The organism is Aquipseudomonas ullengensis, from assembly GCF_014174475.1.
GTDB lineage: Bacteria > Pseudomonadota > Gammaproteobacteria > Pseudomonadales > Pseudomonadaceae > Aquipseudomonas > Aquipseudomonas ullengensis.
Genome location: NZ_JACJUD010000001.1, coordinates 683,779 through 740,045, shown reverse-complemented (window position 1 = coordinate 740,045; position 56,267 = coordinate 683,779). Strand labels below are relative to the sequence as shown.

The 56,267-nt window shown below is 65.1% G+C and carries 52 protein-coding genes and 1 other RNA gene (2 of these 53 only partly in view); 29 read left to right on the top strand and 24 right to left on the bottom strand.

Features of this window, described 5'->3' with window-relative positions; translation table 11 throughout:
• The 3 genes from rhtB to H3H51_RS03225 form a co-directional block, all read left to right on the top strand.
• Positions 1–431, top strand: partial view of a homoserine/homoserine lactone efflux protein gene (gene rhtB, locus H3H51_RS03235; protein ID WP_183087576.1) — the 3' portion only. 202 nt of this gene lie to the left of the window's left edge; 431 of the gene's 633 nt are visible here — the last part of the coding sequence; the start codon falls outside the window, past its left edge; the stop codon is at positions 429–431.
• A gap of 139 nt (positions 432–570) precedes the next feature.
• The gene (locus H3H51_RS03230) at positions 571–2,469 is read left to right on the top strand and encodes an FTR1 family protein (RefSeq protein WP_183087575.1); all 1,899 of its coding nucleotides are present in this window, start codon (positions 571–573) and stop codon (positions 2,467–2,469) included.
• 5 nt (positions 2,470–2,474) lie between these two features.
• Positions 2,475–2,930 (top strand): YaiI/YqxD family protein, encoded by a 456-nt coding sequence (locus H3H51_RS03225; RefSeq protein WP_183087574.1) that lies wholly within the window; start codon positions 2,475–2,477, stop codon positions 2,928–2,930.
• A gap of 117 nt (positions 2,931–3,047) precedes the next feature.
• Here the strand turns inward: H3H51_RS03225 and H3H51_RS03220 are convergent, their stop codons facing one another.
• Entirely contained in the window at positions 3,048–3,518 is a 471-nt protein-coding gene (locus tag H3H51_RS03220) for a thioesterase family protein (protein ID WP_183087573.1), read from the bottom strand.
• Positions 3,519–3,645: 127 nt separating this feature from the next.
• Positions 3,646–4,311 carry an isoprenoid biosynthesis glyoxalase ElbB gene (gene elbB / locus H3H51_RS03215; protein ID WP_183087572.1) on the bottom strand — a complete coding sequence of 222 codons (666 nt, stop codon included), beginning with the start codon at positions 4,309–4,311 and terminating at the stop codon, positions 3,646–3,648.
• A 150-nt stretch (positions 4,312–4,461) separates the two neighbouring features.
• On the opposite strand from elbB, the gene H3H51_RS03210 reads away from it, so the two are divergent.
• From H3H51_RS03210 to ppk1, 3 genes are all read left to right on the top strand, one after another.
• Positions 4,462–5,700 (top strand): sterol desaturase family protein, encoded by a 1,239-nt coding sequence (locus tag H3H51_RS03210; protein ID WP_183087571.1) that lies wholly within the window; start codon positions 4,462–4,464, stop codon positions 5,698–5,700.
• A 100-nt stretch (positions 5,701–5,800) separates the two neighbouring features.
• Positions 5,801–6,814 (top strand): porphobilinogen synthase, encoded by a 1,014-nt coding sequence (hemB, locus tag H3H51_RS03205; protein WP_183087570.1) that lies wholly within the window; start codon positions 5,801–5,803, stop codon positions 6,812–6,814.
• A 20-nt stretch (positions 6,815–6,834) separates the two neighbouring features.
• Positions 6,835–9,057 (top strand): polyphosphate kinase 1, encoded by a 2,223-nt coding sequence (gene ppk1, locus H3H51_RS03200; RefSeq protein WP_183087569.1) that lies wholly within the window; start codon positions 6,835–6,837, stop codon positions 9,055–9,057.
• A gap of 66 nt (positions 9,058–9,123) precedes the next feature.
• On the opposite strand, the gene ppx is transcribed toward ppk1, so the two are convergent.
• The gene (gene ppx / locus H3H51_RS03195) at positions 9,124–10,623 is read right to left on the bottom strand and encodes an exopolyphosphatase (protein ID WP_183087568.1); all 1,500 of its coding nucleotides are present in this window, start codon (positions 10,621–10,623) and stop codon (positions 9,124–9,126) included.
• Between the two features lie 217 nt (positions 10,624–10,840).
• Here ppx and trxA point away from each other — a divergent pair, with 217 nt between their 5' ends.
• The 4 genes from trxA (at position 10,841) to H3H51_RS03175 (ending at position 15,242) form a co-directional block, all read left to right on the top strand.
• A complete protein-coding gene (gene trxA / locus H3H51_RS03190; RefSeq protein WP_183087567.1) occupies positions 10,841–11,167 on the top strand; it encodes a thioredoxin TrxA in 327 nt (108 codons plus the stop codon).
• A gap of 260 nt (positions 11,168–11,427) precedes the next feature.
• A complete protein-coding gene (rho, locus tag H3H51_RS03185) occupies positions 11,428–12,687 on the top strand; it encodes a transcription termination factor Rho (RefSeq protein WP_183087566.1) in 1,260 nt (419 codons plus the stop codon).
• Positions 12,688–12,807: 120 nt separating this feature from the next.
• Positions 12,808–14,274 carry a 4-hydroxy-3-polyprenylbenzoate decarboxylase gene (ubiD, locus tag H3H51_RS03180; protein ID WP_183087565.1) on the top strand — a complete coding sequence of 489 codons (1,467 nt, stop codon included), beginning with the start codon at positions 12,808–12,810 and terminating at the stop codon, positions 14,272–14,274.
• On the top strand, positions 14,274–15,242 hold the full coding sequence (locus H3H51_RS03175; protein ID WP_183087564.1) for a CDP-6-deoxy-delta-3,4-glucoseen reductase: 969 nt from the start codon (positions 14,274–14,276) through the stop codon (positions 15,240–15,242). Before ubiD ends, H3H51_RS03175 begins: the two co-directional genes overlap by 1 nt.
• A gap of 65 nt (positions 15,243–15,307) precedes the next feature.
• On the opposite strand, the gene H3H51_RS03170 is transcribed toward H3H51_RS03175, so the two are convergent.
• Complete coding sequence (locus H3H51_RS03170; protein ID WP_183087563.1) at positions 15,308–16,288, bottom strand: NADPH:quinone oxidoreductase family protein; 981 nt, start codon at positions 16,286–16,288, stop codon at positions 15,308–15,310.
• A gap of 161 nt (positions 16,289–16,449) precedes the next feature.
• Between H3H51_RS03170 and H3H51_RS03165 the strand changes: the two genes are divergently transcribed.
• Positions 16,450–16,869: a flagellar basal body-associated protein FliL gene (locus H3H51_RS03165; RefSeq protein ID WP_183087562.1), complete on the top strand. Its 420-nt coding sequence runs from the start codon at positions 16,450–16,452 to the stop codon at positions 16,867–16,869.
• On the opposite strand, the gene H3H51_RS03160 is transcribed toward H3H51_RS03165, so the two are convergent.
• Both H3H51_RS03160 and H3H51_RS03155 read right to left on the bottom strand, forming a co-directional pair.
• A complete protein-coding gene (locus H3H51_RS03160; RefSeq protein ID WP_183087561.1) occupies positions 16,859–18,736 on the bottom strand; it encodes a sensor domain-containing diguanylate cyclase in 1,878 nt (625 codons plus the stop codon). The genes H3H51_RS03165 and H3H51_RS03160 overlap by 11 nt on opposite strands.
• 50 nt (positions 18,737–18,786) lie before the next feature.
• Positions 18,787–19,236, bottom strand: a complete 450-nt coding sequence (locus tag H3H51_RS03155; protein ID WP_183087560.1) for an EVE domain-containing protein — start codon at positions 19,234–19,236, stop codon at positions 18,787–18,789.
• A gap of 202 nt (positions 19,237–19,438) precedes the next feature.
• Here H3H51_RS03155 and H3H51_RS21250 point away from each other — a divergent pair, with 202 nt between their 5' ends.
• Positions 19,439–19,567, top strand: a complete 129-nt coding sequence (locus H3H51_RS21250; protein ID WP_268945805.1) for a hypothetical protein — start codon at positions 19,439–19,441, stop codon at positions 19,565–19,567.
• 73 nt (positions 19,568–19,640) lie between these two features.
• On the opposite strand, the gene H3H51_RS03150 is transcribed toward H3H51_RS21250, so the two are convergent.
• The 4 genes from H3H51_RS03150 to H3H51_RS03135 form a co-directional block, all read right to left on the bottom strand.
• Positions 19,641–20,240 carry a 5-formyltetrahydrofolate cyclo-ligase gene (locus H3H51_RS03150; RefSeq protein ID WP_183087559.1) on the bottom strand — a complete coding sequence of 200 codons (600 nt, stop codon included), beginning with the start codon at positions 20,238–20,240 and terminating at the stop codon, positions 19,641–19,643.
• Positions 20,241–20,248: 8 nt separating this feature from the next.
• Positions 20,249–20,427, bottom strand: a non-coding RNA gene (ssrS, locus tag H3H51_RS03145) — 6S RNA.
• A gap of 34 nt (positions 20,428–20,461) precedes the next feature.
• Positions 20,462–20,779 carry a cell division protein ZapA gene (locus H3H51_RS03140; RefSeq protein ID WP_183087558.1) on the bottom strand — a complete coding sequence of 106 codons (318 nt, stop codon included), beginning with the start codon at positions 20,777–20,779 and terminating at the stop codon, positions 20,462–20,464.
• The gene (locus H3H51_RS03135; RefSeq protein WP_183087557.1) at positions 20,776–20,985 is read right to left on the bottom strand and encodes a TIGR02449 family protein; all 210 of its coding nucleotides are present in this window, start codon (positions 20,983–20,985) and stop codon (positions 20,776–20,778) included. The genes H3H51_RS03140 and H3H51_RS03135 overlap by 4 nt, the downstream gene beginning before the upstream one ends.
• Positions 20,986–21,163: 178 nt before the next feature.
• Between H3H51_RS03135 and H3H51_RS03130 the strand changes: the two genes are divergently transcribed.
• The 10 genes from H3H51_RS03130 (at position 21,164) to gcvP (ending at position 33,763) form a co-directional block, all read left to right on the top strand.
• The gene (locus H3H51_RS03130; RefSeq protein ID WP_183087556.1) at positions 21,164–21,718 is read left to right on the top strand and encodes a YecA/YgfB family protein; all 555 of its coding nucleotides are present in this window, start codon (positions 21,164–21,166) and stop codon (positions 21,716–21,718) included.
• A gap of 13 nt (positions 21,719–21,731) precedes the next feature.
• On the top strand, positions 21,732–23,066 hold the full coding sequence (gene pepP / locus H3H51_RS03125; RefSeq protein WP_183087555.1) for a Xaa-Pro aminopeptidase: 1,335 nt from the start codon (positions 21,732–21,734) through the stop codon (positions 23,064–23,066).
• 4 nt (positions 23,067–23,070) lie between these two features.
• A complete protein-coding gene (gene ubiH / locus H3H51_RS03120) occupies positions 23,071–24,255 on the top strand; it encodes a 2-octaprenyl-6-methoxyphenyl hydroxylase (protein ID WP_183087554.1) in 1,185 nt (394 codons plus the stop codon).
• Positions 24,256–24,264: 9 nt separating this feature from the next.
• Positions 24,265–24,747, top strand: coding sequence for a DUF4442 domain-containing protein (locus H3H51_RS03115; protein WP_183087553.1), 483 nt, complete (start codon positions 24,265–24,267; stop codon positions 24,745–24,747).
• Between the two features lie 9 nt (positions 24,748–24,756).
• Complete coding sequence (locus tag H3H51_RS03110; RefSeq protein WP_183087552.1) at positions 24,757–25,974, top strand: 2-octaprenyl-3-methyl-6-methoxy-1,4-benzoquinol hydroxylase; 1,218 nt, start codon at positions 24,757–24,759, stop codon at positions 25,972–25,974.
• A gap of 140 nt (positions 25,975–26,114) precedes the next feature.
• Complete coding sequence (locus tag H3H51_RS03105) at positions 26,115–27,116, top strand: extracellular solute-binding protein (protein WP_183087551.1); 1,002 nt, start codon at positions 26,115–26,117, stop codon at positions 27,114–27,116.
• 195 nt (positions 27,117–27,311) lie between these two features.
• On the top strand, positions 27,312–28,931 hold the full coding sequence (locus H3H51_RS03100; RefSeq protein ID WP_183087550.1) for an ABC transporter permease: 1,620 nt from the start codon (positions 27,312–27,314) through the stop codon (positions 28,929–28,931).
• Positions 28,932–29,272: 341 nt separating this feature from the next.
• Positions 29,273–30,355 carry a glycine cleavage system aminomethyltransferase GcvT gene (gcvT, locus tag H3H51_RS03095; RefSeq protein WP_183087549.1) on the top strand — a complete coding sequence of 361 codons (1,083 nt, stop codon included), beginning with the start codon at positions 29,273–29,275 and terminating at the stop codon, positions 30,353–30,355.
• Between the two features lie 52 nt (positions 30,356–30,407).
• Positions 30,408–30,797, top strand: coding sequence for a glycine cleavage system protein GcvH (gene gcvH / locus H3H51_RS03090; protein ID WP_183087548.1), 390 nt, complete (start codon positions 30,408–30,410; stop codon positions 30,795–30,797).
• An 89-nt stretch (positions 30,798–30,886) separates the two neighbouring features.
• A complete protein-coding gene (gcvP, locus tag H3H51_RS03085) occupies positions 30,887–33,763 on the top strand; it encodes an aminomethyl-transferring glycine dehydrogenase (RefSeq protein ID WP_183087547.1) in 2,877 nt (958 codons plus the stop codon).
• Positions 33,764–33,839: 76 nt separating this feature from the next.
• Here the strand turns inward: gcvP and H3H51_RS03080 are convergent, their stop codons facing one another.
• Entirely contained in the window at positions 33,840–34,709 is an 870-nt protein-coding gene (locus tag H3H51_RS03080; RefSeq protein ID WP_183087546.1) for an aldose 1-epimerase, read from the bottom strand.
• A 134-nt stretch (positions 34,710–34,843) separates the two neighbouring features.
• On the opposite strand from H3H51_RS03080, the gene H3H51_RS03075 reads away from it, so the two are divergent.
• Positions 34,844–35,584 carry a FadR/GntR family transcriptional regulator gene (locus H3H51_RS03075; RefSeq protein WP_183087545.1) on the top strand — a complete coding sequence of 247 codons (741 nt, stop codon included), beginning with the start codon at positions 34,844–34,846 and terminating at the stop codon, positions 35,582–35,584.
• 16 nt (positions 35,585–35,600) lie between these two features.
• Here H3H51_RS03075 and H3H51_RS03070 read toward each other — a convergent pair whose 3' ends face one another.
• The 6 genes from H3H51_RS03070 to H3H51_RS03045 all read right to left on the bottom strand — a co-directional run bounded on the left by H3H51_RS03070 (position 35,601) and on the right by H3H51_RS03045 (position 41,259).
• Positions 35,601–36,512, bottom strand: a complete 912-nt coding sequence (locus H3H51_RS03070; protein WP_183087544.1) for an EamA family transporter — start codon at positions 36,510–36,512, stop codon at positions 35,601–35,603.
• Between the two features lie 74 nt (positions 36,513–36,586).
• Positions 36,587–37,867, bottom strand: a complete 1,281-nt coding sequence (locus H3H51_RS03065) for a TRAP transporter large permease (RefSeq protein ID WP_183087543.1) — start codon at positions 37,865–37,867, stop codon at positions 36,587–36,589.
• Positions 37,868–38,392: a TRAP transporter small permease gene (locus H3H51_RS03060; RefSeq protein WP_183087542.1), complete on the bottom strand. Its 525-nt coding sequence runs from the start codon at positions 38,390–38,392 to the stop codon at positions 37,868–37,870. It abuts the gene before it with no gap.
• Between the two features lie 66 nt (positions 38,393–38,458).
• Complete coding sequence (locus H3H51_RS03055; RefSeq protein ID WP_183087541.1) at positions 38,459–39,439, bottom strand: TRAP transporter substrate-binding protein; 981 nt, start codon at positions 39,437–39,439, stop codon at positions 38,459–38,461.
• A gap of 67 nt (positions 39,440–39,506) precedes the next feature.
• On the bottom strand, positions 39,507–40,388 hold the full coding sequence (locus H3H51_RS03050) for an SMP-30/gluconolactonase/LRE family protein (protein ID WP_183087540.1): 882 nt from the start codon (positions 40,386–40,388) through the stop codon (positions 39,507–39,509).
• A 49-nt stretch (positions 40,389–40,437) separates the two neighbouring features.
• Positions 40,438–41,259, bottom strand: a complete 822-nt coding sequence (locus H3H51_RS03045; protein ID WP_183087539.1) for an NAD-dependent epimerase/dehydratase family protein — start codon at positions 41,257–41,259, stop codon at positions 40,438–40,440.
• 402 nt (positions 41,260–41,661) lie between these two features.
• Between H3H51_RS03045 and kdgD the strand changes: the two genes are divergently transcribed.
• The 6 genes from kdgD to H3H51_RS03015 all read left to right on the top strand — a co-directional run bounded on the left by kdgD (position 41,662) and on the right by H3H51_RS03015 (position 48,265).
• Complete coding sequence (kdgD, locus tag H3H51_RS03040; protein WP_183087538.1) at positions 41,662–42,573, top strand: 5-dehydro-4-deoxyglucarate dehydratase; 912 nt, start codon at positions 41,662–41,664, stop codon at positions 42,571–42,573.
• 28 nt (positions 42,574–42,601) lie between these two features.
• Complete coding sequence (locus H3H51_RS03035; protein ID WP_183087537.1) at positions 42,602–44,044, top strand: aldehyde dehydrogenase family protein; 1,443 nt, start codon at positions 42,602–42,604, stop codon at positions 44,042–44,044.
• Positions 44,045–44,127: 83 nt separating this feature from the next.
• On the top strand, positions 44,128–45,471 hold the full coding sequence (gudD, locus tag H3H51_RS03030; RefSeq protein ID WP_183087536.1) for a glucarate dehydratase: 1,344 nt from the start codon (positions 44,128–44,130) through the stop codon (positions 45,469–45,471).
• A gap of 74 nt (positions 45,472–45,545) precedes the next feature.
• Positions 45,546–45,725 carry a hypothetical protein gene (locus H3H51_RS03025; protein ID WP_183087535.1) on the top strand — a complete coding sequence of 60 codons (180 nt, stop codon included), beginning with the start codon at positions 45,546–45,548 and terminating at the stop codon, positions 45,723–45,725.
• Between the two features lie 25 nt (positions 45,726–45,750).
• Positions 45,751–47,307, top strand: a complete 1,557-nt coding sequence (gene garD / locus H3H51_RS03020) for a galactarate dehydratase (RefSeq protein ID WP_183087534.1) — start codon at positions 45,751–45,753, stop codon at positions 47,305–47,307.
• A gap of 19 nt (positions 47,308–47,326) precedes the next feature.
• A complete protein-coding gene (locus H3H51_RS03015) occupies positions 47,327–48,265 on the top strand; it encodes a 2-hydroxyacid dehydrogenase (protein ID WP_183087533.1) in 939 nt (312 codons plus the stop codon).
• A gap of 168 nt (positions 48,266–48,433) precedes the next feature.
• Here the strand turns inward: H3H51_RS03015 and H3H51_RS03010 are convergent, their stop codons facing one another.
• From H3H51_RS03010 to H3H51_RS02980, 7 genes are all read right to left on the bottom strand, one after another.
• The gene (locus H3H51_RS03010) at positions 48,434–49,546 is read right to left on the bottom strand and encodes a GGDEF domain-containing protein (protein WP_183087532.1); all 1,113 of its coding nucleotides are present in this window, start codon (positions 49,544–49,546) and stop codon (positions 48,434–48,436) included.
• Between the two features lie 171 nt (positions 49,547–49,717).
• On the bottom strand, positions 49,718–50,956 hold the full coding sequence (locus H3H51_RS03005; RefSeq protein ID WP_183087531.1) for an OprD family porin: 1,239 nt from the start codon (positions 50,954–50,956) through the stop codon (positions 49,718–49,720).
• Between the two features lie 552 nt (positions 50,957–51,508).
• Entirely contained in the window at positions 51,509–51,826 is a 318-nt protein-coding gene (locus H3H51_RS03000; RefSeq protein WP_183087530.1) for a DUF2388 domain-containing protein, read from the bottom strand.
• 91 nt (positions 51,827–51,917) lie between these two features.
• Entirely contained in the window at positions 51,918–52,364 is a 447-nt protein-coding gene (locus H3H51_RS02995) for an NfeD family protein (RefSeq protein ID WP_183087529.1), read from the bottom strand.
• The gene (locus tag H3H51_RS02990) at positions 52,361–53,281 is read right to left on the bottom strand and encodes an SPFH domain-containing protein (protein WP_183087528.1); all 921 of its coding nucleotides are present in this window, start codon (positions 53,279–53,281) and stop codon (positions 52,361–52,363) included. The genes H3H51_RS02995 and H3H51_RS02990 overlap by 4 nt, the downstream gene beginning before the upstream one ends.
• A 164-nt stretch (positions 53,282–53,445) precedes the next feature.
• Positions 53,446–55,230, bottom strand: coding sequence for a GspE/PulE family protein (locus H3H51_RS02985; RefSeq protein WP_183087527.1), 1,785 nt, complete (start codon positions 55,228–55,230; stop codon positions 53,446–53,448).
• Between the two features lie 36 nt (positions 55,231–55,266).
• A protein-coding gene (locus tag H3H51_RS02980) for a CYTH domain-containing protein (protein WP_183087526.1) crosses the window boundary here: on the bottom strand, positions 55,267–56,267 show its 3' portion. 364 nt of this gene lie beyond the right edge of the window; the window shows 1,001 of its 1,365 coding nt (coding positions 365–1,365); its start codon lies beyond the right edge, outside the window; the stop codon is at positions 55,267–55,269.

The window sequence follows — 56,267 nt, the reverse complement described above, 5'->3', positions numbered from 1 at the left end:
CGGCACTGGCGTTCAGCCTGATCAAGTGGTTCGGCGTGATCTACCTGGTGTGGCTGGCCATCGCTCAGTGGCGCGCGGTGCCCAGTGACTTGTCCGTCGGCAGTGCCGAACGCCCCATCGGCCGCCCGCTGACCCTGGTGCTGCGTGGTTTCCTGGTCAACGTCAGCAACCCCAAGGCGGTGGTGTTCATGCTCGCCGTGCTGCCGCAGTTCATCCATCCGCAGGAGCCGCTGCTGGCGCAGTACCTGATCATGGGCGTGACCATGATCAGCGTCGACCTGATCGTCATGGCCGGCTACACCGGCCTGGCCTCGCGAGTGCTGCGCGCGCTGCGCACGCCGCGCCAACAACGGGTGATGAATCGTACCTTCGCCAGTCTGTTCGTGCTCGCCGCCGGTCTGTTGGCTACGGTGCGCCGCGCCGCGGCCTGAGGCGCCTGCAGCGCTGCGCAGTGCTCACTGCGCAGCGGCCGTTTCGTCCCCTTGTTACCATTTATTTCCGATTTTGCTTGAGTGAAATCGTTAGGGAGGTAACAATTTAATGCCACCCATTCTTATTTGGGACGCATTCATGCTTCGCAATCGCTTCCTCCTTTCCTGGCTGCTGGTGCCGCTGCTGGCCCTGTGCAGCCTGTCCGTCATGGCCGAACCGGCCGATGGCACGGCCCAGGCCCTGCACCTGCTGGGCTATATCGGCGCCGACTACCCGGCCACGGTGAATGCCGGCCAGGTCATCGACGCTGACGAGTACCGTGAGCAACTGGAATTCCTCGGCGTGCTGCAGGGCCTGATCGTCGCCCTGCCGGCCAATGCCGGCCGTGGCGAGCTTGAGCAGGGCGTGGCGCAACTGCGCAGCGCCGTCGAGCAGCATGGCGACGGCGTGGCCGTGACCCGCCAGGCGCGGCAGCTGGCGGCCCGCCTGGCCGAGCTGTACCAGATTCGCCAGATTCCGGCGATTACCCCCGACCCGGCGCGCGGCGCTCCGCTGTACGCGCAGCAATGCGCGGTGTGCCACGGCGACCTGGGTGCCGGTGACGGCCCTGCCGGGCTTGGCCTGGAGCCGCCGCCGGCCAACCTGCGCGATGCTGCGCGGATGGACAAGCTGAGCCTGTATGACCTGTTCAGCACCCTCGGCCTGGGCGTGGAAGGCACCGACATGCCGTCGTTCGCCGACCAGCTCGACGAGCGCCAGCGCTGGGACATCGCGACCTATGTCGCCTCGTTCACCGCGCAGCCTGACCAGGCCGCTGGCAGCACATTCGGCCTGGCCGAACTGGCCAGCAAGACCCCGGAAGAAGTCGCCAGCAACCATGACGCCAAGGCGGTCGCCGCCTTCCGTGCCCAGCGCGCCCAACCACCGCAGGAGCAACGTGGCCCGCAGGAGCTGATTGGTTACACCCGCAGCACCCTCGAGCAGAGCCTGCAGACCTACCGCACTGGCGACCATGAGCAGGCCTATGACCTGTCCGTGGCGGCCTATCTGGAAGGTTTCGAGCTGGTCGAAAGTGCCCTGGACAACCTCGACGCGGCACAGCGCAAGACCACCGAGAAAGCGCTGATGGCCTACCGTCAGTTGCTGCAGGATGGCGCCAGCGTGGCTGAGGCTGAGCAGGCACTTGAGGTGGCCAAGGTCGAACTGGGCAAGGCTGCCGAGCTGCTCGCCGGCGGGGCGATGAATGCCTCGCTGAGCTTCTTCTCCAGCCTGCTGATCCTGCTGCGCGAAGGCCTGGAGGCGATCCTGGTGCTGGCGGCGATCCTTGCTTACCTGCGCAATACCGGGCAGCAACAGGCGGTGCGCAGCGTGCACGTCGGCTGGGGCCTGGCCCTGCTGGCCGGTGTCGGCACCTGGGCCCTGGCGGCGTATGTGATCGACGTCAGCGGCGCCCAGCGCGAGTTGCTCGAAGGCGCCACGGCGCTGTTCGCCAGCGTGGTGCTGCTGTGGGTCGGCGTGTGGATGCACGATCGCCGGCATGCGGCGGCCTGGCAGGACTACATCAAAAGCAGCCTGATCGGTGGCGGCGGGCGCTTCGGCTTCGCCGTGCTGGCGTTCTTCTCCGTCTACCGCGAGCTGTTCGAGGTCATCCTGTTCTACGAAACCCTCTGGTTGCAGGCCGGTCCGGCCGGCCACGACATGGTCCTGGCTGGCGCTGCTGCGGCGCTGGTGCTGTTGCTCGGCCTGGCCTGGGTGATCCTGCGTGGCTCGCGCAAGTTGCCGCTGGCGACCTTCTTTACCGCCAACGCGGTGCTGCTGTGCGTGCTCTCGGTGGTGTTCGCTGGCCATGGTGTGGCGGCGCTGCAGGAAGCCGGCGTGCTCGGCACGCGGCCGGTGGCGTTCTTCGACTTCGACTGGCTGGGCATCCACGCCGACGCCTACACCCTGTCGGCCCAGGCCCTGGCGCTGCTCGGCATTGCCGTGCTCTACGGCCGCAGCTGGCTGGGTGAGCGGCGTCGCGCGCAGGCGAGTGCCTGACGCCGATGCGCGTATGGATCGATGCCGACGCCTGCCCACGGGCGGCGCGCGACCAGGTGGTGAAGTTCGCCTTGAAGCGCGGCTTCGAGGTGGTGCTGGTGGCCGGCCAGCCGGTGGCCAGGCCGTCCTTCACCTGCGTGCGCCTGATCGTGGTGCCGAGCGGGCCGGATGCTGCCGATGACTACCTGGTGGAGCACGCGGTGCCCGGCGAGCTGGTGATCTGCAGCGATGTGCCGCTGGCCGACCGATTGGTGAAGAAGGGCGTCAGCGCCCTCGATCCGCGGGGTCGTGAATTCGACGAGCGCAACATGGGCGAGCGCCTGGCGGTGCGCAACCTGTTCACCGACCTGCGCGAGCAGGGCCAGGTGGGCGGTGGCCAGGCCGCCTATGGCGAGAAAGATCGCCAGGCGTTCGCCAATTCGCTGGATCGCATCCTCACCCGGTTGATGCGCCAGGCCTGAGCAAGGCACCTTGCGCGCCGACCGCCGCGGGTTGCACCCGCCCTACAGGCTGCTCTGTTTTAGCGGGAGATCCAGCCGGACGAACCCGGTTCGCGAGCAGAGTTCGCTGCTACAGGATTAGCCGCACAGGTAGGTGCCGGTGCCCACGGCAACCAGGGTGCCGTCGTCGCTGTGCAGTTCGGTGCGCACCACCGCGACCTTGTTGCCTGAGCGCAGCAATACCGCGGTGGCGGTGAACAGCTGGCCGCGCCCCGGACGCAGGTAGTCGACGCGCAGGTCGATGGTGCCGAGCTTGGACAGCCTGGCCATGCGTTCGCTGGCGGGCAGGTGCTGATGCCGTTCGAAGGCGCCGATCAGCGCCATGGCGCCGCCGGCGACATCGAGCAGCGAGGAAATCACCCCGCCATGCAGAATGCCCTGGACGAAGTTGCCGATCAGCTCGGGCTTCATCGGCAGGCTCATCACCACCTTGTCCACGGCCAGCTCGACCAGCTGGATGCCGAGCACCTGGTTGAAGGGGATGCGCTGGAAGAAGCTGCCGACAGCGTCGTGCAGCTCAGGGGTGAGTTCGAAAGGCGGTTGGGTCATGAGCGGCTATTCCGGCGCGAAGAGTGTGCTCACGCTGCCGTAACTTGCCAGCCTTGGCCAGCGCCGAGGCGCAGGTGCCGCGGCGATTGGCCGGATCGGCGTAGCTTGAGCTACGCCAACCTGTGGATCAGTGCGGCTGGGCCAGCTCAAGCACCCGGTCGACCAGCTTGTTGATCCCGGATGCCGCTTCGGCGATGGACTGGGCGAGCATGTAGGCCGGGGTCGTGACCAGCTTGTGCGCCTGGTCTTCGATCACATCTTCCACTGCGCACTCTTCGTGTACGCCGCCCATGCTGACGAGGGCGGCGGCAGCCGGGTCTTCCGAGCTGCCGAGGGTGGCGGTAACGCCGGCGCCGAAGATCTTCACCGCCAGGGCCGGCGAGATGCAGATCAGGCCGATGGGTTTGCCCGCCTGGGCGAAGGCCTGGGCGGCGGCCAGTACGTCCGGCTGCACGCTGCAGTTAGCGCCTTCCACGGCGAAGTTGGAGAGGTTCTTGGCCACGCCGAAACCACCCGGCAGGATCAGCGCATCGAAGTGCTCGACCGCCAGGGTGCGCACATCCTCGACATTGCCACGGGCGATGCGCGCGGACTCGGTGAGCACGTTGCGGCTCTCCGGCATCTCCTCGCCGCTCAGGTGGTTGATCACATGCATCTGCGCCACATTCGGCGCAAAGCACTGCACCTGGGCGCCGCGTTGGTCGAGGCGCAGCAGGGTGATCACGCTTTCCTGGATTTCCGCGCCGTCATAGACGCCGCAGCCGGAGAGAATGACGGCTACCTTTTTGCTCATGGTGTGCTCCTGATGGGAAAACGTCCGATGTCGCCAAATGCCGCTCGGCCTGTCATGCCCGGCTCTCGGTCGGCTGCTCGGGCTGGCTTAGCATGGCTCCATATACTGTCATCCTAGCCCGCACAGCGGCCTGACGATATGGGGTCCACGGTGAATTACATCCTCTATGCGGTACCGGCCTTCTTCCTGCTGATCGGCATCGAGCTGCTGGTCGATCGCTGGCGCGGCCTGAGCACCTATCGCCTGGCCGATGCCCTCAACAGCCTCAGCGCGGGCGTGCTGTCGACTACCAGCGGCCTGCTGACCAAAGCCTTCGGCCTGGTCACCTATGCCTTCGCCTGGCAGCACCTGGCCCTGTTCGAGTTATCGGTAGACAACCTCTGGGTCTGGTTGTTTGCCTTTGTTTTCTACGACTTCTGCTACTACTGGCTACACCGCATGGGCCACGAGCGCAGCATCCTCTGGGCGGCGCACTCGGTGCACCACCAGAGCGAGGAGTACAACCTCTCCACGGCCCTGCGCCAGACCAGCACAGGCTTCCTCTTCGGCTGGATTTTCTACCTGCCTATGGCCATCGCCGGGGTGCCGCCGCTGGTGTTCCTCACGGTCGGCGCGCTCAATTTGCTGTACCAGTTCTGGGTGCACACCCGGCACATCCCCAAGCTTGGCTGGTTCGAGTGGTTCTTCATCACCCCGTCCAACCACCGGGTGCACCATGCGCAGAACCAGGTGTACATGGATCGTAACTACGGCGGCGTGTTCATCCTCTGGGATCGTCTGTTCGGCACCTTTCAGGAAGAACTCGACGAGCATCCGGTGGTGTTTGGCGTGACCGTGCCGCTGCAGAGCTGGAACCCGCTGTGGGCCAACCTGCAGGTGTATGCGGCGCTGTGGCAGGACGCGCGGCGTACGCAGTCTTTACGCGACAAGTTGCGCATCTGGTTCATGCGCACCGGCTGGCGCCCGGCGGATGTCGAGGCGCGCTTCCCGCGCAGCAAGCCCGATCTCGCCCAGTTCCGCCGTTTCGAGGTGCCGTTGAGCCGCTCGCGGCAGCTCTATGCGCTGGTGCAGTTTGTTGGCTATGTGGCGGGTGGCACCTGGCTGCTGGGCGTTGGCGGCACGCTGCCGCTCGCCCAGTTGCTGCTGGGTTGGGGCTGGATGGCGTTCGGCCTGTTCAGCCTCGGGGCCTGGTTGGAGAACCGCAGCTTCGCTGGGCGCCTGGAACTGCTGCGGCTGCTGCTCAACCTGCCGCTGTTGTGGCTGGCGCAGGAGCAGGGGCTGCTGGCGAGCTCCATGAGTGCCTGGGCCCTGTTGGCGGCCTATACCGGCACCAGCCTGCTGGCCCTGGCACTGCTGCAGCGGCAATGGGTCGCGCCAGTGCGTGCTTGATTCCGGGCAAGCGGCGGTGCCCGGATCGTCATCATTTGGTCATAATGGAGGCATATAACCCGTCGCACTGTGCCCGTTTCTGCGGGCTCCGGAGTCTGCCGTGAGCTTTACCCCAGCCAACCGCCTGTTCCCTGCCACTCGCCTGCGCCGCAACCGTCGCGATGATTTTTCCCGCCGTCTGGTGCGCGAGAATGTACTGACGGTCGACGACCTGATCCTGCCGGTGTTCGTCCTCGATGGCGAAAACCGCCGCGAAACCATCCCGTCGATGCCGGGCGTCGAGCGCCTGTCCATCGACCTGCTGCTCAAGGAAGCCGAGCACTGGGTGGGACTGGGCATTCCGGCGCTGGCGCTGTTCCCGGTGACGCCGCTGGAGAAAAAGTCCCTGCTTGGCGAGGAAGCCTGGAACCCGGACGGCATTGCCCAGCGCGCCATCCGCGCCCTGCGTGCGCGTTTCCCCGAGCTGGGGGTGATCAGTGACGTGGCGCTCGACCCCTTCACCACCCATGGCCAGGATGGCATCCTCGATGCCGATGGCTATGTGCAGAACGACATCACCACCGACGCCCTGGTCAAGCAGGCGCTGTCCCATGCGGCGGCGGGCGCCCAGGTGGTGGCGCCGTCGGACATGATGGACGGGCGCATCCAGGCGATCCGCGAGGCGCTGGAGTTGGCCGATCACGTCAACGTGCGCATCATGGCCTACTCGGCCAAGTACGCCAGTGCCTACTACGGCCCGTTCCGCGATGCGGTAGGCTCGGCGGCCAACCTCGGCAAGGGCAGCAAGAACACCTACCAGATGGACCCGGCCAACGGCGACGAAGCCCTGCACGAAGTGGCGGCAGACCTGGCCGAAGGCGCCGACATGGTCATGGTCAAGCCGGGCATGCCCTACCTGGACATCGTCCAGCGGGTGAAAACCGAGTTCCGCGTACCGACCTTCGCCTATCAGGTCAGTGGCGAGTACGCCATGCACATGGCAGCGATCCAGAACGGCTGGTTGAGCGAAGCTGTGATCTTGGAGTCGCTGACCGCGTTCAAACGTGCAGGAGCCGATGGCATCCTCACTTACTTCGCCGCGCGTGCGGCAGAACTGATCAAAGCGGGGCGCTGAAGCGCTCCAGGGAAGATGGCATGAACACCGAGGGACTCAGCAAGAACGCAGTTGTGGATGACGCCCCCGTCGTCGAACTGGAGATCGCCGCCGTCGAGGTGGTCGAGCCCGTGGCCGCTCCAGAGCCGGAGCCTGCGGCTCTGGCAGCGGTGGCGCCGCCGCCGATCCCCAGCGTGGATGACAGCAGCCTGTACATCCACCGCGAGCTGTCGCAACTGCAGTTCAACATCCGCGTGCTGGAGCAGGCGCTGGACGAGTCCTATCCGCTGCTCGAGCGGCTCAAGTTCCTGCTGATCTTCTCCAGCAACCTCGACGAGTTCTTCGAGATCCGCGTCGCCGGCCTGAAGAAGCAGATCAACTTCGCCCGCGAGCAGGCCGGCCCCGACGGCCTGCTGCCGAGCCAGGTGCTGGCGCGCATCTCCGAGATCGCCCACGAGCAGGTAGACCGCCAGTACGCGCTGCTCAACGACGTGCTGTTTCCCGAGCTGGCCAAGCACCAGATCAGCTTTATCCGCCGCCGTAACTGGTCGGCCAAGCTGAAGGTCTGGGTGCGCCGTTACTTCCGCGAGCAGATCGCACCGATCATCACCCCGATCGGTCTCGACCCGACGCACCCGTTCCCCTTGCTGGTGAACAAGAGCTTGAACTTCATCGTCGAGCTGGAGGGCATCGATGCCTTCGGTCGCGATTCCGGTCTGGCGATCATTCCGGCGCCCCGCCTGCTGCCGCGGGTGATCAAGGTGCCGGAAGAGATCAGCGGCCCTGGCGACAACTACGTGTTCCTCTCCTCGATGATCCACGCCCATGCCGACGACCTGTTCCCTGGCATGAAGGTCAAGGGCTGCTACCAGTTCCGCCTGACCCGTAACGCCGACCTGTCGGTGGACACCGAGGACGTCGAAGACCTGGCGCGCGCCCTGCGTGGCGAGCTGTTCTCGCGCCGCTATGGCGATGCGGTGCGCCTGGAAGTGGCCGAGACCTGCCCGCTGCAGCTGTCCGACTACCTGCTCAAGCAGTTCAACCTGGCCGAGAGCGAGCTGTACCGCGTCAATGGGCCGGTCAACCTGACGCGCCTGTTCAGCATCACTGGCCTGGATAGCCACCCGGAGCTGCAGTACAACACCTTCACCCCGGTAATCCCCAAGCTGCTGCAGAACAGCGAGAACATCTTCAGCGTGGTCGGCAAGCAGGACATCCTCCTGCTGCACCCCTTCGAGTCGTTCACCCCGGTGGTCGACCTGATGCGCCAGGCCGCGAAAGACCCGCATGTACTGGCCATCAAGCAGACCCTGTACCGCTCCGGGGCCAACTCGGAAATCGTCGACGCCCTGGTGGAAGCGGCGCGTAACGGCAAGGAAGTCACCGCGGTGATCGAACTGCGCGCGCGCTTCGACGAAGAATCCAACCTGCAACTGGCCAGCCGCCTGCAGGCTGCCGGCGCGGTGGTGATCTATGGCGTGGTCGGCTTCAAGACCCACGCCAAGATGATGCTGATCCTGCGTCGCGAGAACGGCGAGTTGCGCCGCTACGCGCACCTCGGCACCGGCAACTACCACGCCGGCAACGCCAAGCTGTACACCGACTACAGCCTGCTCACCGCCGATGCGGCGCTGTGCGAGGACGTGTCCAAGCTGTTCAGCCAACTGATCGGCATGGGCAAGACCCTGCGCATGAAGAAGCTGCTGCATGCGCCGTTCACCCTGAAAAAAACCCTGCTCGACATGATCACCCGCGAGACCACGCTGGCCGCCGAAGGCAAGCCGGCGCACATCATGGCCAAGTTCAACTCGCTGACCGATCCGAAGATCATCCGCGCGCTGTACAAGGCCAGCCAGGCCGGGGTGAAGATCGACCTGGTGGTACGTGGCATGTGTTCGCTGCGCCCGGGTGTACACGGGGTGTCGCACAACATCCATGTGCGCTCGATCATCGGCCGCTTCCTCGAGCACACGCGGGTGTTCTACTTCCTCAATGGCGGCGATGAGAAGATCTACCTGTCCAGTGCCGACTGGATGGAACGTAACCTCGACAAGCGCGTGGAGACCTGTTTCCCGGTGGAAGGGCGCAAGCTGATCATCCGGGTGAAGAAGGAGCTGGAGTCCTACCTGACGGACAACACCCAGGCCTGGGTGCTGCAGCCGGACGGCCGCTACCTGCGCACCAGCCCGAGCGGCAACGCCAACCCGCGCAGTGCCCAGGCGGCGCTGCTGGAGAAGCTCACCGCGCCGCAGGTGCTGCGTTAAGCCGGGTTCCGGCAGGCCACAAAAAAGCCCCGCATTGCGGGGCTTTTTTCATGCTGGGGCCAACGCTTAACGCATGGTCAGGCTGAAGCCGATCCGCGTCAGCCACTCGGCTTCCTGATCGAAGTCGGCCTGGGTCAGCGGGTTGGCTTCCAGCCAGCCGGCGGGGAAGGTCAGGTCGAGGCTCTGTGGGCCGGCCTGCATCTGCACCTTGGGCATTTCCTGGGCACCGCGGATGTGGTGGAACAGGATGGCGAAGCGCAGCAGCACGCACAGGCGCTGCAGCTTGACGCCCTCGTCGCCGAACTCGGCGAACTTGTCGCGTGGAATGTTGCGGCGGTGACCGCGCACCAGCAGCGCCAGCATCAACTGGTCCTTGCGCGAGAAGCCGGCCAGGTCGGAGTGCTCTATCAGGTAGGCGCCGTGCTTGTGGTAGTGGTAGTGGGCGATGTCCAGGCCGATCTCGTGCACTCGTGCGCCCCATTGCAGCAGGTCGCGGTGCCAGTCGTCGTCCAGCTTCCAGGTCTCGCCGACTTTCTCCAGCGCCTGCAGTGCCTTGGCTTCGACCCGCGCGGCCTGCTGCACGTCGACGTGGTAGCGCTCCATCAGCGCGCCCAGGGTGCGTTCGCGCACGTCTTCATGGTGGTGGCGGCCGAGCAGGTCATACAGCACGCCTTCACGCAGGGCACCTTCGGAGTGGTCCATGCGCTGCAGGTCGAGGGCATCGAACACCGCCTCGGCGATGGCCAGTCCGGCGGGGAAAATCTGCCGGCGGTCCGGCTTGATCCCGTCGAGGTCGAGCTTGTCGGCTTCGCCCAGCTTGAACACCTTGCGCTTGAGCCAGGCCAGGCCCTCGACATTGATCTCGCCGTTGCCCAGGCCGCCGGCCTTGATCGCCAGGCCCACCGCTCGAATAGTCCCTGAGGCGCCCACTGCTTCCTGCCAGCCGAGGCGCTGGAGGCCCTGTTCGATGGCCATCAGCTCCAGGCGCGCGGCGGTGTAAGCCTGGGCGTAGCGCGCGGGGGTGATCTTGCCGTCCTTGAAGTAGCGCTGGGTGAAGCTTACGCAGCCCATCTGCAGGCTCTCGCGGAGCAGCGGCTCGAAGCGTTGGCCCACGATGAATTCGGTACTGCCGCCACCGATGTCGACCACCAGGCGCTTGCCCGGGGTGTCGGCGATGCTGTGTGACACGCCGAGGTAGATCAGACGCGCTTCCTCGCGCCCGGAGATGACTTCCACCGGGTGGCCGAGCAGCGCCTCGGCGCGGCGGATGAATTCGCTGCGGTTGCGCGCTTCGCGCAGGGCGTTGGTGCCGACGATACGCACTGCGCCCTGGGGCAGGCCCTGGATTAACTGGCCGAAACGGCTCAGGCAATCGAGGCCGCGCTGGATGGCTTCTTCGCTGAGCAGGCGCTGCTCGTCGATCCCGGCCGCCAACTGCACCTTTTCTCCCAGCCGCTCGAGAATGCGGATTTCGCCATGCTCGGCCTTGGCCAGCACTATGTGGAAGCTGTTGGAGCCGAGGTCAATGGCGGCGATCAGGGGAAACTGCTTGGCGGCTTGTGGCATCGTCAGGGGTCTCGAGGCGATAGGCAGGCATCCTGCCAGGTTAGGGCAGGGGCTCCAATGCTGCTCATGTTAACCCTGCGGGGCATTCCTGCCGTATTCTTTCATCAGCTTTTCCCAAGGGTGTCGATAGCCAAGGACAATGGCCTGTGACTTTCGGCAGCGCCCAAGCCGGGCTATCATGGCCGCCACTTTTCGCTTCCGACCTCGGAGATTATCCATGAGCGAGTTCATTACCAACGTCAGCGACGCCAGTTTCGAAGACGATGTAATCAAGGCCGAAGGTCCTGTCCTGGTCGACTATTGGGCCGAATGGTGCGGTCCGTGCAAAATGATCGCACCGGTGCTCGACGAAGTGGCCCAGACCTACCAGGGCAAACTGAAGGTCTGCAAACTGAACATCGACGAAAACCAGGAAACCCCGCCGAAGTACGGCGTGCGCGGTATCCCGACCCTGATGCTGTTCAAGAACGGCAACGTCGAAGCGACCAAAGTCGGCGCCCTGTCGAAATCGCAGCTGGCAGCGTTCCTCGACGCCAACATCTGATAGCCCTTCCGGCTGTTGCCGGATTGGACTTCAGCGCGTCGCAAAGGCCCCGCATCTCGCGGGGCTTTTTCATGGGCGCGGGCTAGACTCCCCGTTGGGCCGGTGTTACATTCGGCCCTGCTGCGATTCCTTCGCAGCCCTCCAAACCGTCGCCGACGCTTCCCTAGCCGATAATATCGAGCGATCCAGTCGCCTTCTCCGCGGCGCGGTTTCCAAAGCTGAATGCTTTGTCCCTCCCTCATATCTATAACGTCATTCCTATGAATCTGACCGAACTCAAGCAAAAGCCGATTGCCGATCTCCTCGACCTGGCCGAACAAATGGGCCTGGAAAACATGGCCCGTTCGCGCAAGCAGGATGTGATCTTTGCCCTGCTGAAGAAACACGCGAAAAGTGGTGAAGAAATCTCCGGCGACGGCGTGCTGGAGATCCTCCAGGACGGCTTCGGCTTCCTGCGCGGTGCGGACTCCTCGTACCTGGCCGGCCCGGACGACATTTACGTCTCGCCAAGCCAGATCCGCCGCTTCAACCTGCGTACCGGCGACACCATCATCGGCAAGATCCGTCCGCCGAAAGAGGGCGAGCGTTACTTCGCCCTGCTCAAGGTTGACTCGATCAACTTCGATCGCCCGGAAAACGCCAAGAACAAGATCCTGTTCGAGAACCTCACGCCGCTGTTCCCCAACGAGCGTCTGAAAATGGAAGCCGGCAACGGCTCCAAGGAAGACCTCACGGCGCGTGTGATCGATCTCTGTGCACCGATCGGCAAGGGCCAGCGCGGCCTGATCGTCGCCCAGCCGAAAGCGGGCAAGACGATCATGCTGCAGAACATCGCGGCCAACATCACCCGTAACAACCCCGAGTGCCACCTGATCGTTCTGCTGATCGACGAGCGCCCGGAAGAAGTGACCGAGATGCAGCGCACCGTGCGCGGCGAAGTGGTTGCTTCCACCTTCGACGAACCGCCGACCCGCCACGTGCAGGTTGCCGAGATGGTGATCGAGAAGGCCAAGCGGCTGGTCGAGCACAAGAAGGACGTGGTCATCCTGCTCGACTCCATCACCCGTTTGGCGCGTGCCTACAACACCGTGATCCCGAGCTCCGGCAAGGTCCTCACCGGTGGTGTCGACGCCCACGCCCTGGAGAAGCCGAAACGCTTCTTCGGCGCCGCGCGTAACATCGAAGAAGGCGGTTCGCTGACCATCATCGCCACCGCGCTGGTGGAAACCGGCTCGAAGATGGACGAAGTGATCTACGAAGAGTTCAAGGGTACCGGCAACCTGGAGCTGATCCTCGATCGCCGGGTTTCCGAGAAGCGCGTGTTCCCGGCCATCAACATCAACAAATCCGGCACCCGCCGCGAAGAGTTGCTGACGGGCGAGGAAGAGCTGTCGCGCATGTGGATCCTGCGCAAACTGCTACACCCGATGGACGAAATCGCCGCCATCGAGTTCCTCCTCGACAAGCTGAAAGACAGCAAGACCAACGATGAATTCTTCTTGTCGATGAAGCGCAAGTAAGAGCAGCGTTATACGAAGGCCGGGGAAACCCGGCCTTTGCGTTTCTGCAGTCTTCTGAATCACCGACATCGGCGCTAAACTTTGCGCCCCACCTGCACGCCCCACACATGAGGCTCACGCATGCAGTATCGCGACCTGCGCGACTTTATTCAGGGCCTGGAAAAGCGTGGTGAACTCAAGCGCATCCAGACCCCCGTCTCTCCCGTACTGGAGATGACCGAAATCTGTGACCGCACCCTGCGCAAGGGTGGCCCGGCGCTGCTGTTCGAAAACCCCACCGGCTTCGACATGCCGGTGCTCGGCAACCTGTTCGGCACACCCAAGCGCGTGGCGCTGGGCATGGGCGCCGAAGAGGTCAGCGAGCTGCGCGAGATCGGTAAGCTGCTGGCGTTCCTCAAGGAGCCCGAGCCGCCGAAAGGCCTGAAAGACGCCTGGTCCAAGCTGCCGATCTTCAAGAAGGTCCTGAGCATGGCGCCCAAGGTGCTGAAGGACGCGCCGTGCCAGGAAGTGATCGAGGAAGGCGACGACGTCGACCTGACCAAGCTGCCCGTGCAGACCTGCTGGCCGGGCGACGTGGCGCCGCTGATCACCTGGGGCCTGACCATCACCAAGGGGCCGAACAAGGACCGGCAGAACCTCGGCATCTACCGCCAGCAGGTGATCGGTCGCAATAAAGTGATCATGCGCTGGCTCAGCCACCGCGGCGGCGCCCTGGATTTTCGCGACTGGTGCGAGAAGTTTCCCGGTCAGCCCTACCCGGTGGCCGTGGCCCTCGGTGCCGACCCGGCGACCATTCTCGGCGCGGTCACCCCGGTGCCGGACAGCCTCTCCGAATACGCTTTCGCCGGCCTGCTGCGCGGCAACAAGACCGAGCTGGTCAAGGCCCGTGGCAGCGACTTGCAGGTACCGGCCAGCGCCGAAATCGTCCTCGAAGGGGTGATCCATCCCGGCGAGATGGCCGATGAAGGCCCGTATGGTGACCACACCGGCTACTACAACGAGGTCGACCGCTTCCCGGTGTTCACCGTCGAGCGCATTACCCGCCGGCAGAAGCCGATCTACCACAGCACCTACACCGGTCGGCCGCCGGATGAGCCGGCGATCCTCGGCGTGGCGCTCAACGAAGTGTTCGTGCCGATCCTGCAGAAGCAGTTCCCCGAGATCACCGACTTCTACCTGCCGCCCGAAGGCTGCTCGTACCGCATGGCGGTGGTGACCATGAAGAAGCAGTACCCCGGCCACGCCAAGCGGGTGATGCTCGGCGTGTGGAGTTTCCTGCGCCAGTTCATGTACACCAAGTTCGTCATCGTCACCGACGACGACATCAATGCGCGCGACTGGAACGACGTGATCTGGGCCATCACCACGCGCATGGACCCCAAGCGCGACACGGTGCTGATCGACAACACGCCGATCGACTACCTCGACTTCGCCTCGCCGGTTTCCGGCCTTGGCTCGAAGATGGGCCTCGACGCGACCCACAAGTGGCCGGGTGAAACCAGCCGCGAATGGGGCCGGGTGATCGAGAAGGATCCGGCCGTGACGGCGCGGGTCGATGAGCTATGGAAAGAGCTAGGCATCGATTGATGAAAGTCACTCTGCAACCCTCGGGCGCGGTGCTCGATGTGCACAGCGGCGAGCGCATCCTCGATGCCGCCCGCCGGCTCGGTTACGACTGCCCGCAGAGCTGTCGCAACGGCAATTGCCATATCTGCGCGGCGCTGCTGGTGGAAGGGCGGGTGCTGCAGGGCGGCACCGAGCTGGCCCAGGGCGAGCTGTTCACCTGTATCGCCGAGCCCCTGCAGGACTGCGTGCTGCACTGGGACGGCGTGTTGGCACCCGGCGAGCTGCCGGTGCGCACCTTTGGCTGCCAGGTGATTGAGTGCGCTGATGTCGGCGGCGATGTCTGGCGCGTGCGCCTGCGTGCGCCGGCCGGCAAGCCGCCGCGCTATCACGCCGGGCAATACGTACTGGTGGCGCGTGATGACGGCGAGTGGTCGGCGTTCTCCCTGGCCTCGGCGCCAGCGGGTTCGCGCGAGCTGGAGTTGCACGTGCTGGTTCGCGAAGACAGTGCGCGCAACCTGATCGCGCAGCTGCAACGCACGGGCTTGGCGCGACTGCAGATGCCGTTCGGCGACACCCACCTGGCCGAGCTGCCCGACGGGCCACTGGTGCTGATCGCCGCCGGCACCGGCATGGCGCAGATGCACAGCCTGATCGAACATTGCCGCGCCCAGGGTTTTACCCACCCGGTGCACCTGTACTGGGGGGCGCGGGTTCCGAGCGACTTCTATGACCTGCCGCACTGGCAGCAGTGGCAGCACACACCCAATCTGACCTTGCATCAGGTGGTCAGCGAGCTGTGTGGCTGGGAAGGGCGTTGCGGCTTGCTGCATCAGGCGGTGTGTGAGGATTTCGCCGATCTCACGAGCCTGCACGTCTACGCCAGTGGCTCGCCGGCGATGGTCTACGGCACCCTGGATGCGCTGGTGGCGGCTGGCATGGATGCGCACCAGATGCGCGCCGACGTGTTTGCCTACGCGCCACGGGACTGATCGTGCCGACATGAAAAAAACATGAAAAAAGCCGCCCGAGGGCGGCTTTTTTGCGGCGTCGAAACTTAGCGGACTTGGACCACGACCTTGCCGACAGCCTTGCGTTGCCCCAGGGCATTGATCGCGCTGGCGGCGTCGCTCAGCGGGAAGGTCTGCGACACCAGTGGCTTGACCTTGCCTTCGGCATGCCAGGCGAACAGCTGCTGGAAGTTGGCGGCGTTGTCCTGCGGCTGGCGTTGGGCGAACGCGCCCCAGAACACACCGATCAGCGCGGCGCCCTTGAGCAGCGGCAGGTTGGCCGGCAGGGCCGGGATACCGCCACCCGCTGCGAAGCCGACCACCAGGAAGCGGCCGTTCCAGGCGATGGAGCGGAAGGCCTCCTCGAACAGTTCGCCGCCAACCGGGTCGTAGATCACGTCCACGCCCTGACCGCCGGTGAGCTTTTTCACTTCTTCCTTGAGGCTCTGCTCGCTGTAGTTGATCAGGTGATCGGCGCCAGCCTTGCGTGCCACTTCCAGCTTCTCGGCCGTGCTCGCCGCAGCGATCACCTTGGCGCCCATGGCCTTGCCGATTTCCACCGCAGCCAGGCCCACGCCACCGGAGGCGCCGAGCACCAGCAGGGTCTCGCCTGGTTGAAGGTTGGCGCGCTGCTTGAGGGCATGCATCGAGGTACCGTAGGTCATGCCGAAGGCGGCGGCGCTGGCGAAGTCCATGCTCGCCGGGACCGGCATCACGTTATAGCCGGGGACTGCGACTTCTTCGGCGAAGCTGCCCCAGCCGGTCAGGGCCATCACCCGGTCACCGACCTTGAGGTGGCTGATCTTCTCGCCAATCGCCTTGACCACGCCGGCCGCTTCGCCACCCGGGGAGAAGGGGAAGGGCGGCTTGAACTGGTACTTGCCTTCGATGATCAGGGTGTCGGGGAAGTTGACTCCGGCGGCATGCACCTCGATCAGGACTTCGTTCTTCTTCGCTTCGGGGCTGGCGACTTCTTCCAGAACCAGGGTCTCGGCCGGGCCAAAGGCTTTGCACAGAACGGCTTTCATGACGAGGTACTCGCTGCAGGGTGATGGCCTGGCAGTGTAGGTGCCGGGTCTGGCCGGTCAACGAGCATGGCCGGTCATTATGACCGGGCATAAGCGTCGGGCTTGGGCGCGGCGCCGGCAATGGCTATGCTAGCGCCATACCTCCATAAGGAACTGCCGCCGTGAAAACCTGGATCGCTCTGCTGTTGGCCCTGTCGTTGCCATTTACCGCTCTGGCCAGCGGTGGCGCAGAGGAGGAAAAGGAAGGCGAGAACGCGGTGCCCAAGGTGGCCTACTACAGCCTGACCCCGGCGCTGGTCGGCAACTTCGGGGCCGGGCCCAAGCTGAAGTTCTACAAGGCCGATATCGCCCTGCGCGTGACCGGTACCGAGGCTGAAGAGAAGGTCGAGCACCACGAGCCGCTGATCCGCAATCAGCTGGTGATGCTGTTTTCCCAGCAGACCGAAGCGAGCATGGGCGACCAGAACGCCAAGGAAAAGCTGCGTGTCGAGGCGCTCAAGCAGGTGCAGGACGTGCTGACCCAGGAGGAAGGCAAGCCGCTGGTGGAAGACCTGCTGTTCAACAACCTGATCATCCAGTAACGCCATCCTGCGGCGGAGCCGGCTGACGGGCCATGCCTGGACTCCAGATGCAGGTGCGGTTGCGCCCCTCGTGCTTGGCCAGGTACAGCGCCTGGTCACTGTGGGCGACCAGGCTGGCCGCCTGTTCCTCGCTGACCGGCTCGGCCATGGCCAGGCCGATGCTCAGGGTCAGTCGGCCCTGCGGGCTGGCGGGGTGGGCAATATCCAGCGCGGCGATCAGTTCATGCACCCGCGCCGCCATGTGCTCGCCGCCCTCGATGCCGGTGTTGGCGAGGATCATGGCGAATTCCTCGCCGCCATAGCGACAGGCCACATCCCCTTCACGTTGCAGGCAGTCCTGCAGGGTCGCGCCGACCTTGCGCAGCGCATCGTCGCCCGCCAGATGGCCGAGCGCATCGTTGTAGGCCTTGAAGTGGTCGATATCCAGCATCAGCAGGGTCAGCGGCGCACCGATGCGCCGTAGGCGCCGCCATTCGCCCTGTAGCTGCTGGTCGAAGAAGCGCCGGTTGTACAGGCCGGTCAGGCCGTCGAGTTGCGACAGGCGCTGCAGGCGGGCTTCCAGTTGCAGGCGCTCGCTGTTGTCGCGGGACAGGCCGATCAGGTACTCGCGCTCGCCCAGTTGCACCAGTTGGGTGTTGATCTCGGCGGGCTGGCTGCTGCCATCGCGACGGCGCATCTCGCGCTGGAAAATGCGCGACTGGTTGTCGCGCTGGGCGCTGCGCACCAGTTCCAGCCAGGCATAGAAGCCCGGCAGGAGCTGCTCGGGATTGTCCCGTAGCAACTGGGCGAACTGCTCCGGGTGGTAACCCAGGCTGGCGTAGGTGGCCTGGTTCATGTGCAGCAGTTCGCGGCTCTGGGTATCGAAGATGAACAGGCTGTCGTGGCTGGAGTCGGTGAGGTCGAGCACCAGTTGCAGGCGCTCGCGGCTGTCGCGCAGCTCCTGCTCGGTGTGTTCGCGGCGATTGGCTTCGACCTGCAGGCGCTGGTTGGCCAGTTGCAGGGCCTGGGCGCGCTGGGCGCTGGTCAAGGCCTGGGCGAGTGCCGCCACCAGCAGCAGGCTGATGGCCAGGCTGGCACCGAGGACAACTTGCGGCAGCGGCGTGTTCAAGCGTTGCAGCAGGGCCTGTGTGGGGCTCAGCTGCAGGCTGAAGTTGCGATTGTTGAGCAGCGCGATCGGTACCTGTTGGGTCAGCAGCGCCAGGTTGTCCGGTTGTTCGCGGCTGTAGATGCGCTGGCCGTTTTCCAGCAGGCGCACGCTGAAGTCGCCCTTGTCGAGATTGGCCAGCAGTTCGCTCATCAACGGCTCGACGCGGAAAACGCCCTGCAGGAAGCCGTCGAACTGGCGCTCACCCTGGTTGTTGCGCAGGTAAAGCGGGGTATAGAGGACGAAGCCGCGACCGCCCTGGACCAGTTGAAAGCTGTTGGAGAAGCGCTGCTCGCCGCTGTTGCGGGCCTGCATGGCCAGCGGGTAGTTGGGATGATCGGCGCTGAGCTGGAAGTTGACCGCAGCTTCGTTGCCTTCCAGCGGCAGCAGCCAGCGCATGCGCAGGTCGGCGCCAACCCACTGGATTGACTGGTAGGCCGGGAAATCGGCCAGGGCCAGCGTCGCCTCCTTCTCCCAGGCCTGCTGGGGCAGGCGGCCGAGGCTGTTCCACAGGCGGGCGATGCGCTGCAGGCTGTCGACTTCGCCGTGCAGGTTGCTTTCCAGTTGCCGCGCCAGGGCGTGGGCCTGGAAGTTGACGTGCTCGCGCAGGCGCTCCTGCTGGCTGCTTTCCAGTTGGCGCCAGAGCATGAAACTGGCCAGGCACAGTGCCAACAGGAGGAGGGTCAGCGCCAGGCGGGCTGGCCAGACAGGGCGTGCTCGCATGGGCGGACTCCGGGGGCTTCAGCACGTGATAACACAGTGCACGAGGCGACTCAACGCAGGGCGAGAATGGCCGCCCATTCGGCATCACTGACCGGCATCACCGACAGCCGGCTGCCTTTCTGCACCAGCGCCAATTCGGCCAGTGCGGGTTCTGCGCGCAGGCGCGCCAGTGGCAATACGCGGGGGAAGGCTTCGACGAATTCGACGTCCAGCGCGCTCCACGGGTTCTTCTCGTGGCTGGCCTTGGCGTCGAAGTAATGGCTGTTCGGGTCCAGTGCCGTGGGGTCGGGGTAGGTCGGCCCGGCAATGCGGGCGATCCCGGCAATACCCGGCTCGGGGCAGCTGGAGTGATAGAAGAAGAACTGTTCGCCCACCTGCATGCTGCGCAGGAAGTTGCGCGCCTGGTAATTACGCACGCCATCCCAGCGCGCGCGACCCAGTTGCTGCAGGTGATGGATGGACATTTCGTCGGGCTCGGACTTCATCAGCCAAAAAGGCATGAACTTTGCTCCTGTTTGCCGGTCTTTGCGCTGGGATTGAATCTCGTTCCCGCAATAGACAATGGGTTGGCGCCAAAAACTGTGTAGTTCTTCACCGCCCGATGGCGGCAGAAGGTTCAGGCTAGACGCCGCTGTACCGACCAATAATAAAAACCACCACCGGTCAATCAAGCAGTGTGCCTGGAAAGGGGGAGGCAAACGCATGAAACGCAAGCCAGATCTACTATGGGTACTGGTCATCCTGTTCAGTCTGGGGATGGTTACTACCGGTTACACCCAGAGCATGTGGGATCGTCAGGGCAGCCAACCGGCCAGCCAGTCGCAGCAGTAAACCACCGCTCACGAGCGCCGCAGGGATCGCGGCAGCTCAGTTCCCCAGGGCTGCCGTGCAGCCAGCGCAACACTCAGGCGTACCAGCGCCGATCCGTCACTACGGCCTGCAGTCGCACATCCCAACTGGCCAGCGCCAACTTATCGACCTTCTGACATTCATGGGCCAGGCCCAGCAGCGTCGGCTTGTGCCAATTTTTGCGCACCTGCCGGTAGGCCAGGCTGCGATCGTAGAAGCCGCCGCCCATGCCCAGGCGCCCCCCTTCTTCGTCGAATCCCACCAGCGGCAACAGGATCAGGTCGAGCGTCCAGGCGCGGCGTTGGCGCGCCGGGTTGGCGTGTGGCTCGGCGATATGGAAGCGGTTGCGTGCCAGTTGTTCGTGCGCCTCGATGCGCTGGAAGCCCATGTGGGTGCGTGGCCAGGTGCTGAGCACCGGCAGGTAGGTGGTCTTGCCGTGGCGCTGGGCGGCGCGTAGCAATGGGCGTGGATCGATCTCGCCATCGGTCGGCAGGTACAGGGCGATATGCCGGGCGCGGCGAAACAGCGGATGCTGAACCAGTTGACGGTATAGCGCGCGGGCGGCTTGTTTCTGCTGGAGAGGGGAGAGATTGCGGCGCGCCTGGCGTAGCTGGCGGCGCAGAACCGGGCGGGAGAGGGTGCCGGCTTCAAGCATGTAAATAATGACTCCCCGGTTGTGCCGCTGTCGGGTTAGCCCTTGAACCCGAAAGTTCAAGGTGGAGATTGCAGGAGGCGTTCAGGCTTTCCGTCAGGCGGACATGCACACCGGCCCCACTTGCAACCCCCGTGGTTGTGCGTATCGGCTCAGGGACATCACCGACTGGCAAACACACCAGGGAGCTGGCCCCGAGTATACCCCAATCAGCCGCTCTGCAATCAGCTGCCCGGGCCGTCCTGATGATCGGCGGCCAGGGCGTGGTCGACCCGGTCGAGCAGATCGCGCACGGTTTCGCGGGTGGAGGTGGCTTCCTGATCCAGGCGCTGCTGCTTGTGCAGCAGGTCGTGGGTGATGTTCAGCGCGGCCATCACGGCGACGCGATCGCCACCAATGACTTTGCCGCTGCTGCGTACTTCACGCATCTTGCCGTCCAGGTAGCGCGCGGCGCTTTCCAGGTTGGCGCGCTCGTCTGTCGGGCAGGCGATGCAGTATTCCTTGTCGAGGATGTGCACGGTTACGGTATTAGCTTGGGTCATGAGTCCTGCTCCAGGGCTTTCAGGCGCGAAATCATCGATTCGACCTTGTGCCGGGCCATTTCGTTCTTCTCGATCAGATGGGCGCGTTCCTCGCGCCAGGCCTTCTCACTGGCCAGGAGGTCACGGTTCTGCGACTTCAACTGCTCCACACGCTGGATCAGCAGGTCCAGCTTGCGTGTAAGGGCTTGCAGTTCGACGTCTTCCATGGGCTCCCTACCTGGGCGATGAGTGGTGGAACTATAAAGGATTGCTGGGTGCATGAGGCAACCGGCTGGTGATTCTAGACCAACACGCGCGCTGCCTTCGATGGTCTTGCCGCGCCTGCCGGTGCTAGGATACGAGGCCTCTATTCTAGTGATCGCGCGCACTAGCGCCTAGTTGCCCATGCCGACTCCGAACTCTCCTTACGACGCCTTTGCCGCCCTGCTGGCCAGCACCGGCAAATCCATTTCCCCCGCCGAACTGCACGGTCTGCTGCTCGGTCGCAGTTGTGCTGGTGCCGGTTTCGAGCCCGAAGCCTGGATTGGCGATGCGGTCGAACTGCTCGGTGATGAGCCGGCAGACACCGTGCGCCAGGCGCTGATCGGCCTTCAGGAAATGGTCAAGGCCGAACTGACCGGTACCGACATCACCGTGGTGCTGCTGTTGCCCAGCGACGACGCGCCGCTGGTCGAGCGGGCCAAGGCGCTGGGCCAATGGTGCCAGGGCTTCCTCGACGGTTTCGGCATGACCCTGGGCAGCACCGCGCTCAGCGCCGAGGCGATGGAAGTGCTGCAGGACCTGTCCGCGATCTCCCAGGTGCAGAGCGCCCTGGAAGAGTCCGAAGATGGCGAGAGCGATTACATGGAAGTGATGGAGTACCTGCGCGTCGCGCCGCTGCTGCTGTTCACCGAGTGTGCCAAGGCTCCGGCCGCGGCCGCCAAACCTTCCCTGCATTAAGGTCATCATCGCCATGGTCAGCATCCCCAAGTCGGAATACGCCCGTCGGCGCAAGGCGCTGATGGAGCAGATGGAACCCAACAGCATCGCCATCCTGCCGGCGGCGCCGGTGTACATCCGCAACCGCGATGTTGAGCATATCTACCGCCAGGACAGTGACTTCCAGTACCTCAGCGGCTTCCCCGAGCCGGAAGCGGTGCTGGTGCTGATCCCGGGTCGCGTCCATGGCGAGTGCGTGATGTTCTGCCGCGAGCGTGACCCGGAGCGTGAGCTGTGGGACGGCCTGCGCGCGGGCCAGGACGGCGCGATCAGTGCCTACGGCGCTGACGATGCCTTCCCGATTGGCGATATCGACGACATCCTCCCCGGCCTGATCGAAGGGCGCGAGCGCGTCTACTACGGCATCGGTCGCAACCAGGAGTTCGACCACCGGCTGATGGAGTGGGTCAACGTGATCCGCTCCAAGGCCCGCCAGGGCGCCACCCCGCCCAACGAATTCGTCGCCCTCGACCATGTGCTGCACGACATGCGCCTGTACAAATCGGCCAATGAAGTGAAGGTGATGCGCGAGGCCGCGGAAATTTCCGCACGTGCCCACATTCGCGCCATGCAGGTCAGCCGTGCCGGCCTCGCCGAGTATCACCTGGAAGCCGAGTTGGACTACGAGTTCCGCAAGGGCGGGGCGAAGATGCCGGCCTACGGCTCAATCGTCGCCGCCGGGCGCAACGCCTGCATCCTGCACTACCGCGAGAACGACGCGCCGCTCAAGGATGGCGACCTGGTGCTGATCGACGCCGGCTGCGAGATCGACTGCTACGCCAGCGACATCACCCGTACCTTCCCGGTCAGCGGCACGTTCTCGCCCGAGCAGAAAGCCATCTACGAGCTGGTGCTCAAGGCCAACGAAGAGGCGTTCAAGCACATCGCGCCGGGCAAGCATTGGAACGAAGCCCATGAAGCCACCGTGCGGGTCATCACTGCCGGCCTGGTCGAACTGGGCCTGCTCGAAGGGGCGGTCGACGAGCTGATCGCCCGCGAAGCCTACAAACCCTTCTACATGCACCGCGCTGGCCACTGGCTGGGCATGGACGTGCACGATGTTGGCGAATACAAGGTCGGCGGTGAGTGGCGTGTGCTCGAACCGGGCATGGCGATGACCGTCGAGCCGGGCATCTATATCGCCGTGGACAACCAGAACGTGGCCAAGAAATGGCGCGGCATCGGCGTGCGCATCGAGGACGACGTGGTGGTGACCAAGACCGGTTGCGAGATTCTCACCACGGGCGTGCCGAAGACGGTCGCCGAGATCGAGGCGCTGATGGCTGCCGCGCGCAGCCAGGCCGCCTGAGTCGATGAGTCGCGTGCAGCTCGCCATCATTGGCGGCGGCCTGGTGGGCGCCAGCCTGGCGCTGGCCCTGCAGGCCGGTGCCAAGGCCCGTGGCTGGCGCATCCTGCTGGTCGAGCCGTTCGCCCCTGGCGAAGGTTTCCAGCCCAGCTACGATGCCCGTTCCACGGCACTCTCCTACGGCAGCCGGCAGCTCTACGAGCGTCTGGGCATCTGGCCGGCGATCAGCCAGCGCGCCGAAGCCATCAGCCAGATCCACGTCTCCGACCGTGGCCGCCTCGGCGCCACCCGCCTCAGCGCCGAGGATGAATGTGTGCCGGCGCTGGGCTACGTGGTGGAGAACGCCTGGCTCGGCCACTGCCTGTGGCAGGCCCTCGATCCGGAGGTGGTGAGCTGGCGCTGCCCGGCCGAAGTCACGCGCCTGCAACCGCTGGGCGACGGCTATCGCCTGACCCTGAATGACGACAGCCAGATCGACTGCGACCTGGCCGTGCTTGCCGATGGCGGGCGCTCTGGCCTGCGCGAGCAACTGGGCATCGCCGTGCGCCATACGCCCTATGAGCAGAGCGCACTGATCGCCAACGTCAGCCCGGTCGAGCCTCATGTCGGCCAGGCCTTCGAACGTTTCACCGAACACGGGCCGATGGCCTTGCTGCCGCTGGCCGACAACCGCTGCGCGCTGGTCTGGACGCGTCCGCCGGTGGATGCCGAACGTTTGCAGCAGTTGCCCGATGCCGCGTTCCTGGCAGAACTGCAGGCCGCCTTTGGCTATCGCCTGGGCGCGCTGCGCCAGGTGGGTGCCCGCCATCTCTATCCGCTGGCGCTGGTCGAGGCCACCGAGCAGGCTCGCCCGCACCTGGTATTGCTGGGCAACGCCGCGCACAGCCTGCACCCGGTAGCGGGGCAGGGCTACAACCTGTCGCTGCGCGACACCCTGGTGCTGGCCGAAACCCTGCTGGAAAGCCCCGCGCCGCTCGGTGACCTGACTACCCTGCAGCGTTACTTGACGCGCCAGCAGCAGGACCAGGCGTTGACCGTCGGCTTCTCCGATCGCCTGCCGCGCCTGTTCGGTCGGGGTGAGTCGCTGCTGGTGGCCGGGCGTACCCTCGGCCTGCTCGGCCTCGACTTGCTGCCGCCGGCCAAGCGCTGGTTTGCCCGCCAGGCCATGGGCCTTGGCACCCGTACCCTGTGAGACTGTTCGATGAGTGACCGTAAACTGGCGCGCCGCGCCCGCCTGCTGCGTTTGGGCCTGAATCTCTACCCGCCCTATATCGGCGCCGGCATCCGCGTGCAGCAGATCAGCCCGGATTGCCGTCAGGCACGGGTGAAGATGGCCCTACGCTGGTACAACCGCAATTTCGTCGGCACCCAGTTCGGCGGTTCGCTGTACAGCATGGTTGATCCCTTCTACATGCTGCTGTTGATGCCCCTGCTGGGCGACGACTACATCGTCTGGGACAAGGCCGCCAGCATCGATTTCGTCACGCCGGGCAAGGGCCCGGTGTACGCCGAGTTCCGTATCGACGACGCCCTGCTTGCCGATATTCGCGCCAAAACCGCCGGTGGCGAGAAATACCTGCCCGAGCTGCAGGTGGATATTCGTGATGCGGCCGGCACCCTGGTGGCCACCGCCCACAAGACGCTGTATGTCCGTCTCAAACCACGCGCGCGGCAAGCTGCATAAGGAAAGAAGATGCAAGCGGACCTGATCATCGTTGGCGCCGGCATGGTGGGCAGCGCCCTGGCCCTGGCCCTGGAACACAGTGGCTTGAACGTGCTGGTGGTCGATGGCGGCCCGCTCAGCGTCAAGCCGTTCGATGCCCAGGCGCCGTTCGAGCCGCGGGTCAGCGCCCTGTCCGCCGCCAGCCAGCGCGTTCTAGAACGCCTCGACGTGTGGCCTGGCATCGCCGCACGGCGCGCCTCGCCGTACCGCGACATGCAGGTGTGGGACGGCTCTGGCACCGGCAGCGTGCACTTCTCCGCGGCCAGCGTGCATGCCGAGTCGCTCGGCCATATCGTCGAGAACCGCGTGGTGCAGGATGCTCTGCTCGATCGCTTGCACGACAGCCAGCTTGGCCTGCTGGCCAATGCGCGCCTTGAACAGCTGCGCCGCTCCGGCGATGGCTGGTTGCTCAAGCTCACCGATGGCCGCGAACTGCGCGCGCCGCTGGTGGTGGCTGCCGATGGCGCCAACTCGGCGGTGCGGCGCCTGGCTGGTTGCGCCACCCGCGAGTGGGATTACCTGCACCACGCCATCGTCACCAGCGTGCGCTGTGCCCGTCCGCACCAACGCACGGCCTGGCAGCGTTTCACCGACGACGGCCCGCTGGCCTTCCTGCCGCTGCAGCGTGGAGATGATCAGCACTGGTGCTCGATCGTCTGGTCCACCGTACCGGCCGAGGCCGAACGCCTGATGGCGCTGGATGAGGAGGCCTTCCGCCATGAGCTGGGCAAGGCCTTCGAGTGGCGCCTGGGCGAAGTCAGTCAGGTTGATCCGCGTCTTTGCATCCCGCTGCGCCAGCGCCACGCCAAGCGTTACGTGGAAAGCGGCCTGGCACTGATCGGCGACGCCGCGCACAGCATTCACCCGCTGGCAGGGCAGGGGGTCAACCTCGGTTTCCTCGATGCGGCGGTGCTGGCCGATGTGCTGTTGCACGCGCTGGAGCGTGGCGAGCAGCTCAATGACGTGCGCGTGCTGAGCCGCTACGAGCGCCGCCGCATGCCGCACAACCTGGCGATGATGGCCGCGATGGAGGGCTTCGAGCGGTTGTTCCAGGCCGATCCGTTGCCGCTGCGCTGGCTGCGCAACAGCGGCCTCAACTGGGTCGACGAGCTGCCGGAAGCCAAGGCCCTGTTCGTCCGCCAGGCCCTCGGACTGGTCGGCGATCTGCCGCCGCTGGCCAGTTTGTAGGTCGGCGGTAACCCGCGCTCGGCGCGGGTTACCGCGGTCCCGCGCGGTGTGCGGGAAACACCCGGTTAAAGAAAGCGCTACAGCTCGCAGCTGAGACTGACTATCATTTGTGCCTTTCCACAGTCACGAGAGTCTCGCCCATGTCGCTTCGCAAACGCCTGTTCGCCGCCCTGGCCCTGAGCGCTGCCGCCACATCCGCGCAAGCCGCCGAGGAAGTGGTGGTGTATTCCTCGCGCATCGACGAGCTGATCAAGCCGGTATTCGACGCCTACACCGCCAAGACCGGCGTGCCGATCAAGTTCATCACCGACAAGGAAGCGCCGCTGATGCAGCGCATCAAGGCCGAAGGTGACAACGGCGTGGCCGACCTGCTGATCACGGTGGATGCCGGCAACCTGTGGCAGGCCGAGCAGATGGGCATCCTGCAGCCGTTCACCTCGCCGACCATCGACGCCAACATCCCGCCGCAGTACCGCTCCAGCAGCCATGCCTGGACCGGCCTGTCGCTGCGTGCGCGGACCATCGTCTACTCCACCGACCGCGTGCAGCCGAGTGAGCTGAGCACCTACGAGGCGTTGGCCGACAGCAACTGGGAAGGCCGCCTGTGCCTGCGCACCGGCAAGAAGGTCTACAACCAGTCGCTCACCGCCACCCTGATCGAGACCCACGGTGCCGCCAAGGCCGAGCAGATCATCCAGGGCTGGGTCAACAACCTGGCCACCGACGTGTTCGCCGACGACAACGCGGTGATCCTCGCCGTGGATGCCGGCCAGTGCGACGTCGGCATCGTCAACACCTACTACTTCGGGCGCCTGCACAAGGCCAACCCGGAACTGCGCGCCAAGCTGTTCTGGCCCAACCAGAATGACCGTGGCGTGCACGTCAACCTGTCCGGCGTCGGCCTGACCCAGCATGCGCCGCATGCCGAAGCCGCGAAGAAGCTGGTCGAGTGGATGACCACGCCTGAAGCGCAGAGCCTGTTCGCCGAGATCAACCAGGAGTTCCCGGCCAACCCGGCGGTCAAGCCGTCCTCGGAAGTGGCGGCCTGGGGCAGCTTCAAGGCCGACAGCCTGCCGGTGGAAGTCGCCGGCAAGCGCCAGGCTGAAGCGATCAAGATGATGGATCGCGTCGGCTGGAACTGAGCGCGATTGGCTGCGCGTCGGCCATCCTGCGTTAAAAATGGCCTCGGGATGCTCATTTACAGCTCGTAAACTCCGCTCCCTCGGCCATTTTTGCCTTGTCTGGCTCTAGCTCGCTCAATCGCGAGTTCTGCCAATCGTTATACTCGACGCCCCGGCCTGCCCGGGGCGTTTCGTTTCCACCGCCGAGGAGTCTGCGTGGCCCATCCCGCCCAACGCCGCTGGTACCCCATCGCCTTTGCCATCGCTGCGCTGGTGCTGCTGCCGCTGTCGGTACTGCTGCTGTCGTGGCAGCAGATCGACCAGGAAATCTGGGCGCACCTGTGGGCCACGCAGATGCCGCGCCTGCTCGGCAATACCCTGGTGCTGGTGCTAGGCGTCTCCGTCGGCGTGGTTGGCCTCGGCGTCAGCCTGGCCTGGCTCACCAGCCTCTGCGAGTTCCCCGGGCGGCGCTGGCTGGACTGGGCGCTGATGTTGCCGTTCGCCATTCCGGCCTATGTGCTGGCCTTCGTCTTCATTGGCCTGTTCGACTTCTCCGGGCCGGTGCAAAGCCTGGCGCGTGAATGGTTCGGTAGCGGTATTCGCTTTCCCCGGGTGCGCTCCACCGGCGGGGTGATCGTCGTGCTGGTGCTGGTGTTCTATCCCTACGTCTACCTGCTTGCCCGTGGCGCGTTCCTGGCCCAGGGCAAGGGCTTGATGGAAGCGGCGCGAGTGCTCGGCCAATCGCCCTGGCAGGCGTTCTGGCGCGTGGCGTTGCCGATGGCGCGACCGGCGATTGGCGCCGGCCTGGCCCTGGCGATCATGGAAACCCTGGCCGATTTCGGCGCGGTGGCGGTGTTCAACTTCGATACCTTCACCACTGCCATCTACAAGACCTGGTACGGCTTCTACAGCCTGTCCAGCGCTACCCAACTGGCCAGTCTGCTGCTGCTCGCGGTGCTGCTGGTGCTTTATGGCGAGCGCCGGGCGCGCGGCGCCAGCCGGCCGAGCAACGAGCGTCCGCGTGGCAAGGCGCTGTATCACCTGCACGGCTGGAAAGCGGCGCTGGCCAGTGGCTGGTGTGGCCTGGTGTTCGCCTGCGCCTTCGTCGTGCCGTTGCTGCAGCTGCTCGCCTGGTTCTGGCAGCGTGGCCGCTTCGATCTGGATGAGCGCTACATCGGCCTGATCCTGCACACCCTCTCCCTGGGCGGCCTGGCGGCGCTGATCACCGTGGTGGTGGCGCTGCTGCTGGCCTTCGCCCGTCGCCAGGCGCCGACCCGACCGATCCGTGGCGCGGTCAGCCTGGCCAATCTCGGTTACGCCCTGCCGGGCTCGGTGCTGGCGGTGGCGATCATGCTGGCGTTCAGTTACCTCGACAAACAGCTGGTGATCCCGCTCTCCATCTGGCTAGGTGGCGCCGGCCAGCCACTGCTGCTGGGAAGCCTGGCTGCGTTGTTGCTGGCCTACCTGATTCGCTTCATGGCGGTGGCCTATGGGCCTCTGGAAAACAGCCTGGCGCGTATTCGCCCATCGCTGCCGGAGGCCTCGCGCATCCTCGGTGTGGGCGGGCCGCGGCTGTTCTTGCGGGTCTACCTGCCCTTGCTGGTGCCGGGCGCGCTGTCTGCCGCGCTGCTGGTGTTTGTCGATGTACTCAAGGAAATGCCGGCCACCCTGCTGATGCGCCCCTTTGGCTGGGACACCCTGTCGGTGCGGATTTTCGAGATGACCAGCGAGGGCGAATGGGCCCGTGCCGCACTGCCCGCACTGACCTTGGTGCTGGTCGGCCTGCTGCCGGTGATAGGCCTGATTCGCCGCTCGGCGCGCCAACCAGGGCATTAGGATTTGCTGCGCGTCGGCCGGGCTGCGTTGAAACGCAGTAACAGCTCCGGCTGGTCAAGGGCGCTCGGCCTGCTCATTTACAGCCAGTAAACTCCGCGGCCTCGCGCCTTGATTCGCTGGCGCTCACCCTTCGGGTCAGCCTATGGCTGTTACTCCCGCTGGTCGTTGCGCCTTGCCCGTCTCTAGCTCGCGAAATCCTGACGCTGACCCGCACCTTGCGTGGTGACCAAGTGCTGCGCCGGGGCTACAATGCGCGCCTGCCGACGCGGCCCGACCATGCATCCCGCTTCCGCTGCAGGCCACGGCCGGCGCGGGCGGGCGTCTAGCACAAGGAGTTTTCCATGGGACAGCGTACCCCTCTGTACGAACAGCATCTGGCGCTTGGCGCCAAGATGGTCGATTTCGGTGGCTGGGACATGCCACTGCATTACGGCTCGCAAGTCGAAGAGCACCACCAGGTGCGTCGCGATTGCGGGGTATTCGACGTGTCCCACATGACCGTGGTCGACGTGACCGGTCCCCAGGCCAAGGCCTGGCTGCAGTACCTGCTGGCCAACGACGTGGATCGCCTGAAAACCCCAGGCAAGGCCCTCTACAGCGGCATGCTCAACGAGCGCGGCGGCGTGGTCGACGACCTCATCGTCTACCTCACCGATTGGGGCTATCGCGTGGTGGTCAACGCCGCCACCCGCGACAAGGACCTGGCCTGGATGCAGGCCCGCACCAGCGGTTTCGACGTCACCCTGACCGAGCGCCCCGAGCTGGCCATGCTCGCCATCCAGGGCCCCAATGCCCGCGCCAAGACCGCCGAGCTGGTCAGCGCCGCGCGTGCCGCGATCATTCACGAACTCAAGGTGTTCCAGGGCCTGCCGGAAGGCGACTGGTTCATCGCCCGTACCGGCTACACCGGTGAAGACGGCCTGGAAATCATGCTGCCAGCCGGCGAAGCCGCGGCGTTCCTCGCCGAACTGGTCGGCGCCGGTATCGCCCCGATCGGCCTCGGTGCCCGCGACACCCTGCGCCTGGAAGCCGGGATGAACCTGTACGGCCAGGACATGACCGACGATGTCTCGCCGCTGGCCGCCAACATGGCCTGGACCATCGCCTGGGAGCCGGCCGAGCGTGACTTCGTCGGCCGCAGCGCCCTGGAAACCCAGCGCGCCGCCGGTGACCAGCCCAAGCTGGTCGGCCTGGTGCTGGAAGAACGCGGCGTGCTGCGTGCCCACCAGGTTGTGCGCATCGACGGCGTCGGCGAAGGCGAGATCACCAGTGGCAGCTTCTCGCCGACCCTGGGCAAGTCCATCGCCCTGGCCCGCGTGCCAGCCGCCACCGGCGAACGCGCCGAGGTGGAGATCCGTGGCAAGTGGTACCCGGTGCGGGTCGTGCAAGCGAACTTTGTACGTAACGGCAAAGCTGTTATCTGACTGCTAAATTTTCCCGGCGGGTTGTCCGCCCCCTGATTTCGAGGATTCCGACATGAGCACTATCCCCGCCGATCTGCGTTACGCCGCCAGCCACGAGTGGGCCCGCCTGGAAGCCGACGGTAGCGTCACCGTGGGCATCTCCGACCACGCGCAGGAAGCCCTGGGCGACGTGGTCTACGTCGAGCTGCCGGAAGTCGGCAAGCAACTGGCCGCTGGCCAGGAAGCCGGTGTGGTGGAGTCGGTGAAGGCCGCTTCGGACATCTACGCGCCGATCGCCGGCGAAGTGATCGCAGTCAACGAGGCCCTGTCCGACAGCCCTGAACTGGTCAACGGCGAGCCCTACAGCGCCTGGTTCTTCAAGCTCAAGCCGAACAATGCCGGCGACCTCGACGGCCTGCTCGACGCTGGCGCCTATAAAGCCGCCAGTTCCGCCGACGCCTGAGTTCAAGCGCCGCGCGTGTTGCACGGCCTGACGATTTCCGCTGTCGAGCCTCGCTAGTCGAGGCTCTGTCATTTTTCGAGAGCCCCGCCATGTCCCAGACGCCCAGTCTTGCCCAGCTGCACCAGCCCGATGCCTTCCTGCGTCGTCACCTCGGCCCGGATGCCGGCGAACAGCAGGCCATGCTGTCCGCCCTCGGTGTAGCCAGCCGCGACGAGCTGATCGTGCAGACCGTGCCGCCGGCCATTCGCCTGAACCGCCCGCTGGACCTGCCGGTGGCGCTGGACGAGCGTGCGGCCCTGGCCAAGCTCAAGGGCTATGCCGAGCAGAACCAGCAGTGGACCAGCCTCATCGGCATGGGCTACCACGGTACCCTGACCCCGGCGGTGATCCTGCGCAACGTGCTGGAGAACCCGGGCTGGTACACCGCCTACACCCCGTACCAGCCGGAAATCGCCCAGGGCCGCCTGGAGGCGCTGCTGAACTTCCAGCAACTGACCATCGACCTCACCGGCCTGGATCTGGCCAGCGCCTCGCTGCTCGACGAAGCCACTGCCGCCGGCGAGGCCATGGGCCTGGCCAAGCGCGTGGCGAAGTCGAAGAGCAACCTGTTCTTCGTCGACGAGAACTGCCACCCGCAGACCATCTCCGTGGTCCAGACCCGTGCCGAGGGCTTCGGCCTCGACGTGGTGGTTGGCCCGCTCGACGAGCTGAGCCAGCACCAGGTGTTCGGCGCGCTGCTGCAGTACCCGGACACCCACGGCGAGATCCGCGACCTGCGTCCGCTGATCCAGCAGCTGCACGATCAGAACGCCCTGGCCTGCGTCGCCGCCGACCTGCTGTCGCTGCTGCTGCTGACCCCGCCGGGTGAGCTGGGTGCCGACGTGGTGTTCGGCTCCGCGCAGCGCTTCGGCGTGCCGATGGGTTACGGCGGCCCGCACGCGGCGTTCTTCGCCACCAGCGATGCCTACAAGCGCGCCATGCCGGGGCGCATCATCGGCGTGTCCAAGGACGCCCGTGGCAACACCGCACTGCGCATGGCCCTGCAGACCCGCGAGCAACACATCCGCCGCGAGAAGGCCAACTCCAATATCTGCACCTCGCAGGTGCTGCTGGCCAACATGGCCAGCTGCTACGCCGTCTACCACGGCCCGCAAGGCCTCAAACGCATCGCCCAGCGCGTACACCGGCTGACCGCGATCCTCGCCGCCGGCCTCGAGCAGAAGGGCATCAAGCGCGACAACCAGCATTTCTTCGACACCCTGACCCTCGACGTCGGTGGCATCCAGACCGCCATCATCGAGTCGGCCAAGGCCGCGCAGATCAACCTGCGCATCCTCGGTCGCGGCAAGCTGGGCGTGAGCCTGGACGAAACCTGCAGCGAGCAGACCGTCGAGCAGCTGCTGGCGATCTTCCTCGGCGCCGACCACGGCCTGTCGATTGCCGAGCTGGATGCCGGTGAGCTGCCCCAGGGCATCCCCACCGCGCTGCTGCGCAGTTCCAGCTACCTGAGCCACCCGGTGTTCAACACGCACCACAGCGAAACCGCCATGCTGCGCTACCTCAAGCGCCTGGAGAACAAGGACCTGGCGCTGAACCAGTCGATGATCCCGCTGGGCTCCTGCACCATGAAGCTCAACGCCACCAGCGAGATGATCCCGGTGACCTGGCCGGAGTTCGCCAACCTGCACCCCTTCGTGCCGGTTGAGCAGGCCCAGGGCTACAAGCTGATGATCGACGAGCTGGAAGAGTGGCTGCGCGCCATCACCGGTTTCGACGCCATCTGCACCCAGCCTAACTCCGGTGCCCAGGGCGAATACGCCGGCCTGCTGGCAATTCGCAAATACCACCAGAGCCGCGGCGACGAGCACCGCGACATCTGCCTGATCCCGGCCTCGGCCCACGGCACCAACCCGGCCACCGCGCAGATGCTGAGCATGCGCGTGGTGGTGGTGAACTGCGACGCCGCTGGCAACGTCGACCTCGACGACCTCAAGGCCAAGGTGGCCGAGGCCGCCGACAAGCTGGCCTGCCTGATGATCACCTACCCCTCGACCCACGGCGTGTACGAGGAAGGCATCCGCGAAATCTGCGAGGTAATCCACGCGGCTGGCGGCCAGGTGTACATGGACGGCGCCAACTTGAACGCGCAGGTTGGCCTGGCCCGTCCGGCTGATATCGGCGCCGACGTGTCGCACATGAACCTGCACAAGACCTTCTGCATCCCCCACGGCGGTGGTGGCCCGGGCATGGGCCCGATTGGTGTGCGTGCGCACCTGGCACCTTTCGTCGCCAACCACCCGGTGGTCGAGCTGCAGGGCCCGAACCCGCAGAACACCGCGGTCAGCGCTGCGCCGTGGGGCAGCGCGAGCATCCTGCCGATCAGCTGGATGTACATCGCCATGATGGGCCCGCAACTGGCCGATGCCACAGAAGTGGCGATCCTCAACGCCAACTACCTGGCCAGCCAGCTGACCGGCGCCTTCCCGGTGCTCTACACCGGCCGCAACGAGCGCGTCGCGCACGAGTGCATCCTCGACCTGCGTCCGCTCAAGGCGGAAACCGGGATCAGCGAGGAAGACGTGGCTAAGCGCCTGATGGACTACGGCTTCCACGCGCCGACCATGAGCTTCCCGGTACCGGGCACGCTGATGATCGAGCCCACGGAGAGCGAGTCCAAGGAAGAGCTGGATCGTTTCATCGAGGCGATGCTGAGCATCCGCGCCGAGATCGGCAAAGTCGCCAGCGGTGAATGGCCGGCCGAGGACAACCCGCTTAAGCGCGCGCCGCACAGCCTGGCCGACGTGACCGGGGTGTGGGAGCGTCCGTACAGCATCGAGGTGGCCGTGACCCCGTCCGAACACACCCGCGCACACAAGTACTGGCCGGCGGTGAACCGCGTGGACAACGTCTACGGCGACCGCAACCTGTTCTGCGCCTGCGTGCCGATGGACGACTACCGCGAGTAAGCGTTGCCGTTATGCACAAGGCCGCCTTCGGGCGGCCTTTTTCATGGCCGCTCGATGGTGCTACTCCGCCGCGGGCTCAGTCGAGCAGGCGACAGGCCATGTGCCAGTTCAGGCGCGCCGTTTGCCCGGCAGTGAGCAGGCGCAGGCCGGGGCGGCCGGGCAGGTGGTGGGCGTTGATTGGGTGGCTGACCGGCTCGATACAGAAGAAACCCTGCCCCGGCGGGGTGAACAGCAGGTAATAGGCGCAATGGCTGGCGCTGCAATCCAGGTCGTAGCCGAGGTCCGGTTGATGAATGCGGCATTGGCCGTTCCAGCCGGAGAAGGCATGGTCCACCCGTTCTGCGGGCAGCCGCTGCAAGCCGTGGAAGTCCCAGCCACTGGGCAGCGGCGTCAGCTCACTGGGCAGGGCGGCGCCGACGCCCTGCCATACGCCAGCGGCGGGGGCGTGCAACTGGGTGTTGGCGGTGCGCGGGAAATAGGGGTGCAGGCCCAGGCCATACCAGGCCGGTGCGGCGGCCCGATGGGTGACCTGCAGTTCGATGCTCAGGCGCCCGCCGTCCAGGTGGATGCGCTGTTCGGCGCTGTAGGCGAACGGTTCCTCGCTGTCCAGGCGCAACAGCACCTGCTGGCGGCTCTGCTCGACGACCGACCAGGCCTGTTGCCAGGCCGTGCCGTGGATCGGGTACGGATCATCGCTGTTGGGCGTGAGGTCCAGCCAGGCATCCGGATTGGCGAAGCCGCCCTGGTCGATGCGATTGGACCAGGGCAGCAGCGGAAAACAGCCCAGGCGACGTGGCGTAGCCGCCTCCAGGGCGGTTCGGTCCGCGTGCCGCAGCAGGGGCAGGCCGCTGTTGCGCAGGCTCCAGTTGGCGATGCTGCCGCCCAGGTCGGGGCGCAGCACCAGGCGCGTCAGCGTGTCTTCGAGAATCAGCGCAGCGGCGGTCATGGCGGGCTTCCTGTTGACGGGTTGGCGGAGTGGGGCGCGCGCAAGGCGCCGAGTTTTCTGCTGTTGACGGTGTTGTCGTACAACTGCCTGGGATATGATGGCCGCACCGCTGATCGCCGAGACCGACCCCAGACATGGATACCCCCAGCTCCCCGCTGCCCGCTCGCCGCAAACACCGCAGTCTCGCGCAGGAGCTGGTGAGCGTGCTGTCGCAGCAGATCATCGATGGCCAGATCAAGCGCGGCGACAAGCTGCCGACCGAGTCGGCGATCATGGAAGCCCAGGGCGTCAGCCGGACCGTGGTGCGTGAAGCGATTTCGCGCCTGCAGGCCGCCGGCCTGGTGGAAACACGGCATGGCATCGGCACCTTCGTGCTCGATACGCCGAGCCCCAGTGGGTTTCGCATCGATCCGGCCACCATCGTCACCCTGCGCGATGTGATGGCGATCCTCGAGCTGCGCATCAGCCTGGAAGTGGAATCCGCCGGCCTGGCGGCTTCGCGCCGCAGCCCCGAGCAACTGACGGCCATGCGTGCCGCGCTGGATACCTTTCACAGTGCCGCGCACCGCAGCGACGCGGTGGCCTCGGACTTCCAGTTCCACCTGCAGATTGCCCTGGCCACCGGCAACCGCTACTTCACCGACATCATGACCCACCTGGGCACCAGCATCATTCCGCGCACCCGTCTCAATTCGGCGCGCCTGGCTCATGATGACCAGCAGCACTACCTGGCGCGCCTTAGCCGCGAGCATGAGGAAATCTACGAGGCGATTGCCCGTCAGGACTCCGATGCCGCCCGCGCCGCCATGCGCCTGCACCTGACCAACAGCCGCGAGCGGTTGCGTCAGGCACACGAAGAAGCGGCAGCGCTCTAAGACTCTGCATGCTCGTTCAAGCCTGCTTGCGGTACGTGAGCAGCACGATACCGGCGAGCACGATCACCCCGCCGACGATCTGCCCGGCAGCGAGTAGCTGGTCGAGAATCAGCCAGCCGAAGAGCAGGCTGGCAACTGGCTCGACATTCATCACCGGCGCGTTGCGCGCCAGATCCAGCCGCGTCATGCAGATGAACAGCGTCGAGAAGGCCATCCCGTAGAGGACGATCAGGCAGCCCAGCGCCCACCATCCGGCACTGGCATTGGGTAGGCTCATGCCGCCTTCGAGCAGCCCACTGTTGCCAGCCAGCGCGGCGCTGCTGAACACCACCGACATGGTCAGCAGGCTGCGCACGGTGCCGGGAATGCGTGCCAGCTTGTGGTCGGTGATCCACAGGGCGCAGGCGAAGACCGCCGCCGCACTGAAGCCGAACAGCACCCCCGCCAGCCAGCGCGGCTCACTGCCCGCCTGGCCGGCCAGGCGGGCGGGTACGTCGAGGACGAAAACCAGGCCGAGCAGAATCATCCCCATCAGCAACGCGGTGCGCCGGGTCGGCGCGGCGCCACCGAGGGCCCAGGTCAACAGCGCGAGGAGGATCGGTGCCAGGTTCACCACCAGCAGCGCCAGGGCCACCGGTATGCGCGCCACGGCCGAGTAGACGCAGAAGCTCTGCAGGGCGATAAGCAGCCCCAATAGCAGTTGCCAGCCCCAGCTCCCTCGCGGCAGGCGCAGCGACTCGCGCCGCCACAGCACCAGGCCGGCAAGCAGCAGCAGGGTCACGCCGGAGCGGCACAGAATCGCCAGCAGCAGGCCGGTCTGGTGATCGAAGGCAATGCGCGCGGCGATGTGGTTGGCGGCGAACGAGCTGGAGGTGAACACCAGGATCAGCACGGCCAGCAGGCGGGGGAAGGGTAGGGCTGTGGGCATCGCAGAGATCGTCCTTGGGGTAAGACGCAACCGCCGCCCTGAGGCGGCGGTTGGCGGGCCGATGGGGATGCTGCTTACAGCACCACGCTCGGCAGCCACAGGGAGATGGCAGGGATATAGGTCACGGCCATCAGCACTGCAAACAGCGCCACATAGAACGGCAGCAGGGCTTTAACGGTGGCTTCGATCGTCACCTTGCCCACGGCTGAGCCGACGAACAGTACCGCGCCTACCGGCGGTGTGATCAGGCCGATGCCCAGGTTGACCAGCATGATCATGCCGAAGTGCACCGGATCGATACCCAGGCCGGTGATCACTGGCAGCAGGATCGGGGTGAGGATCAGGATCAGCGGCGCCATGTCCATCACGGTGCCCAGCATCAACAGCATCACGTTGATGCACATCAGGATCACGTAGCGGTTGTCCGACAGGGTCAGGAACACGGCGGTGATCTTGGTGGGAATCTCCATCAAGGTGAGGATGTAGCCGAAGCTGGCGGCAAAGCCGATCAGGATCATCACAATGGCGATGGTTCGCCCCGCACGGTGCATCAGCTTGGGCAGGTCGCGCCACTTGTAGTCGCGGTAGATAAACATGGTGACGAAGAACGACCAGACCACGGCGATCGCCGCCGACTCGGTGGCGGTGAACACGCCGGAGAGAATGCCGCCGAGGATGATCACCATGGCCATCAGGCCCCACAGGGCTTCGCCGGCGATTTTCAGCGCCTGGCGCAGCGGGATCACTTCACCTTTGGGGTAATTGCGCTTACGGGCGAAGACCATGCACAGGGCCATCATCACCGCGCTCAGCAGCAGCCCGGGGCCGATGCCGGCGATGAACAGCGAGGCGATCGACACGCTGCCGCCGGCGGCCAGCGAGTAGAGCACCGAGTTGTGGCTGGGCGGCGTCAGCAGCGCCTGCACCGAGCCGCTAACGGTCACGGCGGTGGAGTAGTCACGCGGGTAGCCGGCCTTTTCCATTTCCGGAATCAGCACCGAACCCACCGAGGCGGTATCCGCCACCGAGGAGCCGGAGATGGCGCCGAAGAAGGTCGAGGCCATGATGTTGACCAGCGACAGACCGCCGCGCACGAACCCCACGCACACGCCAGCCAGGGCTACCAGGCGCCGGGACATGCCGCCTTCGGCCATGATCGCGCCGGCCAGCACAAAGAAGGGAATGGCCAGCAGGGAGAATTTGTTAACGCCGCCTGCCACCTGAATCATCAGGGCATCAAACGGAATATCGATCCACCAGGCACCGATCAGCGCCGACAGGCCCAGGGCATAGGCCACTGGCATGCCGATCAGGATCAGCACAATAAAACTGCCCAACAGTATCAGCGCATCCATTTACTTGGCCTCCATTGCTTCTTCAACGTCATAGCTCATGACGCGGCGCTTGCTTTGGTCGCCGAGGAGCAGTTTTTCCAGTACGAAGATCAGCGTGATCACGCCACCGATAGGGATCGGCAGGTACGAGATGCCAACCCGCAGTGAGGGCATTTCACCGAGGTACTGGTTCCACGTGCCGGCGCACAATTTGGCACCCTTGACGATCATGAACACGCAGATCAGCGCCATCAGCAGTTGCACCACAATCGCGAGCAGCTTGCGCACGTTCGGCGGCATGCGCTCGGTTGCCATGCCGACGGCCATATGGGCACCGGCGCGGTAACTGGCCGCGGCGCCAAAAAAGGTGAACACCACCATCAGCAAAATGGCGGTGGGCTCGGGCCAACTGGACCCGCTGCCCAGCACGTAACGGGCAAAAATGCCCCAGGGAATAATCAGGGTCATGACCAGAATCGACACACCGGCAATGCCGATGCAGGCGCGGTAGATCTGGTCATTTATGAGCAGCAGCGTATTTCTCATGGGGCTTCACCACGGCCACAGCAACGGGGGTGATCCCCGTGCTGCGGCGTTATCAGAGTGACGGGCTTATTGGACAGCTTCGATGCGCTTGATCAGCTCAGCGTAGGGCGCACCGTACTGGGCCCGAACCGGGGCTGTGGCATCGACGAACTCTTTCTTCTCGGCATCGCTTAGGGTGATGAATTCCACGCCGTCGGCTTTGAGTTTGGCTTCGGCGCTGGCGGATTTTTCATCCCACAGTTTGCGTTCTTCAAACTGCGCCTCACGGGCGAGTTTTTGCACCAGGGCTTGTTGCTCGGGGGTGAGTTTTTCCCAGGTGGTTTTCGACATCACCACCGGCTCCGGCAGGATCAGGTGGCCGGTCAGGGTGTAGAACTTGGCGTTCTGGTAGTGGTTGTGTTCGAGCATGGTTGGCGGGTTGTTTTCCGCACCGTCGATCACGCCGGTTTGCAGGGCGCTGAAGATTTCACCCGTGGCCATGGAGATACCGTTGCCGCCCATGGAGTTCATCATGTCGACGAACAGCGGGTTGCCCTGCACGCGAATCTTCATGCCCTTGAGGTCCGCAATCTTGCGCACCGGGGTCTTGGTGTAGAGGTTGCGGGTGCCACCATCCATCCACGCCAGGGCCACCAGGTTGAAGTCGGAGTTAGTGATCTTGTCGAGAATCTCCTGGCCCACCGGACCGTCGATCACGGCGCGCATGTGGTTCTGGTCGCGGAAGATGAACGGCATGTTGAACACGTTAACGTCCGGCACCACCGGGCCGACGATGCCCAGGCTGACGCGGGTCATCTGGATGGCGCCGAGTTGTACCTGCTCGACCACTTCTTTTTCCGAGCCGAGCACGCCACCGGCGAACATCTTGAAGGTGATCTCGCCCTTGGATTGCTCTTCCAGCTTCTTGCCCATGGCTTGTTCAGCCACCACCGGCGGATAGCCGGCGGGGTGCACTTCGGCGAACTTGATGCTCAGGGCGTGGGCGGTGCCTGACAGGCAGAAGGCAAAGGGCAGGGCGGCGATGAGCAATTTGCGTTTGAAGTTCATGACGGTTCTCCGGTTTTGTTTTTGTAGGAGTGCAGTACTGCGAACAGCGTGAAGCGATGGCTGGCAATCAGCCGTTGAACAACGGCTCCTCGATACCTCGCACGCCCGGTTGCAAGGCGAACACGCCGCCAGCCAGGGGCTGGTCGGAGAGGTCGCCGGCGGGGCGAATCGAGGTGACGAACAGCGTGTCCAGGCCCGGTCCGCCGAAGGCGCACATGGCGGGTTTCTTCACCGGTACGGCCAGTGATCGGTCGAGTTTTCCGGCAGGGGTGAAGCGGTGCACCAGGCCGGCGTCGTTGCCGCAGATCCAGTAGCAGCCGTCGGCGTCTATCGCGGCGCCGTCTGGCCGGCCGAGGTGCTGGCGCATGTCGACGAACAGCCGGCGGTTGTGTGGCTCGCCGTTGTCGGTGTCGTAGTCGAAGGCCCAGATAGCCTGTACGTCGGGGTGCGAGTCGGAGAGGTACAGGGTGCGGCCGTCCGGGCTGAAGCCCAGGCCATTGGGCACGATGAAGCCGTCGAGCTGGGCGCTCAGCCGGCCGTCTGCGAAGCGGTAGAGCACGCCGGCCGGCACGCCGGCGGCCATGTCGAGGCACATGCTGCCGGCCCAGAAGCGGCCCTGGCGGTCGCAGCGGCCATCGTTGAAGCGCATCTCGGCCTGGGCATGTTCGACGCCGGCCAGTGCCGTGGTCTGCAGGCTGCCATCCTGCTGCGGCTGTAACTGGAAGATGCCGCTCTGCATGCCGGCGATCCAGCCCTGGCCATCGGCCCGGCGGGCGATGCAGGCGAGCATCTCATCGGCTTGCCAGCTGCGGCTGCTGCCGTCGGCGGCAGACCAGCAGTGCAGGCGGCGCGCCGGGATATCGGCCCAGTACAGGGCCTGTTCCTGGGCGTTCCACACCGGGCTTTCACCCACGGCGTTGCGTGCATCGACTATCAGTTCAGCTTGCATGGGCGCGGTCTCTTATTGTTGTTCGCGGGCCAGGTTGAACGGGCGGGGCCTATTCGAAGGGGCCAGCGGCGACAAACGCACCGCCCTGGTAGACCGCGGCCGGGTCATCGGCGGCCACGGGCGGCTGCGCTTCGACCTTGGCGCGAAACACTTCAGAGCTGTCCTGGGGGGCAAAGCCCAGGTGCGTGGCATAGCGGTTGTCCCACCACACCTGGGCGTTGTCCGATACGCCGTAGACCACGGTGTGGCCGACGTTGGCGGTGAACAGGGATTTCTCGATCAGCTGGGTCAGGTCGGCGAAGCTCAGCCAGGTGTGCATCATTCGGCGGTTGGCGGGCTCGGGGAACGAGGAGCCAATGCGGATGCTCACGGTCTCGATGCCGTAGCGGTCGAAGTAGAAGTTGGCCATGTCCTCGCCGTAGGACTTGGACAGCCCGTAGTAGCCATCCGGGCGGCGCGGCGAGTGGGCGTCGAGTGGCGCATCCTGCTTATAGAAGCCGATCACATGGTTGGAGCTGGCGAACACCACGCGCTTTACGCCGTGACGGCGAGCGGCTTCATAGATATGGAAGGTGCCGCTGATGTTGGCGCCGAGGATTTCCTCGAAGGGCCGCTCCACCGAGACGCCGCCGAAATGCAGGATGGCGTCGACACCCTCGACCAGGGCGTGCACGGCCGCCTTGTCGGACAGGTCGCAGGGCACCACTTCTTCATGGGGGCCGGCGGCCGGGTCCATGGCGGCGATATCGGAAACACGCAGCACGTCAGCGTAAGGGCGCAGGCTCTGGCGCAGAACCTTGCCGAGACCTCCGGCAGCACCGGTCAGGAGCAGGCGCGGCAGACGGGGATGGGCGGTGGGAGTCGTGGTCATGATGCAGCCCTGAATCTTGATTGTTCTTATTGGGGGTTGTCATATGTTGTCGTATGACTTGTCCCGATTTCATCAGGGCTTGTAGGACTTGTCAACGTGACTTAAGTAGAAAATTCGCTACCGGGCTGGCGCGTTAGTATGGCCAAAAGATGTCGTATGGGCGCTGCCGTGGTGGCCTTTTGAAATTGTATAAGGCCTTGAGGTGCCCGTAATCAGGGGCTCTTGCGGTTTGCACAGGGCACGACGGGCGGATGCCTCGGTGCCCTGGCGTGATTTGCCGGCGCTGCCGGCGACCGGCGGAATGATTTGCTTGTTGGCAATCTTCATAGTTGTACGATAACGTATCTCTCGTGCCGAAGATCTCAGGCCACCTTCATAACTGCTTTTCAGGGTGTTCGAATAATGAATCCACAAGAACTCAAGTCCATCCTCTCTTCCGGGTTGCTGTCCTTTCCGGTAACCGACTTCACTGCCGCGGGTGAATTCAACCCAGCCAGCTACGCCCGCCGCCTGGAGTGGCTGGCGCCCTACGGTGCTTCGGCACTGTTTGCGGCGGGTGGCACTGGCGAATTCTTTTCCCTCGATGGCGCCGAGTATTCGCAGATCATCAAGACCGCTGTGGACACCTGCGCCGGCTCCGTGCCGATTCTCGCCGGTGTCGGTGGTCCGACCCGTCAGGCCATCCAGATGGCCCAGGAAGCCGAGCGCCTGGGTGCCAAGGGCTTGCTGCTGCTGCCGCACTACCTGACCGAAGCCAGCCAGGAAGGTGTGGCTGCGCACGTTGAGCAAGTCTGCAAGTCGGTGAAAATCGGTGTGGTGGTCTACAACCGCAACGTCTGCCGCCTGACTGCGCCGCTGCTGGAGCAATTGGCCGAGCGCTGTCCGAACCTGATCGGCTACAAGGACGGCCTGGGCGATATCGAGCTGATGGTGTCGATCCGCCGCCGCCTCGGCGAGCGCTTCAGCTACCTCGGCGGCCTGCCGACCGCGGAAGTCTACGCCGCGGCCTACAAGGCCCTGGGTGTGCCGGTGTATTCCTCGGCGGTGTTCAACTTCATCCCGAAAACCGCGATGGACTTCTACCGTGCCATCGCCCGCGATGACCACGAAACCGTCGGCAAGATCATCGATGACTTCTTCCTGCCGTATCTGGATATCCGTAACCGCAAGGCCGGCTATGCCGTGAGCATCGTCAAGGCCGGGGCGAAAATCTCTGGCTACGACGCCGGTCCGGTGCGTGCGCCGCTGACCGATCTGTTGCCCAACGAGTACGAAATGCTCGCCGAGCTGATCAAGGCCCAGGGCGCGCAATAAGCCGCCCGTGACTGACAGGAGAATCCTCGTGGCAGATAGCAAGCGTTACGACAATTACATCGGTGGCGAGTGGGTCGCCGGTGCCAGCTATTCGGCGAACATCAACCCGTCCGATCTTGCTGACGTGGTGGGTGAATATGCCCAGGCCGACGCCGCCCAGGTGGCGCAGGCCATCGAGGCCGCGCGCGCCGCGTTCCCGGCCTGGTCGACATCGGGGATCCAGGCCCGTAGCGATGCGCTGGACAAGGTCGGCAGCGAAATCCTCGCCCGCCGCGAGGAGCTCGGCAGCCTGCTGGCCCGGGAAGAGGGCAAGACCCTGCCCGAAGCCATCGGCGAAGTCAGCCGCGCCGGCAACATCTTCAAGTTCTTCGCCGGTGAGTGCCTGCGCCTGGCCGGTGAGATCCTGCCGTCGGTGCGTCCGGGCGTATCGGTGGAAGTCACCCGCGAGCCGCTGGGCGTGGTCGGCCTGATTACCCCGTGGAACTTCCCGATCGCCATCCCCGCCTGGAAGGTTGCCCCGGCTCTGGCCTACGGCAACTGCGTGGTGCTCAAACCGGCGGATCTGGTACCGGGCTGCGCCTGGGCGATTGCCGAAATCATCTCCCGCGCCGGCTTCCCGGCCGGCGTGTTCAACCTGGTGATGGGCAGTGGCCGGGTAGTGGGTGAAGCCATCGTCGGTGACAAGCGCGTCGATGGCATCAGCTTCACCGGTTCGGTCGGCGTGGGTCGCACCATTGCCGCCAACTGCGTGGCCCGTGGCGCCAAGGTCCAGCTGGAGATGGGCGGCAAAAACCCGCAGGTGATCCTCGACGACGCGGACCTGAAACTGGCGGTCGAGTTGGCGGTGCAGAGCGCCTTCTATTCCACGGGCCAGCGTTGCACGGCGTCCAGTCGGCTGATCGTCACTGCGGGCATCCACGACAGGTTTGTCGAGGCGGTGGCCGAGCGGATGAAATCGATCAAGGTCGGCCACGCCCTCAAGGCCGGTACCGACATCGGCCCGGTGGTCTCCCAGGCTCAGCTCGACCAGGACCTGCGCTACATCGGCATCGGTCAGGACGAGGGTGCGCGCCTGGTCAGCGGTGGTGGTCTGGTGACCTGCGACACCGAAGGGTACTTCCTCGCGCCGACGCTGTTTGCCGACAGCACCGCCGAGATGCGCATCAGCCGTGAGGAAATCTTCGGCCCGGTGGCCAACGTGGTGCGCGTGGCGGACTACGAGGCCGCGCTGGCCATGGCCAACGACACCGAATTCGGCCTCTCCGCCGGGATCGCCACCACCTCGCTGAAGTACGCCAACCACTTCAAGCGTCATGCCCAGGCCGGCATGGTCATGGTCAATCTGCCCACTGCCGGGGTCGATTACCACGTGCCGTTCGGTGGCCGCAAAGGCTCGTCCTACGGCTCGCGCGAGCAGGGTCGCTACGCGGCGGAGTTCTACACCACGGTGAAGACCACTTACATCGGCTAACCCCGAATCCGGCGCCTGCCAACCCGGGCGCCGGCTCCAGACTGCATTGATCCCCTCCCGTACAACAATAAAAGGGAACGGCAATGAACACAGTGTCACCTGCGCAAACCCCGCGCATCACCGAGTTGCTCGTGGTCCCGGTCGCCGGCCAGGACAGCATGCTGCTCAACCTGAGCGGTGCCCACGGCCCGTTCTTTACACGCAATATCCTGATTCTCAAGGACGATGCCGGGCGCATCGGCCTGGGTGAAGTTCCCGGTGGCGAGCGCATTCGCCAGACCCTGGAAGACGCTCGCAGCCTGGTCGTCGGCCAGCCGATCGGCCAGTACAACGCGCTGCTCAATCGCGTGCGCCAGACCTTCGCCGAGCGTGATGCCGGTGGCCGCGGCCTGCAGACCTTCGACCTGCGCATTACCATCCATGCGGTGGCTGCGCTGGAGTCGGCCCTGCTCGACTTGCTCGGGCAGTTCCTCGAGGTGCCCATGGCCGCCCTGCTCGGTGAAGGCCAGCAGCGTGACGAAGTGGAGATGCTCGGTTATCTGTTCTACATCGCCGACAAGGACGCCACCGACCTCGATTACCGCGACGAGCGCGAGGCCGGCGACGCCTGGTTCCGCGAGCGTAATCGCACCGCCATGGATGCCGAGGCCATCGTCCGCCAGGCCGAGGCGGCCCATGCGCGCTACGGCTTCCACGACTTCAAGCTGAAGGGCGGTGTGCTCAGCGGCGAACAGGAGGTCGAGGCGATCCGCGCCCTGGCCGCACGCTTCCCGCAGGCACGTATCACCCTCGACCCCAACGGTGCCTGGTCGCTCAAGCAGGCCGTTGCGCTGTGCCGCGACCTGCACGGGGTACTGGCGTATGCCGAAGACCCGTGCGGGGCCGAGAACGGTTACTCCGGGCGCGAAGTGCTGGCCGAGTTCCGCCGTGCCACCGGCTTGCCCACGGCCACCAACATGATCGCCACGGACTGGCGGCAGATGGTGCATACGGTGCAGCAGCAGTCGGTGGATATTCCCCTCGCCGATCCGCATTTCTGGACCCTCAGCGGTTCGGTACGGGTCGCTCAGTTGTGCAACGACTGGGGCCTGACCTGGGGCTCGCACTCGAACAACCACTTCGACATTTCCCTGGCGATGTTCACCCAGGTCGCCGCCGCGGCGCCGGGGCGGATCACTGCCATCGACACCCACTGGATCTGGCAGGACGGCCAGTACCTGACCCGCGAGCCGCTGCAGATCGTCGGCGGCAAGGTCAAGGTGCCCACGCGTTCAGGCCTGGGTGTGGAGCTGGACTGGGACGCCTTGGCGCGCGCCCATGAGTTGTACCAGCAGAAGGGCTTGGGCGCGCGTGACGATGCCATCGCCATGCAGTACCTGATTCCTGGCTGGACGTTCGACAACAAGCGTCCCTGCCTGGTGCGCTGAAGCTGTGGCGACGCCGTGCCACTGCGGTGGCGCGGCGCCAGCCGGACAACGACCCCGATAAGAACAAACATGCTGTGCAAGACCTGCGCTACCTGATCCTGATCAGTGCCACGGGGTCGTTCAAGTGGGCGCTGGTCTTCGTTGGCAAGATTCAGCGCTTGGACCTCAAGGATGACCCCAGCCAGGGCGGTGCCCGGCGCAGCGATGAATCCGCAACCGAGTCCACGGGCGGCCACCGCCTGGTTTCCGCCTGACGCATTAGCCAGAAGAGCCTGAATCATGCAGTTGATCCCGCACCAAGATTCGCCGCGCTACATCCGCCTGCATCCGTCTGACAATGTCGGCGTGGTGGTCAATGAGCAGGGTGTCGCCAAGGGTGGCCGTTTCGCCGATGGCCTGGAAGCTGTCGAAGGTATCCCGCAGAGCCACAAGGTGGCGCTGCAGGACATTGCCGTGGACGGCGAGGTGGTGCGCTATGGCGAAGTCATCGGCTATGCCCTGGAACCCATTGCGGCCGGGCGCTGGGTTACCGAGGCGCAGTTGCGCATGCCCGCCGCGCCGGCGCTGGACAACCTGCCCAAGGCCACCTTGCCGGCACCTGCTGTCGAGCCGCTGGAGGGCTACACCTTCGAGGGCTTCCGCAACCCGGACGGCACGGTCGGCACGCGCAATATTCTCGGCGTGACCACCACCGTGCAGTGCGTGGTGGGTGTGCTGGGGCATTGCGTCGAGCGTGTGCGCAAGGAGCTGTTGCCGCGCTACCCGCATGTCGACGATGTGGTGGCGCTGTCCCACAGCTACGGCTGTGGTGTGGCGATCAACGCGCCGGATGCGGTGGTGCCGATTCGTACCCTGTACAACATCAGCCGCAACCCCAATCTCGGCGGCCAGGCCCTGGTCATCAGCCTCGGTTGCGAGAAGCTGCAGGCCAGCCAGTTGATGGACGGCGATGCGCTGACCCATGGCATGGACGAGGAGGATTGGCTGTTTCGCCTGCAAGATTCCAGCAGCGGCTTTGCCGGCATGGTCGAGCAGATCATGGCGATGATCGAGGAGCGTCTGAAGGTGCTGAACCAGCGCCGCCGCGAGACGGTGCCGGCGGCCGAGCTGGTGGTCGGCATGCAGTGCGGGGGCAGCGATGCGTTCTCCGGGATCACCGCCAACCCGGCGCTGGGCGTCGCCGCCGACCTGCTGGTGCGTGTCGGGGCCACGGTGATGTTTTCCGAGAACACCGAGGTGCGTGACGGCATTCACCTGCTTACCCCGCGCGCCGCCAGTGTCGAGGTGGCCGATGCGCTGATCCGCGAGATGGAGTGGTACGACCGTTACCTGGAACGCGGCATGGCTGATCGCAGCGCCAACACCACGCCGGGCAACAAGAAGGGCGGGCTCAACAACATCGTCGAAAAGGCCATGGGCTCGATCGCCAAGTCCGGCTCCAGCGCCATTGCCGGGGTGGTTTCGCCCGGCGAGCGGATTCGCGGCAAGGGTTTGTATTACTGTGCCACGCCGGCCAGCGATTTCATCTGTGGCACCCTGCAGATCGCTGCCGGGATGAACCTGCACATCTTCACTACCGGTCGCGGCACGCCCTACGGCCTGGCCATGGTGCCGGTGATCAAGGTGGCCACGCGCACCCAGCTGGCCGAGCGCTGGCCGGACCTGATCGACGTCGATGCCGGGCAGATCACCTCCGGGCGCATGACCCTGGAGGAAATGGGCTGGCATATCTTCCAGCTCTATCTGGACGTGGCCAGCGGCAAGCAGCAGACCTGGGCGGAAAAGCACAAGCTGCACAACGACCTGACCCTGTTCAACCCGGCACCGGTGACTTGAGTCGAACCAGGAGGATGAGATGAGTGCTGTGCGTATCGTGCATGTCGGCCCGCTGACCGAGCGTTTCAATCAGCGCCTGTTGCAGGGGCGTGATGTGGTGCAGTTGTGGCAACAGGCGGATGCCCTGGGTTATCTCGCCGAGCACGGCGCGCAGTTCGAGGTGCTGGTGACGTCGGCGCGCTTCGGTTGCAGCGCCGCGCTGCTTGAGTGCCTGCCTAACCTGCGGGCGATCTGCAGCTTTGGTGTCGGCTACGACGCCATCGCGGTGGAGGTCGCACGCCAGCGCGGCATCGCCATCAGCACCACGCCGGATGTGCTCAACGACTGCGTGGCCGACCTGGCCATGGGCCTGGTCATCGACACCGCCCGGCAATTGCCGGCGGCCGATCGTTTCGTGCGTGAGGGCCGCTGGCTGGCGGGGCATTACCCGCTGACGCGCAAGGTCAGCGGCAAGCGCCTGGGCATCGTCGGCCTGGGCCGCATCGGCAAGGACATTGCCCGGCGCGCGGAGGGGTTCGCCATGCCGGTGCGCTACCACAACCGCCGCGCCGACCCGAGCAGCGACTATGGCTATGAAGCGGACCTGCTGGCCCTGGCGCGCTGGGCGGATTTCCTGGTGCTGGCCTGCCCGGGTGGTGCGGCCACCCATCACCTGATCGACGCCGCTGTGCTGGAAGCGCTGGGGCCACAGGGCATCCTGATCAATATCTCCCGCGGCAGCGTGGTCGACCAGCCGGCGCTGGTGGCGGCCTTGCTGGCCGGTACGCTGGGAGGCGCCGGGCTGGATGTGTTCGAGGCCGAGCCCAGGGTGCCGGAGGCCTTGTTCAGTTTGCCCAACGTGGTGCTGTTGCCGCATGTCGGCAGCGGCACCGAGGAAACCCGCCTGCAGATGGAGGAACTGGTGTTGGCCAACCTGCAGGCCTTTATCGATAACGGTGAGCTGCTGACCCCGCTCTGACGCTCACCGCCCGCATATGAGGGGGCGCCACTGGGGCGCACCGTCATATCCGCATCGCTGCCACAAGCGGCGATCCGGCCCCCCACACTGGTTGTACTGAATGGATTGCAATAAAGGCGCACCACAAGTGCGCCTTCTTTTTGCCTGCAGAACGGGCCGGCGGCCGAGTCAGGGCTCCTGGCGCGTGGCCTCGGCCGCTGTGCGGGCCTGCACGGGGGATTCGTCGGCGCCATTGATCAGGCAGTTACGCCCCTGATGCTTGCCGCTGTAGAGGCGCCGGTCGGCGCAGCGATAGAGCTCGTCGGTGCTGTAGCCGTCGGTGGGCCATTCGGCCAGGCCGAAGGTGGCGGATAGCGCGATGGGCTGCCCGCCGTAGCTCAGCGGGTTGTCGACGATATGCTGGCGCAACTGCTCCACCAGGCGCGTGGCGCTGGCGTTATCGGTGTTGCGCAGGAGGAGGCCGAACTCCTCGCCGCCCAGCCGGCCCAGGCTATCGGTCACGCGCAGGCGGTCGAGCAGTTGCTCGCAGACATGGCAGAGCGCGTGATCGCCGGCGTCGTGCCCCCAGCGGTCGTTGACGCTCTTGAAGTGGTCGATGTCCATCAACACCAGAACCAGCCGGTTGTGGCTGCGCTCGGCCTCCTGGATGGCGCGCAGCAGGGAGCGCTTGAAGCTGCCGCGGCTGGTCACCCCGGTCAGCGGGTCGGTCTGGGCCTGGTATTCGAGCTGCTGGTAGGCCTGCGCGCGGCGCGATTCGTAGAGGTGCACGAAGACGATGATCAGCACGCCGCAGAGGATCGCATTGCCGATGTCGATCAGCCCGGCGGCATCCAGCGGCAGGTCGTAGCGGACGAAGTACAGCAGCATGGCGACGCAGATAAACGGCAGCGTCAGCAGTGCGCCGCGCCGTTTGCCCAGCAGCAGGTAGGACAGCAGTGGCATCAGGTAGGTCCAGGTGAAGGCGGTGGCCGACGCCCTGGGCATGAGGATGATGTAGATCAGGAAGCAGAAGGTCGGCACCAGGTACAGGTAGATCCACAGCTCCAGCCGCCGGGCCTGCAGGATGCCGCGCGAACCCCACAGCAAGACGCTGCAGGCCAGCAGCTCGAAGCTGGCGAAGAGGTAATTGTCGGCAAGAAACTGCAGGATCGAGAAGCAACCGAGGGTCAGGCCGGTGGCGCTCAGGATCAGGCTCATCAGCGAGCGCCGGCCACTTTCTTCCAGGCCGGTGAGGCTGATCTCGTGGTTCCCTCGGGGAGAGGGCTGGCGGTTCGGCTTCATACGGTTCTGCTCTGGCGCGTGATGCGGTCAGGGTAAGGGTGGATGACGACTGCTTGACGATAGCATTCGCCGCGCGGATCCGGTGCCTTGGGCCTGCGGCAAAAAAAGACCCGTCACAGGGACGGGTCGCAAGGGCTGCTGGAGCAACCGAGGAATAGTGTCGCGGTAGCGTTACAGGATGGAGAGCGGGTAGTTGAAGATGATGCGGTTCTCGTCGAAGCTCTTGCCGTCTACCCAGTCCTTGCGCAGCGTCGAGTTGCGCCATTTGACGCTGAGGCTCTTGAAGGTGCCGCTCTGGATCACGTAGGCCAGCTCGGACTCGCGGCCCCACTCCTTGCCATCGTCGACTGCGCCGGCATGCACGTTGTCGCCGCTGATGTAGCGGTTCATCAGGGTCAGGCCAGGTGCGCCAACGCCGGCGAAGTTGAAGTCGTGGCGCACTTGCCAGGAGCGTTCTTCGGGGTTGTCGTAGCTGTTGTTGAAGCTGTCGTTGGCCAGGGTGCCGCCACTGGTGCCGTTGACGCGCATCCAGGCGCTGTCGCCGCTGAGCTTCTGCAGGCCGACGTAGAAGGTGTTGTTGCCGTATTTGGCCGAGAGCAGCCCGTAGGCGGTCTTGTTGTCCAGATCGCCGGCCAGCTGGTTGCCGTCTTCCTTGCCGATGAAGTAGCCGAGGTTTGCGCCCAGGGTCCAGTCGCCCACGGGCTGGCTGTGCACCAGGTTGTAGAACTGCTGCTGGTAGATGTCTTCCAGCTCGGCGTACCAGACGCCAACCAGGGTGCGCTTGTCGTTGAAGCTGTACTCGCCACCGGCGAAGTTGAAGCGATCCGACTCGGCGCCGCCGAAGTTCATGTCCTCCATGCTGCCGTCGTTGCGCGGGCTGTTTTGGCGGAACTGGCCGCCGTAGAGGCTCAGGTTGGTGATTTCCTGGGAGGTCAGCTGGGCACCCTCGAAGGTCTGCGGCAGCGAGCGCCCGTCGTCTGAACGCAGGATCGGCAGCACGGGCATCCACTCACCGACCTTCAGTTCGGTGTTCGACAGTTTCATCTTGCCGGCTACGGCCAGGCGGCCCCAGTCGTCGGCTGGGCGGCCATCGTCGTGGGTCGGAATCAGTTGGGTGCCGGCGGTGCCGCGCCCCCCGTCGAGCTTGATCGACATCAGGCCCAGGGCGTCCACGCCGAAGCCCAGCGGGCCCTGGGTGTAGCCGGATTTGGCGTCGAAGATAAAGTTCTGCGTCCACTCCTCGGCATAGTTCTGCGCCGAGGGGCCAACGAAGTTACGGTTCATGTAGTAGTTGCGCAGGTTCAGGGAAACCTTGGCGTCTTCGACGAAGCCGGCGGCCTGTACGGCAATGGACAGCGGGGCAAGCGTGGCGCCGATCAGGGCGCTGCAGAGGGCGGTGCGAGCTTTCATTGTTGTTGTGCTCCTTTTTTCTGGCGATAGCCATCCCCCTGCAGGCCGTTGCGGGCTCGCATTGTGCGGAGGGACGAGTGGTGCCCTGGGCTCAGGGCGTGAGCCGGCCACAAGGCGTAGGCCGGCGCATTGGCCGACTAGCCGTCGGCGAATCCGATGGGTGTTCGATGGCGCGGAGGCAGGCACAGCCAGATGCAGGCGGCGTGCGAGGGCGGCGCGAGTGGAGAGATAACCATCTGCCAGGCGGTGGTGCGGATACTGATCATGGCTGAGCCCTGATGTTGTCTCTTATTTTTGTATTGTTATACGTCGTCGTACAACATGTGCCGGATTATCAGCACCGCTCAGAGACATTGTCAACGCTGTTTTCGCCTGAATAGCAGTCGTGCCGCAGTGTGCGTGAATTAAGTGCTGAACGCAGAGCCTTCGCTGGGTTGGCTATTAGCCCTTAGTTGTACGATAACAAGGGGCGTGGCCCGTTTAGAGTTGGGCTGCAGGCCTGTAGGTGTGCGGCTGGCTTGTGCCTCTAGCTGTCTGTTGAACAACGACCTGCTAGCGCGGCAGATCGCCCGGTTCGGCGACCAGCAGCGCCTGGGCCAGTTGTTCATCGCTGGCCTGCTGCTGCGGATGCGCGGCGCGCCACTGTTCGATGGCCGCCTGCAGGTGCACCCCACGGATGTCGCCGTTGCTGGCGACAAAGGCGCCGGCGTCTTCCTGGGCCGCGACTAGCAGCTTGTGGTCTTTGAAGGTGGAGTAGGTCGAGGCGGTCGTCGCCCCTGAGGAGAGGATTTGGCGCAGGGTATCGTCAGCCCAGCTCGGGGTGCTGAGAGACAACAGGGCAAGGCTGCCCCAGAGCAATGATGGACGCATAACGGCAGGCTCCTTGGTGAGATGGCCTACCTGTTATGAGCGGGCGCTGGCGCGCTGAGTTCCACCGAATCGCCAGCACCCATTGGCCTGCCTAGAGGGGCTCTACCTTGAGCAGCACGCCGTCCTGGCCGGTTACACGCACCTCGCTTCCAACGGGCAGGTCCGCGCCGATCACCAGCCACAGGCTATCGCCGGCCCTGATCTTGCCGCGCCCGCCGATGATCGCTTCGTGCAGGACGAAGGTACGGCCGATCAGCTCGCTGCCACGCTGGTTCAGCCCCGGCTGCGCCGAGACTTTGCTACCCGCGCGCTGTCGCTGCCACCAGAACACGGCGGTGAGCACCGAGAGCAGGCCGAACAGGACGAACTGCAGGGCCCAGGGCAGCGCCGGGAACAGGTAGGTGAGCACGCCGACGCTAGCGGCGGCGATGCCGATCCACAGCAGGTAGCCGCCGGCACCGAACACTTCGAGGATCAGCAGCAGGGTGCCCAGCGCCAGCCAATCCCAATAGGACAGGTGCTGCAGGTAGGCGATCATGCTTGCTTGTCACCGAAGGTGGCCTTCACGATTTCGCCGATGCCGCCGACCGCGCCGATCACCTGGCTGGCTTCCAGCGGCATCAGGATCACCTTGCTGTTGTTGGCGCTGGCCAGGTTGCCGAGTGCCTCGATGTACTTCTGCGCGACGAAGTAGTTGACCGCCTGCACGTTGCCCGCGGCGATCGCCTCGGACACCATGCGTGTGGCTTCGGCCTCGGCCTGGGCGGCGCGCTCGCGGGCCTCGGCTTCGAGGAAGGCGGCGGCGCGCTGGCCTTCGGCCTTGAGGATGTCGCCCTGCTTCTGTCCTTCGGCGGTGAGGATCGCCGCAGCGCGCTGACCTTCGGCTTCGAGGATCTGCGCCCGCTTGATCCGCTCGGCTTTCATCTGTCCGGACATGGCGGCCATCAGGTCGGCTGGCGGGCTGATGTCCTTGATCTCGATGCGGGTGATCTTGATGCCCCAGGGCGCGGTGGCTTCATCCACGGTCTTGAGCAGGCGCTCGTTGATCGCGTCACGCTGGCCGAGCATGGCGTCCAGCTCCATGGAACCGAGCACGGTACGGATGTTGGTCATCACCAGGTTGCGGATGGCGTGCTCGAGGTTGTTCACCTCGTAGGCGGCCTGGGCGGAGTTGATGATCTGGAAGAAGCAGATGGCGTCGATCTGCACCGTGGCGTTGTCGGCGGTGATGACTTCCTGCGGCGGGATATCCAGCACGCTTTCCATGACGTTGAGCTTGCGGCCGATCTGGTCCATCACCGGAACGATGATGTTGAGGCCCGGCTTGAGCGTGTTGGTGTAGCGACCGAAGCGCTCCACCGTCCACTCGTAGCCCTGCGGCACGACCTTGAAGCCCATGAACACCACGGCCACGGCCAGGCCGACAAACAGGAACAGTACGCCACCGATTTCCATTTCAAATCTCTCCACATTGCTTGTGATTGAGCCGGCATCTAAGCACAGCCGGCAGGGCCCTGCATGCGCCAAGCGTTGCCGGGCATTGCTTGGTAGCCCGGACTTCAGTCCGGGAATTGGCGCGCTACCCCGGACTGAAGTCCGGGCTACGGCCATGGGCCAACCTACTTCTGCTCGCTCTGCGGGGTGACCCGCAGCACTTCCTCGATGGTGCTGAGGCCCGCGGCGACCTTTTGCGCGCCGGACAGGCGCAGGCTGCGCATGCCGTCCTTGAAGGCATGGCGGCGCAGGGCGACCAGGTCGGTGTCGGCGGTGATCAGCGGTTTGATCGCATCGTTGAGCAGCATGATTTCGTAGACCCCGGCGCGGCCACGGTAGCCGGTATCGCGGCATTCCAGGCAGCCGACGGCGCGGTGCGCGCCGGTCGGCAGCGGTGCGCTCCACGGCTTGGTCAGGCTCTGCCAGTCGTCCTCGCTGATCTGCACCGGCTCCTTGCAGTGCGGGCACAGGGTACGCACCAGGCGCTGGGCCATGACGCCGAGGATGGTGGCCTTGAGCAGGTAGTGCGGCACGCCCAGTTCGAGCAGGCGCGAGATGGCGCTGGGCGCATCGTTGGTGTGCAGGGTGGAGAGCACCAGGTGGCCGGTGAGCGCCGCCTGGATCGCCATTTCCGCGGTTTCCAGGTCGCGAATCTCGCCGACCATGATGATGTCTGGGTCCTGGCGCATCAGCGCGCGTACGCCGTTGGCGAAGGTCAGGTCGATGTTGTGCTGCACCTGCATCTGGTTGAAGGCGCCTTCGATCATCTCGATCGGGTCTTCGATGGTGCAGACGTTCACTTCCTGGGTCGCCAGCTGCTTGAGCGTGGTGTACAGGGTGGTGGTCTTGCCCGAGCCGGTGGGGCCGGTGACCAGGATGATGCCGTTGGGCTGGCTGGTCATGCCTTCCCAGCGACGCAGGTCGTCGGGGGAGAAGCCGAGCTGGTCGGGGCTTTTCAGCAGTACTTCCGGGTCGAAGATGCGCATCACCATCTTCTCGCCGAAGGCGGTGGGCAGGGTCGACAGGCGCAGCTCGACCTCGCCGCCGTCCGGGGTCTTGGTCTTGATCCGGCCGTCTTGCGGTTTGCGCTTCTCGGCCACGTTCATCCGCCCAAGGCTCTTCAAGCGGCTGACCACCGCCATGGTCACCTGCGGCGGGAACTGGTAGACGTTGTGCAGCACGCCGTCGATGCGAAAGCGCACGGTGCCGGCTTCGCGGCGCGGCTCGATATGGATGTCACTGGCGCGCTGCTGGTAGGCGTACTGGAACAACCAGTCGACGATGTTGACGATGTGCGCGTCGTTGGCGTCCGGTTCCTGGTCGCTGGCGCCGAGGCTGAGCAGTTGTTCGAAGTTGCCGATGCCGCTGACCTTCTGATCATTGGCGGAGGCGCCGCTGACCGAACGGGCCAGGCGGTAGAACTCGGTGGTGAAACGCTGCAGGTCGACCGGGTTGACCACCACGCGCTTGATCGGGCGTTTCAGTACGTGGATCAGGTTGGTTTCCCAGCCGTGCACGAACGGCTGCGCGCTGGCGATGGTCACCGCTTCGCTGTCCACCGCCACGGCGAGGATCTTGTGCCGTTGGGCGAAGGCATAGGACATCAGCGGGGTGACGGCGGCGACGTCGATCTTCAGCGGGTCGATGCGCAGATAGGGCTGCCCGGCATGGCTGGCCAGCCACACGGTGAGGCCTTCCAGGTCATGCTTCTTGCCCGGCCGCATCAGGTCGTCGATCTGTTGCGCGGCGAGGAACTCCAGCGGGTGCATCTGCGCGTTGCCCGAGCTGCGGCGCAGCATCAGGCACTGTTCGGCGTTTTCCTGGGAGACCCGGCCCTGGGCCACCAGCTCACGCAGGATGTCGTTGAGATCCAGCCAGCGATCCTGGGCAGGTGAAGCTAGAGCGGACATGGGACTCCCTATGAACTCGGCGGTGGGCTGCGCAGTTTATTTCAACAGCTGTTTCCAGGGCTTGAGCGTGGCCACAGTATGGGCCTGAGCTACGCGGGCGGCCAACACCTCGGGGTCCAGCGGCTGCTGGGCCAGTTCGTGCAGCTTGCTCATCTCGCCGTACAGGCGATCGAGTTCCGGCACGTCGAGAATCTGCCGGGCCAGGTGCAGCCAGACCTGGATGCGTTCGATACGCGGCAACTGCTCGGCAAGGTCTTCCGGCTGCTGCTGGTAGCGCTTGAGTTGCAGTGCTGCGCCTTCTTCGGCGAACAGGTGTGGCAGCCAGTTGCCCAGCACGGCAGCGCCCTGGCGGGTGCCGCGGGCGTTGCGCTCGACGGTCCAGGCGCGTGCCAGCAGCCAGCGCGACAGGGTCAGCGAGAACAGGCCCCAGCGGTTGCCCTGCAACTCGGCGGCGAACAGTGCCGGCGCGTTGTGGCGCAGGCTGTCGTCGTGCTGACCGGCGAGCAGGCGCGGGCGCCAGTCGGCCAGCAGGGCGTCCAGTGCTTCGCGCAGTTCATGGCTGGAGGCGCGTGGCGCGGCCTGGCCGAGGCTGCCGATCAGGGCGCGCAGCTCCACCAGTTTTTCCAGCCACTGGCTGAGCAGCTTCCAATGGCCATTGAAGCGGTATTGCTCGGCCAGGCGCTGGCTGCTGCCGAGCAGGTGCCAGGCGAGGGCAGTGAAGCCATCGTCGAGGCTCTGTTCGGGATTCAGTTCCGGAGCCGGCAGGCTCAGGCTGTAGCTGCCGGAGTCGAACAGGCGGTAGCCGCGCTCGGCCTTGCTGATGTCGCACGGCATCAGCGGCAGGTCGGCCGCCAGCTCGGCGGCGAGTTCCAGCAGGGCAGCCGGGTCGCCTTCACGCAGCTCCAGTTCCAGCTCGCAGATTTCCTCTTCGCCTTCGCCCGCGATCACCTTGCCCAGGTCGAGGGCCGCTTCGATGACCACCTTGGCCTTGCCACGGCCCCAGGCGATCTCGGCCTTCTGGCGGACGAAGTCGGTGG

Bases quoted from the DNA above. Each gene is read 5' to 3' on its own strand.
- H3H51_RS03230 (WP_183087575.1), top strand. From the start codon at position 571: ATGCTTCGCAATCGCTTCCTCCTTTCCTGGCTGCTGGTGCCGCTGCTG.
- H3H51_RS03225 (WP_183087574.1), top strand. From the start codon at position 2,475: ATGCGCGTATGGATCGATGCCGACGCCTGCCCACGGGCGGCGCGCGAC.
- H3H51_RS03220 (WP_183087573.1), bottom strand. From the start codon at position 3,518: ATGACCCAACCGCCTTTCGAACTCACCCCTGAGCTGCACGACGCTGTC.
- elbB (WP_183087572.1), bottom strand. From the start codon at position 4,311: ATGAGCAAAAAGGTAGCCGTCATTCTCTCCGGCTGCGGCGTCTATGAC.
- ppk1 (WP_183087569.1), top strand. From the start codon at position 6,835: ATGAACACCGAGGGACTCAGCAAGAACGCAGTTGTGGATGACGCCCCC.
- ppx (WP_183087568.1), bottom strand. From the start codon at position 10,623: ATGCCACAAGCCGCCAAGCAGTTTCCCCTGATCGCCGCCATTGACCTC.
- trxA (WP_183087567.1), top strand. From the start codon at position 10,841: ATGAGCGAGTTCATTACCAACGTCAGCGACGCCAGTTTCGAAGACGAT.
- rho (WP_183087566.1), top strand. From the start codon at position 11,428: ATGAATCTGACCGAACTCAAGCAAAAGCCGATTGCCGATCTCCTCGAC.
- ubiD (WP_183087565.1), top strand. From the start codon at position 12,808: ATGCAGTATCGCGACCTGCGCGACTTTATTCAGGGCCTGGAAAAGCGT.
- H3H51_RS03175 (WP_183087564.1), top strand. From the start codon at position 14,274: ATGAAAGTCACTCTGCAACCCTCGGGCGCGGTGCTCGATGTGCACAGC.
- H3H51_RS03170 (WP_183087563.1), bottom strand. From the start codon at position 16,288: ATGAAAGCCGTTCTGTGCAAAGCCTTTGGCCCGGCCGAGACCCTGGTT.
- H3H51_RS03160 (WP_183087561.1), bottom strand. From the start codon at position 18,736: ATGCGAGCACGCCCTGTCTGGCCAGCCCGCCTGGCGCTGACCCTCCTC.
- H3H51_RS03155 (WP_183087560.1), bottom strand. From the start codon at position 19,236: ATGCCTTTTTGGCTGATGAAGTCCGAGCCCGACGAAATGTCCATCCAT.
- H3H51_RS21250 (WP_268945805.1), top strand. From the start codon at position 19,439: ATGAAACGCAAGCCAGATCTACTATGGGTACTGGTCATCCTGTTCAGT.
- H3H51_RS03150 (WP_183087559.1), bottom strand. From the start codon at position 20,240: ATGCTTGAAGCCGGCACCCTCTCCCGCCCGGTTCTGCGCCGCCAGCTA.
- H3H51_RS03140 (WP_183087558.1), bottom strand. From the start codon at position 20,779: ATGACCCAAGCTAATACCGTAACCGTGCACATCCTCGACAAGGAATAC.
- H3H51_RS03135 (WP_183087557.1), bottom strand. From the start codon at position 20,985: ATGGAAGACGTCGAACTGCAAGCCCTTACACGCAAGCTGGACCTGCTG.
- H3H51_RS03130 (WP_183087556.1), top strand. From the start codon at position 21,164: ATGCCGACTCCGAACTCTCCTTACGACGCCTTTGCCGCCCTGCTGGCC.
- pepP (WP_183087555.1), top strand. From the start codon at position 21,732: ATGGTCAGCATCCCCAAGTCGGAATACGCCCGTCGGCGCAAGGCGCTG.
- ubiH (WP_183087554.1), top strand. From the start codon at position 23,071: ATGAGTCGCGTGCAGCTCGCCATCATTGGCGGCGGCCTGGTGGGCGCC.
- H3H51_RS03115 (WP_183087553.1), top strand. From the start codon at position 24,265: ATGAGTGACCGTAAACTGGCGCGCCGCGCCCGCCTGCTGCGTTTGGGC.
- H3H51_RS03110 (WP_183087552.1), top strand. From the start codon at position 24,757: ATGCAAGCGGACCTGATCATCGTTGGCGCCGGCATGGTGGGCAGCGCC.
- H3H51_RS03105 (WP_183087551.1), top strand. From the start codon at position 26,115: ATGTCGCTTCGCAAACGCCTGTTCGCCGCCCTGGCCCTGAGCGCTGCC.
- gcvT (WP_183087549.1), top strand. From the start codon at position 29,273: ATGGGACAGCGTACCCCTCTGTACGAACAGCATCTGGCGCTTGGCGCC.
- gcvH (WP_183087548.1), top strand. From the start codon at position 30,408: ATGAGCACTATCCCCGCCGATCTGCGTTACGCCGCCAGCCACGAGTGG.
- gcvP (WP_183087547.1), top strand. From the start codon at position 30,887: ATGTCCCAGACGCCCAGTCTTGCCCAGCTGCACCAGCCCGATGCCTTC.
- H3H51_RS03080 (WP_183087546.1), bottom strand. From the start codon at position 34,709: ATGACCGCCGCTGCGCTGATTCTCGAAGACACGCTGACGCGCCTGGTG.
- H3H51_RS03075 (WP_183087545.1), top strand. From the start codon at position 34,844: ATGGATACCCCCAGCTCCCCGCTGCCCGCTCGCCGCAAACACCGCAGT.
- H3H51_RS03070 (WP_183087544.1), bottom strand. From the start codon at position 36,512: ATGCCCACAGCCCTACCCTTCCCCCGCCTGCTGGCCGTGCTGATCCTG.
- H3H51_RS03065 (WP_183087543.1), bottom strand. From the start codon at position 37,867: ATGGATGCGCTGATACTGTTGGGCAGTTTTATTGTGCTGATCCTGATC.
- H3H51_RS03060 (WP_183087542.1), bottom strand. From the start codon at position 38,392: ATGAGAAATACGCTGCTGCTCATAAATGACCAGATCTACCGCGCCTGC.
- H3H51_RS03055 (WP_183087541.1), bottom strand. From the start codon at position 39,439: ATGAACTTCAAACGCAAATTGCTCATCGCCGCCCTGCCCTTTGCCTTC.
- H3H51_RS03050 (WP_183087540.1), bottom strand. From the start codon at position 40,388: ATGCAAGCTGAACTGATAGTCGATGCACGCAACGCCGTGGGTGAAAGC.
- H3H51_RS03045 (WP_183087539.1), bottom strand. From the start codon at position 41,259: ATGACCACGACTCCCACCGCCCATCCCCGTCTGCCGCGCCTGCTCCTG.
- kdgD (WP_183087538.1), top strand. From the start codon at position 41,662: ATGAATCCACAAGAACTCAAGTCCATCCTCTCTTCCGGGTTGCTGTCC.
- gudD (WP_183087536.1), top strand. From the start codon at position 44,128: ATGAACACAGTGTCACCTGCGCAAACCCCGCGCATCACCGAGTTGCTC.
- garD (WP_183087534.1), top strand. From the start codon at position 45,751: ATGCAGTTGATCCCGCACCAAGATTCGCCGCGCTACATCCGCCTGCAT.
- H3H51_RS03015 (WP_183087533.1), top strand. From the start codon at position 47,327: ATGAGTGCTGTGCGTATCGTGCATGTCGGCCCGCTGACCGAGCGTTTC.
- H3H51_RS03010 (WP_183087532.1), bottom strand. From the start codon at position 49,546: ATGAAGCCGAACCGCCAGCCCTCTCCCCGAGGGAACCACGAGATCAGC.
- H3H51_RS03005 (WP_183087531.1), bottom strand. From the start codon at position 50,956: ATGAAAGCTCGCACCGCCCTCTGCAGCGCCCTGATCGGCGCCACGCTT.
- H3H51_RS03000 (WP_183087530.1), bottom strand. From the start codon at position 51,826: ATGCGTCCATCATTGCTCTGGGGCAGCCTTGCCCTGTTGTCTCTCAGC.
- H3H51_RS02995 (WP_183087529.1), bottom strand. From the start codon at position 52,364: ATGATCGCCTACCTGCAGCACCTGTCCTATTGGGATTGGCTGGCGCTG.
- H3H51_RS02990 (WP_183087528.1), bottom strand. From the start codon at position 53,281: ATGGAAATCGGTGGCGTACTGTTCCTGTTTGTCGGCCTGGCCGTGGCC.
- H3H51_RS02985 (WP_183087527.1), bottom strand. From the start codon at position 55,230: ATGTCCGCTCTAGCTTCACCTGCCCAGGATCGCTGGCTGGATCTCAAC.